This is a genomic window from Polynucleobacter sp. Adler-ghost, from assembly GCF_018688495.1.
Taxonomy (GTDB): domain Bacteria; phylum Pseudomonadota; class Gammaproteobacteria; order Burkholderiales; family Burkholderiaceae; genus Polynucleobacter.
On sequence record NZ_CP061320.1, the window covers coordinates 944,747 to 1,002,417 of the forward strand.

At 46.3% G+C, this 57,671-nt stretch carries 52 protein-coding genes, 2 tRNA genes and 1 riboswitch (2 of these 55 running past the window's edge); of the genes, 29 read left to right on the top strand and 25 right to left on the bottom strand.

Translation table 11 applies throughout. The features are described from left to right. Positions 1-387, top strand: partial view of an AMP-binding protein gene (locus ICV89_RS04985; RefSeq protein WP_215310171.1) — the final stretch only. 1,281 nt of this gene lie to the left of the window's left edge; the window shows 387 of its 1,668 coding nt (coding positions 1,282-1,668); its start codon lies beyond the left edge, outside the window; its stop codon occupies positions 385-387. Positions 388-391: 4 nt separating this feature from the next. Here ICV89_RS04985 and ICV89_RS04990 read toward each other — a convergent pair whose 3' ends face one another. The 4 genes from ICV89_RS04990 to ICV89_RS05005 are packed head-to-tail and all read right to left on the bottom strand — an operon-like array spanning position 392 to position 4,089. Further along, positions 392-1,300, bottom strand: coding sequence for a transporter (locus tag ICV89_RS04990; protein ID WP_215310172.1), 909 nt, complete (start codon positions 1,298-1,300; stop codon positions 392-394). 24 nt (positions 1,301-1,324) lie between these two features. Next, the gene (locus ICV89_RS04995) at positions 1,325-1,861 is read right to left on the bottom strand and encodes a hypothetical protein (RefSeq protein ID WP_215310173.1); all 537 of its coding nucleotides are present in this window, start codon (positions 1,859-1,861) and stop codon (positions 1,325-1,327) included. Between the two features lie 22 nt (positions 1,862-1,883). Further along, positions 1,884-3,182 carry a U32 family peptidase gene (locus tag ICV89_RS05000; protein WP_215310174.1) on the bottom strand — a complete coding sequence of 433 codons (1,299 nt, stop codon included), beginning with the start codon at positions 3,180-3,182 and terminating at the stop codon, positions 1,884-1,886. A 37-nt stretch (positions 3,183-3,219) separates the two neighbouring features. Then, positions 3,220-4,089 carry a fumarylacetoacetate hydrolase family protein gene (locus ICV89_RS05005; protein WP_215310175.1) on the bottom strand — a complete coding sequence of 290 codons (870 nt, stop codon included), beginning with the start codon at positions 4,087-4,089 and terminating at the stop codon, positions 3,220-3,222. Positions 4,090-4,267: 178 nt separating this feature from the next. Here ICV89_RS05005 and ICV89_RS05010 point away from each other — a divergent pair, with 178 nt between their 5' ends. Continuing rightward, on the top strand, positions 4,268-5,926 hold the full coding sequence (locus ICV89_RS05010) for a thiamine pyrophosphate-binding protein (RefSeq protein ID WP_215310176.1): 1,659 nt from the start codon (positions 4,268-4,270) through the stop codon (positions 5,924-5,926). A gap of 44 nt (positions 5,927-5,970) precedes the next feature. On the opposite strand, the gene ICV89_RS05015 is transcribed toward ICV89_RS05010, so the two are convergent. Then, a complete protein-coding gene (locus tag ICV89_RS05015) occupies positions 5,971-7,002 on the bottom strand; it encodes a tripartite tricarboxylate transporter substrate binding protein (RefSeq protein ID WP_215310177.1) in 1,032 nt (343 codons plus the stop codon). 208 nt (positions 7,003-7,210) lie between these two features. On the opposite strand from ICV89_RS05015, the gene ICV89_RS05020 reads away from it, so the two are divergent. Beyond that, positions 7,211-7,795 carry a hypothetical protein gene (locus ICV89_RS05020; protein WP_215310178.1) on the top strand — a complete coding sequence of 195 codons (585 nt, stop codon included), beginning with the start codon at positions 7,211-7,213 and terminating at the stop codon, positions 7,793-7,795. 62 nt (positions 7,796-7,857) lie between these two features. Here ICV89_RS05020 and ICV89_RS05025 read toward each other — a convergent pair. Then, positions 7,858-7,932: transfer RNA gene (locus ICV89_RS05025), tRNA-Asn, on the bottom strand. 21 nt (positions 7,933-7,953) lie between these two features. Here ICV89_RS05025 and thiD point away from each other — a divergent pair. Beyond that, on the top strand, positions 7,954-8,838 hold the full coding sequence (gene thiD, locus ICV89_RS05030) for a bifunctional hydroxymethylpyrimidine kinase/phosphomethylpyrimidine kinase (protein ID WP_215310179.1): 885 nt from the start codon (positions 7,954-7,956) through the stop codon (positions 8,836-8,838). A 26-nt stretch (positions 8,839-8,864) separates the two neighbouring features. Here thiD and thiE read toward each other — a convergent pair whose 3' ends face one another. From thiE to ICV89_RS05075, 9 genes are all read right to left on the bottom strand, one after another. Next, the gene (gene thiE, locus ICV89_RS05035; protein WP_215310180.1) at positions 8,865-9,791 is read right to left on the bottom strand and encodes a thiamine phosphate synthase; all 927 of its coding nucleotides are present in this window, start codon (positions 9,789-9,791) and stop codon (positions 8,865-8,867) included. A 12-nt stretch (positions 9,792-9,803) separates the two neighbouring features. Further along, entirely contained in the window at positions 9,804-10,622 is an 819-nt protein-coding gene (locus tag ICV89_RS05040) for a thiazole synthase (RefSeq protein WP_215310181.1), read from the bottom strand. Positions 10,623-10,672: 50 nt separating this feature from the next. Continuing rightward, positions 10,673-10,870, bottom strand: a complete 198-nt coding sequence (gene thiS / locus ICV89_RS05045; RefSeq protein ID WP_215310182.1) for a sulfur carrier protein ThiS — start codon at positions 10,868-10,870, stop codon at positions 10,673-10,675. Then, on the bottom strand, positions 10,861-12,009 hold the full coding sequence (locus ICV89_RS05050; RefSeq protein ID WP_256441782.1) for an FAD-dependent oxidoreductase: 1,149 nt from the start codon (positions 12,007-12,009) through the stop codon (positions 10,861-10,863). The genes thiS and ICV89_RS05050 overlap by 10 nt, the downstream gene beginning before the upstream one ends. Beyond that, a complete protein-coding gene (gene thiC, locus ICV89_RS05055) occupies positions 12,010-13,947 on the bottom strand; it encodes a phosphomethylpyrimidine synthase ThiC (RefSeq protein WP_251370920.1) in 1,938 nt (645 codons plus the stop codon). A 40-nt stretch (positions 13,948-13,987) separates the two neighbouring features. Continuing rightward, positions 13,988-14,094: riboswitch (TPP riboswitch) on the bottom strand. A 74-nt stretch (positions 14,095-14,168) separates the two neighbouring features. Then, complete coding sequence (locus ICV89_RS05060; RefSeq protein WP_215310183.1) at positions 14,169-15,032, bottom strand: NUDIX hydrolase family protein; 864 nt, start codon at positions 15,030-15,032, stop codon at positions 14,169-14,171. Positions 15,033-15,243: 211 nt separating this feature from the next. Further along, positions 15,244-15,318 (bottom strand) — tRNA-Arg (locus ICV89_RS05065). Positions 15,319-15,521: 203 nt separating this feature from the next. After that, the gene (locus tag ICV89_RS05070; protein ID WP_215310184.1) at positions 15,522-16,757 is read right to left on the bottom strand and encodes an MFS transporter; all 1,236 of its coding nucleotides are present in this window, start codon (positions 16,755-16,757) and stop codon (positions 15,522-15,524) included. 26 nt (positions 16,758-16,783) lie between these two features. Next, a complete protein-coding gene (locus ICV89_RS05075) occupies positions 16,784-17,773 on the bottom strand; it encodes an NADP-dependent oxidoreductase (RefSeq protein ID WP_215310185.1) in 990 nt (329 codons plus the stop codon). Between the two features lie 150 nt (positions 17,774-17,923). On the opposite strand from ICV89_RS05075, the gene ICV89_RS05080 reads away from it, so the two are divergent. Beyond that, entirely contained in the window at positions 17,924-19,405 is a 1,482-nt protein-coding gene (locus tag ICV89_RS05080; protein WP_215310186.1) for an NAD-dependent succinate-semialdehyde dehydrogenase, read from the top strand. A 25-nt stretch (positions 19,406-19,430) separates the two neighbouring features. Further along, entirely contained in the window at positions 19,431-20,438 is a 1,008-nt protein-coding gene (locus ICV89_RS05085) for a tripartite tricarboxylate transporter substrate binding protein (RefSeq protein ID WP_215310187.1), read from the top strand. Here ICV89_RS05085 and ICV89_RS05090 read toward each other — a convergent pair. Then, positions 20,435-21,655, bottom strand: a complete 1,221-nt coding sequence (locus tag ICV89_RS05090) for a CaiB/BaiF CoA-transferase family protein (RefSeq protein WP_215310188.1) — start codon at positions 21,653-21,655, stop codon at positions 20,435-20,437. The two genes, ICV89_RS05085 and ICV89_RS05090, sit on opposite strands and share 4 nt — an antisense overlap. Before the next feature lie 78 nt (positions 21,656-21,733). On the opposite strand from ICV89_RS05090, the gene ICV89_RS05095 reads away from it, so the two are divergent. Together ICV89_RS05095 and parC are read left to right on the top strand one after the other, a co-directional pair. Continuing rightward, a complete protein-coding gene (locus ICV89_RS05095) occupies positions 21,734-23,722 on the top strand; it encodes a DNA topoisomerase IV subunit B (protein ID WP_215310189.1) in 1,989 nt (662 codons plus the stop codon). Between the two features lie 101 nt (positions 23,723-23,823). Then, positions 23,824-26,169 carry a DNA topoisomerase IV subunit A gene (gene parC / locus ICV89_RS05100; RefSeq protein ID WP_371817889.1) on the top strand — a complete coding sequence of 782 codons (2,346 nt, stop codon included), beginning with the start codon at positions 23,824-23,826 and terminating at the stop codon, positions 26,167-26,169. Between the two features lie 47 nt (positions 26,170-26,216). Here parC and ICV89_RS05105 read toward each other — a convergent pair whose 3' ends face one another. After that, complete coding sequence (locus tag ICV89_RS05105) at positions 26,217-27,176, bottom strand: XdhC family protein (RefSeq protein WP_215310190.1); 960 nt, start codon at positions 27,174-27,176, stop codon at positions 26,217-26,219. Between the two features lie 62 nt (positions 27,177-27,238). Between ICV89_RS05105 and ICV89_RS05110 the strand changes: the two genes are divergently transcribed. Continuing rightward, the gene (locus tag ICV89_RS05110) at positions 27,239-27,895 is read left to right on the top strand and encodes an NTP transferase domain-containing protein (RefSeq protein ID WP_215310191.1); all 657 of its coding nucleotides are present in this window, start codon (positions 27,239-27,241) and stop codon (positions 27,893-27,895) included. On the opposite strand, the gene ICV89_RS05115 is transcribed toward ICV89_RS05110, so the two are convergent. The 3 genes from ICV89_RS05115 to ICV89_RS05125 are packed head-to-tail and all read right to left on the bottom strand — an operon-like array spanning position 27,892 to position 30,477. Continuing rightward, complete coding sequence (locus ICV89_RS05115) at positions 27,892-28,350, bottom strand: RidA family protein (RefSeq protein ID WP_215310192.1); 459 nt, start codon at positions 28,348-28,350, stop codon at positions 27,892-27,894. The two genes, ICV89_RS05110 and ICV89_RS05115, sit on opposite strands and share 4 nt — an antisense overlap. A 60-nt stretch (positions 28,351-28,410) precedes the next feature. Further along, positions 28,411-29,586: a VWA domain-containing protein gene (locus ICV89_RS05120; protein WP_215310193.1), complete on the bottom strand. Its 1,176-nt coding sequence runs from the start codon at positions 29,584-29,586 to the stop codon at positions 28,411-28,413. 33 nt (positions 29,587-29,619) lie between these two features. Beyond that, positions 29,620-30,477 (bottom strand): MoxR family ATPase, encoded by an 858-nt coding sequence (locus ICV89_RS05125; RefSeq protein WP_215310194.1) that lies wholly within the window; start codon positions 30,475-30,477, stop codon positions 29,620-29,622. A gap of 166 nt (positions 30,478-30,643) precedes the next feature. On the opposite strand from ICV89_RS05125, the gene ICV89_RS05130 reads away from it, so the two are divergent. Both ICV89_RS05130 and ICV89_RS05135 read left to right on the top strand, forming a co-directional pair. Beyond that, positions 30,644-31,009, top strand: coding sequence for a cytochrome c (locus ICV89_RS05130; protein WP_215310195.1), 366 nt, complete (start codon positions 30,644-30,646; stop codon positions 31,007-31,009). Positions 31,010-31,026: 17 nt separating this feature from the next. Beyond that, positions 31,027-31,371, top strand: a complete 345-nt coding sequence (locus ICV89_RS05135) for a cytochrome c (protein WP_215310196.1) — start codon at positions 31,027-31,029, stop codon at positions 31,369-31,371. A gap of 84 nt (positions 31,372-31,455) precedes the next feature. On the opposite strand, the gene ICV89_RS05140 is transcribed toward ICV89_RS05135, so the two are convergent. Then, positions 31,456-32,094 carry a GntR family transcriptional regulator gene (locus tag ICV89_RS05140; protein WP_215310197.1) on the bottom strand — a complete coding sequence of 213 codons (639 nt, stop codon included), beginning with the start codon at positions 32,092-32,094 and terminating at the stop codon, positions 31,456-31,458. A gap of 149 nt (positions 32,095-32,243) precedes the next feature. Here ICV89_RS05140 and scpA point away from each other — a divergent pair, with 149 nt between their 5' ends. Genes scpA through ICV89_RS05180 form a run of 8 tightly spaced genes read left to right on the top strand, consistent with a single transcriptional unit; the run spans position 32,244 to position 41,332 of the window. Further along, positions 32,244-34,385: a methylmalonyl-CoA mutase gene (scpA, locus tag ICV89_RS05145; RefSeq protein ID WP_215310329.1), complete on the top strand. Its 2,142-nt coding sequence runs from the start codon at positions 32,244-32,246 to the stop codon at positions 34,383-34,385. Positions 34,386-34,406: 21 nt separating this feature from the next. Further along, positions 34,407-35,432, top strand: coding sequence for a methylmalonyl Co-A mutase-associated GTPase MeaB (gene meaB / locus ICV89_RS05150; protein WP_215310198.1), 1,026 nt, complete (start codon positions 34,407-34,409; stop codon positions 35,430-35,432). Between the two features lie 9 nt (positions 35,433-35,441). Continuing rightward, positions 35,442-36,974 carry an acyl-CoA carboxylase subunit beta gene (locus tag ICV89_RS05155; RefSeq protein WP_215310199.1) on the top strand — a complete coding sequence of 511 codons (1,533 nt, stop codon included), beginning with the start codon at positions 35,442-35,444 and terminating at the stop codon, positions 36,972-36,974. A gap of 26 nt (positions 36,975-37,000) precedes the next feature. Next, positions 37,001-39,025: an acetyl-CoA carboxylase biotin carboxylase subunit gene (gene accC / locus ICV89_RS05160; RefSeq protein WP_215310330.1), complete on the top strand. Its 2,025-nt coding sequence runs from the start codon at positions 37,001-37,003 to the stop codon at positions 39,023-39,025. A 7-nt stretch (positions 39,026-39,032) separates the two neighbouring features. After that, positions 39,033-39,497 (top strand): VOC family protein, encoded by a 465-nt coding sequence (locus tag ICV89_RS05165; RefSeq protein ID WP_215310200.1) that lies wholly within the window; start codon positions 39,033-39,035, stop codon positions 39,495-39,497. Positions 39,498-39,514: 17 nt separating this feature from the next. Further along, on the top strand, positions 39,515-40,237 hold the full coding sequence (gene tsaB / locus ICV89_RS05170) for a tRNA (adenosine(37)-N6)-threonylcarbamoyltransferase complex dimerization subunit type 1 TsaB (protein WP_251370921.1): 723 nt from the start codon (positions 39,515-39,517) through the stop codon (positions 40,235-40,237). Further along, a complete protein-coding gene (locus tag ICV89_RS05175; RefSeq protein ID WP_215310201.1) occupies positions 40,230-40,775 on the top strand; it encodes a GNAT family N-acetyltransferase in 546 nt (181 codons plus the stop codon). Before tsaB ends, ICV89_RS05175 begins: the two co-directional genes overlap by 8 nt. Beyond that, the gene (locus ICV89_RS05180) at positions 40,772-41,332 is read left to right on the top strand and encodes a hypothetical protein (protein ID WP_251370922.1); all 561 of its coding nucleotides are present in this window, start codon (positions 40,772-40,774) and stop codon (positions 41,330-41,332) included. The genes ICV89_RS05175 and ICV89_RS05180 overlap by 4 nt, the downstream gene beginning before the upstream one ends. Positions 41,333-41,348: 16 nt before the next feature. Here ICV89_RS05180 and lplT read toward each other — a convergent pair whose 3' ends face one another. Beyond that, complete coding sequence (gene lplT, locus ICV89_RS05185; RefSeq protein ID WP_215310202.1) at positions 41,349-42,668, bottom strand: lysophospholipid transporter LplT; 1,320 nt, start codon at positions 42,666-42,668, stop codon at positions 41,349-41,351. Between the two features lie 73 nt (positions 42,669-42,741). On the opposite strand from lplT, the gene alr reads away from it, so the two are divergent. Then, positions 42,742-43,842: an alanine racemase gene (alr, locus tag ICV89_RS05190; RefSeq protein WP_215310333.1), complete on the top strand. Its 1,101-nt coding sequence runs from the start codon at positions 42,742-42,744 to the stop codon at positions 43,840-43,842. A gap of 11 nt (positions 43,843-43,853) precedes the next feature. Here the strand turns inward: alr and ICV89_RS05195 are convergent, their stop codons facing one another. Next, the gene (locus tag ICV89_RS05195; RefSeq protein ID WP_215310203.1) at positions 43,854-44,726 is read right to left on the bottom strand and encodes an outer membrane protein assembly factor BamD; all 873 of its coding nucleotides are present in this window, start codon (positions 44,724-44,726) and stop codon (positions 43,854-43,856) included. Between the two features lie 20 nt (positions 44,727-44,746). Between ICV89_RS05195 and ICV89_RS05200 the strand changes: the two genes are divergently transcribed. From ICV89_RS05200 to ICV89_RS05230, 7 genes are all read left to right on the top strand, one after another. Next, complete coding sequence (locus ICV89_RS05200) at positions 44,747-45,790, top strand: RluA family pseudouridine synthase (protein WP_215310204.1); 1,044 nt, start codon at positions 44,747-44,749, stop codon at positions 45,788-45,790. Further along, complete coding sequence (gene pgeF / locus ICV89_RS05205; RefSeq protein WP_215310205.1) at positions 45,771-46,550, top strand: peptidoglycan editing factor PgeF; 780 nt, start codon at positions 45,771-45,773, stop codon at positions 46,548-46,550. The genes ICV89_RS05200 and pgeF overlap by 20 nt, the downstream gene beginning before the upstream one ends. 102 nt (positions 46,551-46,652) lie before the next feature. Next, the gene (phaC, locus tag ICV89_RS05210; protein ID WP_215310206.1) at positions 46,653-48,287 is read left to right on the top strand and encodes a class I poly(R)-hydroxyalkanoic acid synthase; all 1,635 of its coding nucleotides are present in this window, start codon (positions 46,653-46,655) and stop codon (positions 48,285-48,287) included. Positions 48,288-48,308: 21 nt separating this feature from the next. After that, positions 48,309-49,049, top strand: a complete 741-nt coding sequence (locus ICV89_RS05215) for a 3-ketoacyl-ACP reductase (RefSeq protein WP_215310207.1) — start codon at positions 48,309-48,311, stop codon at positions 49,047-49,049. A 117-nt stretch (positions 49,050-49,166) separates the two neighbouring features. Then, positions 49,167-49,727 (top strand): polyhydroxyalkanoate synthesis repressor PhaR, encoded by a 561-nt coding sequence (gene phaR, locus ICV89_RS05220; RefSeq protein ID WP_215310208.1) that lies wholly within the window; start codon positions 49,167-49,169, stop codon positions 49,725-49,727. Between the two features lie 2 nt (positions 49,728-49,729). After that, the gene (gene rimO / locus ICV89_RS05225) at positions 49,730-51,088 is read left to right on the top strand and encodes a 30S ribosomal protein S12 methylthiotransferase RimO (protein ID WP_215310209.1); all 1,359 of its coding nucleotides are present in this window, start codon (positions 49,730-49,732) and stop codon (positions 51,086-51,088) included. Between the two features lie 78 nt (positions 51,089-51,166). Continuing rightward, complete coding sequence (locus ICV89_RS05230; protein ID WP_215310210.1) at positions 51,167-52,351, top strand: acetyl-CoA C-acyltransferase family protein; 1,185 nt, start codon at positions 51,167-51,169, stop codon at positions 52,349-52,351. Here ICV89_RS05230 and serB read toward each other — a convergent pair. Together serB and mfd are read right to left on the bottom strand one after the other, a co-directional pair. After that, the gene (gene serB, locus ICV89_RS05235) at positions 52,348-53,238 is read right to left on the bottom strand and encodes a phosphoserine phosphatase SerB (RefSeq protein ID WP_215310211.1); all 891 of its coding nucleotides are present in this window, start codon (positions 53,236-53,238) and stop codon (positions 52,348-52,350) included. The two genes, ICV89_RS05230 and serB, sit on opposite strands and share 4 nt — an antisense overlap. A gap of 20 nt (positions 53,239-53,258) precedes the next feature. Then, positions 53,259-56,813, bottom strand: a complete 3,555-nt coding sequence (mfd, locus tag ICV89_RS05240; protein ID WP_215310212.1) for a transcription-repair coupling factor — start codon at positions 56,811-56,813, stop codon at positions 53,259-53,261. Between the two features lie 23 nt (positions 56,814-56,836). Here mfd and ispD point away from each other — a divergent pair, with 23 nt between their 5' ends. Together ispD and ispF are read left to right on the top strand one after the other, a co-directional pair. After that, complete coding sequence (gene ispD, locus ICV89_RS05245; RefSeq protein WP_215310213.1) at positions 56,837-57,595, top strand: 2-C-methyl-D-erythritol 4-phosphate cytidylyltransferase; 759 nt, start codon at positions 56,837-56,839, stop codon at positions 57,593-57,595. 26 nt (positions 57,596-57,621) lie between these two features. Next, a protein-coding gene (gene ispF / locus ICV89_RS05250) for a 2-C-methyl-D-erythritol 2,4-cyclodiphosphate synthase (protein ID WP_215310214.1) crosses the window boundary here: on the top strand, positions 57,622-57,671 show its start. The gene runs 454 nt beyond the window's last position; 50 of the gene's 504 nt are visible here — the first part of the coding sequence; its start codon is at positions 57,622-57,624; its stop codon lies beyond the right edge, outside the window.

A 57,671-nucleotide genomic window follows, 5' to 3' on the forward strand; every position in this document is an offset into this window, starting at 1 on the left:
GCGCAATCTATTACGCCAGAGGGATATTTTAAGTCTGGCGATATTGGCATCATGAATCCCGATGGCTTTGTACAGATTGTCGATCGTAAAAAGGACATGATCGTAGTAGCTGGCTATAAAGTATTTCCTAATGAAATTGAGGAAGTGATTTCTCAAATTCCCGGTGTCAGGGAATGTGCTGTGATTGGACTGTCGCACCGCAAGCTCGGTGAGATCGTCAAGGCCTATATTGTTAAAGACAAGCCTGAGCTAACTGAGGCTCAAGTCATTCAGTATTGCAAAGAGCAAATGACAAGTTACAAACGTCCCAGAAAGATTGCTTTTATTACTGAAATGCCCAAGTCTAATGTGGGCAAGATATTGCGCCGTCATCTGCGCGACTTGTAAATAATTACAGGCCACCGCCAAAGCGGTACTGCCAAGAAATCCCGTATAAGTCATAACTATTATTGGTTCTCGAGTACGCACCTGTGCTCGCTGACAGTCGAATCGAATTATGTTTATTTACTGGGTAGGACATCGTTGTGCCAAAGCGCCAATTCTCTTGGCTACCACTAATCGGGTTGCCATTGAGGTAGGATTGCCCGCCAGTAAAGTAGGTGGCATCTACAGAGATCCAAGCAGTATTCTGAAAGTAATAAATAGCGTGTGTTTGAGTCGAGTAAACTGGGTTTTGAGATAGCGAGTTACCGCCCATGAAGTTGGTATTGCTGGTGTAGAAAATACCAGCACCAGCGAGCTCAAATCGCCAAGGACCAAGCGCTTTAGAAACTCCAAGGCCTGGCTGGATAAACCAACGATTTGCTCCCACATTAATGAGTTGGTTGTCGTCATACTTACCCCATGGCACTGATGCCGCAAGACTGACTCCAATAATCAGATCCTGCTGGTAACTCTTAAATTGATCTAGCGTTAATGCTGGTGCGCCATAGAGATTAATTGCTGCCTTGATCAGTGGATCTGATAATCCCTCAGTACTGGCATTTACTGTGCGCCCGCCAATCGAACTCGATCCAGTCAGTTGACCATAAGGAAGTACTAGAGTGAGCTTGCCAGATTGACCCCCTGCATCAAAGATATGGGTAAGACCCATGACTTCACTAGTCAGCGTGTAATTACCGGCCTTTGCTTGTGCAACCCCAGCGCTAATAAAGTTAATCCCAACTGGTGCATTGGAATAGGTACGCGCTTCGATTTCTTGTGAATGAGATAGGGTTGGTAGTAAAGCGCCTGAAGTAAGGAATAGCCAAGTGCCTATTGCAAAAACTCGACCTTGAGTAAGGTGGGCGAAATTAATCATCCGAGTTACTTCACTCAAGTTAGATTAGTTGAGTTTTGATTTGTCGCCAAACAAAATCTTTAGGGTAGCGTTGCTACCAAGCATGATGGTCATTCCCGTTAGGAGTAAATAAGGCCACACAATTAACCAATACACAATCGACATGGCCACTACGCGCAAAGGATTAGATTGTCCAAATTCAGTCATAGAGATCAAAAACGCTTTTCCATGAATTAATCCATGAACTCCGGCCTCTAAGTAATTTAAGCCCAAAACAACCAGAAGGTAGATTAGGGACTCCAAGAGAAGTGAGCTGACGATTCCATGCTTTTCATTGACTTTGATTGGGAATGCAGCCTGAGCGATCAACATGAATTTGGCGCAGATTGCCGCTTTGAATAAAGCAAAGCCAAAGATAGATAAAGGGATAGGCCTCTCATCTAGGGAGGTTGCTGCTAAAAAGGCAAGAGCACAAAACCAAGATCCAAAGTAAATAGTTAACTGAAACGCTTTGACAAATTCTTCCTTAGCTTTAGCTTTGAAACCATGTGCAGAATCTAAATTAGGCGGGATTGCACTCATAAATACTTTCTAAGATGCTTAATTAGCAGTTGCTGCAAGAGTTAGCCTCAACAGGTGCTGGTTCTTGGGTGTAGCGCGCAATAAATGCATGCTTACTCTTGAGTGGTAATTGAATCCACACAAAGTGACCTGAGCCGGGGGCAACATCAATTGGCTCGTCTTTGAGATTCCACATGGCATCCAAGACCATATCTTGATTACCCTCGGGTTCAATGATTTCTAACTTATCACCAATCGAGAAACGATTTTTGACATCTACCTTGACGCGACCTGAGGCCTCATCAATCTCTAAGGTCTCGCCAACATACAAACTTCTACCCGAGAGGGAGTGGCCACGCATATAGAGTTGATATTCTTTATCGTGGTGACGCTCATAGAAGCCATCGGTATAGCCACGATTTGCAAGGCCTTCCAAATTACCAATTAGTGACATATTCATTGGACGACCGGCTACTGCATCATCAATCGCAGTGCGATAGGATTGGCAGGTACGAGAAACATAATAGGGCGACTTGGTGCGACCCTCAATCTTGAATGAATCGACGCCCATCTTGGTCAAGCGTTCAATATGCTCAATAGCACGCAAATCTTTTGAGTTCATGATGTAAGTGCCGTGCTCATCTTCTTCCATGGGCATTAAATCATCTGGACGACGTGCCTCCTGAAGAAGAACTACATCACCACTAGTATTTTGTTGTCCGGGCTTGACCTTGTAATCCCAACGACAGGCATTAGTACAAGCACCTTGATTGGAGTCGCGATGAGACATGTAGCCAGATAGTAGGCAGCGGCCAGAGTAGGCAATACACAAAGCACCATGTACAAATACTTCTAATTCCATTTCTGGACAGTCTTGACGCACTTCTTCAATTTCATCAAAAGATAGCTCGCGTGACAGAATCACTCGACTGATACCAACAGAGCGCCAGAATTTTGCAGAGGCACCATTCACTGTATTGGCTTGAACAGATAAATGAATCGGCATATCTGGCCAAGCTTCTCTGGCCATCATGATGAGGCCAGGATCTGACATGATCATCGCATCAGGCTTTAATGCAACTACAGGATCCATATCCTTAATATAGGTGCGCGTCTTACCACCATGAGGCAGGAGGTTGGATACGAGATAAAACTTTTTACCTAAAGCATGGGCAGTATCAATACCTTCTTTGAGCGTCTCCATTTTTCCGAAGTCGTTATTGCGTACTCGCAGGGAATAACGCGGCTGCCCAGCATAAATAGCGTCAGCACCAAAGTCAAAGGCAGTACGCAGCATGGAGAGGCTGCCGGCAGGGGCGAGAAGTTCTGGAATCTTGGTCATGGTGCTATTTTAAGGTCTACTGAGAGCTTTGGCTCGATTACTCATCCGCTATAGAGTTGCGCAGTATTCCAATAGATTCAATTTCAATCTCACAAATATCGCCTGGTTTCATGAAAACAGGGGGTGTCCTTGCATAGCCAACGCCAGCCGGGGTTCCGGTAATGACCAGATCGCCAGGCTCCAGCGTCATGCACTCTGTTATCAGCACAATGGTCTCTGCCACGTTCCATAAAAAGTCTTTGGTATTGGCGTTTTGCATAACCTGACCATTTAAGCGCGACTGAATTTTCAAGCCATCGCAGCCAAGGGGAAGCTCATCTGGCGTCACTAACCATGGCCCGAAAGCACCAGTTTGATCAAAGTTTTTACCAATAGTCCATTGGGTCGTTTTACGTTGGTAATCTCGAATACTGCCATCATTAAAAATGCTGTATCCCGCTACACATTCCAAAGCGTTTTCTAATGTCAGATGGCGCGCCTTTTTACCAACCACAAAGGCGAGCTCTGCTTCGTAATCTAACTTATCGGAAACCTGAGGTCGAATGATGGGACTTAAGTGCGCTGTTAATGAGCTGGGACCACGCATAAAAAAACTGGGGTATTCAGGTCTTGCATTGCCACCTTCTTTTGCATGGTCAGCATAGTTCAGACCCATACAGATAATTTTTCCGGGTCTCTCAATGGGCGATCTAAAAGTGATAGTGTCTATCTCTCCTTTAATTGCCTTGGAGTTTTGGATCGCTGCTGCAGCACGATTTAAGATTTCTTGAGATTCAATAATGGCTTGCAAGTTATTGGGTATCAATGGATCTGTGGCAGATAGATTAATAAAGCTATTAGCGCTCCCCACTAAAAGAGCCCCCACACCGTCTTGGCCACTTGAATCTCGATAACTAAATAGTCTCATTGCAAAGCCTCCAATTAAATTGGTTTATTGGTTGTTAGTGATGGCAGTATAGGGCAGTCTCTAAGGCTGATAAGTCTCTTCGATGGGTCATCCTTTCAGCTCCATTGCTTGATAAAGTGTGATAACTTTCTGATACTAGTCACACACATCCAAAATCTTTAGAAAGCCAATCAACATCATGGAGACCCCAATTAAAGTGCTAAATGGTGGCCAAATCCTCGCAAATGCATTGGCAAGGCAGGGTGTAGATATAGCCTTTGGCGTTCCTGGTGAGAGTTTTCTGCCATTATTAAATGGCTTAGTTGATCACCCTGATTTTCGATTCATCACCTGTCGACAAGAGGGTGGCGCCGCTTATATGGCAGAGGCCTATGCAAAATTAACAGGCCGCCCTGGCGTCCTCATGGTAACTCGTGGGCCTGGAGCCTCGAATGCCATGATTGGAATGCATACGGCTTATCAAGACTCAAGCCCAATGGTTTTATTGGTCGGACAAGTTGGCACTGATATGGTTGAGCGTGAGGCCTTCCAGGAAATTGACTATCGCCGCATGTACTCAGAATGCGCTAAATGGGTTGGTAGCATCGATCGCGTCGACCGGATTGATGAATTTGTTTCCCATGCCTTCCATGTGGCTCAGGCAGGTCGAAAAGGCCCTGTTGTATTAGCTTTACCAGAAGATGTGCTGTATATGACTGGTCAAGAAAACCCTGTCAAAGCTGCCCATCTCGTTCAGCCAGGCTTAGATCTCCAGAGTTTTAATCAAGCAATGGCTGCCTTTACCTCTGCTAAAAATCCAATGGTGATCGCTGGCGGTGGCAATTGGAACCATACTGCATGCGAAGCTTTACGTTCTTGGGCAAACGCGCAGGCCATACCAGTTGCCACCAGCTTTCGTTCTCAAGATGTGATTGACAATCTAGATCCTGCATTTGCAGGTGACCTGGGTATTGGCGCTAATCCTGCCTTGGTGAGGCGTATTCAAGAGGCGGATGTTTTGTTAGTCATCGGAGAGCGCCTTGGAGAGATGACAACCGCTGGCTACAGCATATTGACTGTGCCTCAAGCAAAAGTAAAATTAATTCACGTGCTGTCGGGTCCAGAAGAGTTGGGCCGTGTATATCGACCTGACTTTGCTATCAATTGCAGTCCAGAAAATTTCTGTTCAGCATTAAAAATGGTGCAGATGAATGCTCATCATGACCGCACCACTATGAAGCTGGCCCATGATGAGTACCTCGCTTTCTCTAGTCCTGTAACAGTTAAGGGTGACTTGCAATTAGCGTTCATCATGGACTCTTTACCAGATCTCATACCGCGTGATGCCATTATTACTAATGGTGCTGGGAATTTTGCAACCTGGGTCCATCGTTTTTATCCCTACGGGGCATATAAAACCCAATTGGCACCTGCCAATGGATCCATGGGCTATGGTCTACCTGCCGCAATTGCTGCAAAGATTACTAGCCCAGAAAAAGTGGTGATTGCAGTATGTGGTGATGGCGACTTTATGATGAATTGCCAAGAGCTAGCTACTGCTGCTCGTTACGATGCCTACCCAATTGTTTTAGTGGTGAATAACAGCATGCTTGGCACTATTCGTATGCATCAAGAGAGAGAGTTTAAGTCTCGCGTGATTGCGACTGGTTTAACCAATCCTAATTTTGTGAAGTTTGCAGATAGTTTTGGAATGCCTGGTTTTAGAGTCAGCAAGACCGAGGAATTTGCACCGGCATTTGCAAAGGCACTGGCTAGTAAAAAAGGTGCTTTGATTGAACTAGTCTTGGATCCAGAAGTGATTACCCCAACTAAACTGCTTTCTCAATTAGGGCAATAAAAAAAGAGGGGCGATGCTCCTCTTTCAGTAAGTCAGCTGGAAACTTAATCCACCTTTGCACCAGAATCTTTGACAACTTTTGTCCACTTCGCAATTTCATTTTTAATGAAAGTTGAGAATTGAGCAGGTGTATTTCCAACTGGCTGTGCACCCATTGCTAAATATTTTTCTCTCACAGCAGCGCTATTGATAGCAGCCATCAGTACGGCGCTATCTTTATTGAGAATATCTGCCGGCATATTCGCGGGGCCGACAACACCGAACCAAGAAGTTGCCTCATAGCCAGGTAAGTTTGCTGCCTCAGCTATGGTTGGTAGATCTGGAAATGCAGGTGAGCGTTTGGCACTAGTAACTGCCAATGCCTTTAAACGACCAGCACGAATAAAGTTAATTGAAGAAGGGAGATTGTCGAACATGATGTCTACATTTCCTGCCATTAAATCAGTGACTGCTGGAGGACTGCCCTTATAAGGTAAGTGCACCATATACGTTTTTGTCATGGATTTAAATAATTCTCCCGCCATATGAATCGAAGTGCCATTACCACTTGAAGCCATATTGACTTTACCTGGGTTAGCTCTGGCGTATGCAATTAAATCATTCACGCTACTGATTTTGTTTTTAGCGGCAAATTCAGGATTCAGCACTAAGACATTAGGCAACTCCGCTACCAAAGTAATGGGAGTGAAATCCTTAACTGGATCAAATGGTAACTTTCCGCCACCTTGGGTGTAGAGAGGAAGATTAATACCGTGCGTGCCCACGGAGGCCATGAGCCAGGTATAGCCATCTGGAGCGGATTTAGAAACTATTTCTGCGCCAATATTGCCACCTGCACCTGGCTTATTGTCAATTACAACATTCCACTTCGGGGTATTTAATAGCTCGCTTTGGAGTGGTCTGGCAATGTTATCGGTTGCCCCGCCAGGAGGAAAGGGGACAATAAAACGTATTGGTTTATTTGGATAGTCTGATTGAGCGAGGGATATGTGACTAGTGCCAAGCAATATGGCGATCACTGCTGCAAAGAATAGGGGTATACGAATAAATACGTTTAAAAGCTTGCTTTGAATCATGTCTATCTCCCGTTTACTAAATTCACTCTAATGATGATTTTTAATTCAGTGCTAAAAGCATAACAGAGCAAGTGGCAATTGGGATCTGGGAGATTAAAAGTCCTCATTTGGGTTCAATCTACGCCAATGAAGAGTATCCTACGGGGTCTGTGGCGAGCCTTTCCATCCTACGTTGAAGGCACCCACTCAAGAATACAGAAAGAACACAATGACCAAACTCACATCCAAGCCAATCCTGAAAAAAGCGAGCGGCATTTTGGCGCAAGAGTTTGCTATACCTAAAGATATCGCCTGGGCTTGGGTCACTTTGCTACTTTCTCAGGAAGAGCAAAAGCGCGATAGTGAAGAAAAGCGCTATGCCCGTATTGCAGAATTCGAAGCTTGGATTGTGGGATTAAACCTCCCGACGGACCCAAAAAATCCCGAGGGCGGCGCAGTCAGCCCAGAGTCAGTAAAAAATTCAGCTAGAAATGTATTTGAGTGGCCACATGAATACATCTTTGATGAGCCAGCAGCACCAAAACATCCAGACTCTAAAGTCAGCTATGGCGATACGATTACTAAGCCCATCTTGGATGCCATTAAAGATGCTGGAGGATCGGATGATCGCCCAGCACTCATTGCTATTTTGGAAGGCTACGTAAAAGAGGGTAAAGAGCCATTTGCCAACATCACATCAGAGGGTATTGAGTGGAAAGGCGGCAATTGGTCTGAGGGGGATAAATTCAATCTTCTCACCATCAAAACATTAAATAACCGAATTGCTAATCTAAAAAAGAAGGGATTGGTCTAGAGTCAATCGATTCATCTTGACCACCAAAGAAAAAACCACCTAAAAGGTGGTTTTCTTGTATTTGGCTCCTCGACGTGGGATCGAACCACGGACCAACAGATTAACAGTCTGCTGCTCTACCGCTGAGCTATCGAGGAATAAGCCGTTATTATAGCAAGATGAAATCATCTACCCCAAGTTCTGTGCAGATCCCTAAAGTATTGACCATCGCTGGGTCCGATAGTGGCGGTGGCGCTGGCATACAGGCTGACCTCAAAGTCATCACAGCCCTTGGTGGATATGGGGTGACGGTGATCACTGCCATCACAGCCCAGAACACCTTGGGGGTAAGCCGTATTCAGGATATTGATCTTGATGTGGTTGAGGCTCAGATTGATGCGGTATTTATGGATATTGGGGTAGACATCGTCAAGATTGGTATGTTGGCTAGTCCAGAAATCGTTCGCACTGTGGCATCTGCTCTCAAGCGTCATGGCGCCAAAAGAATAGTCCTAGATCCTGTTCTGAGAGCTACTTCAGGCGCCAGTCTTGGTGGAGACGATACCGCTCAAGCTATGATTAAAGAGTTATTTCCGATGGCTAGCTTAATCACTCCCAATTTGGAAGAGGCTGGCTTGCTCTTGGGTCGCGAGATCGAAGGAGTGAAGGATTTCAAGTTGGCGGCAGAAGAGTTGCTTGAGATGGGTCCTCAGGCAGTCTTGATTAAAGGAGGGCATCTGGATGCCAGCCATACTCAGCTGACAGATTTTCTGATGTGGCGAACTATTGAAGATGGGCTTGAGGTGGTTCAATCAAAAGAATTCAAGCACTACCGGGTTAACACGCCTAATACCCATGGCACTGGCTGCTCACTGTCATCTGCTATCGCGACTTATTTAGCGGATGGTCACGATCTTTCTCATGCTGTTGCTAAGGCAATTGCTTATGTTGAGGCAGGGCTGGAAAAAGGTCGCTTCTTAAGTATTGGTGAGGGTCCAGGACCTTTATGGCACATGCATGATTTTTATCCAACCGCATTGCCAGAAGAAGAGGGTAAGTATTAAAGATTCAGTATGCAAGATTTTAAGTGCTAGGTTTTCATCAACTCTTGCAGTCTCTTGACTGCCGCCTTGGGATCACTCGACCCATTAATTGCCCTGACAACTGCAACTGAGCCAACGCCACTTTGTGCTACCGCATGAATACTACTTTCATCAATGCCGCCAATAGCCACCAAAGGGTAGTGACTCATCAATTGAGCATATTTATACAAACGGCCCAAACCTTGGGGAGCAGTAGCCATTTTTTTCAGATTGGTTGCAAAGACTGCGCCCATAGCGATATAACTCGGGCAGAAACGATCTGCATGAACCATCTCAGCATAGCCGTGGGTACTCAGGCCTAAGCGTAGACCCGCAGATCGAATTGCATCCAAGTCTGCCACTTCTAGATCCTCTTGCCCCAGATGCACGCCGTAGGCATCAGCTTCAATCGCCTCTTGCCAATAATCATTAATAAAGAGCAAAGTCTTGCTGCCTTTGACCGCCTCAACAGATTGCGCGATCTGCTTACGAATCAGTCTGCGATCATCTGATTTAAGTCGTAGTTGCACTGTTGGCACATCAGCCTCAATAGCACGCTTAACCCAATCAGCATCGGGCATTACAGCATATAAACCCAAGCGCTGAGGACACTCGGCAAATGCATTGGGGTTCATGTTGCGAGTCCAAGGGAGTAAATCAAAATGCTCAGGTCTAGAGGGCCATTTCAATGGGTTAAATCCACCATCTTGGTGAGCCATACGTGACCAAGCCTTGCCTAATACCTTAGCATCACATTCGATAAAGCCCATTTCAATCGATGCCAGTGCGCCTGCTAGCTCATAGTGATCTGCCGCATGCTCATTATCAATTTTTGGTGGCGGTGATGACATACTGTACGCTGGGATCGGCAAGCACATCCCATCCTTAGCGTGGGCTGCAACAATTTGATCGGCAAGGTCGCGCACTAAGCTCATTTAATTAACTTCTTAACTTTGGTGCCAAAAAGGTGTACCAACTAATGGGGTGCTAGCTTGGGCAGACTGTTGTGCTGTCATGGCACCAGAGAGGTAGGCAGTGCGGCCAGCATCGACTGACATTGCAAATGCTTTAGCCATCGCTACCGGGTCATCGGCTAGTGCTACGGCCGTATTGAGTAATACGCCATCAAAACCCCATTCCATCACAGTGCATGCATGCGAGGGAAGGCCTAGTCCAGCATCCACTAGAAGCGGAACCTTTAAGCGGTCACGTAAGAGTTTCAATGCATAAGGATTTAAAGGGCCCTGTCCAGTACCAATTGGAGCGGCCCACGGCATCACCGCTTGGCATCCTACGTCAACTAAGCGTTGGCACAAGATGAGATCTTCAGTGCAATAAGGCAATACCTTAAAACCATCTTTAATTAAAGTTTCTGCTGTAGAGACTAAACGAAGGGTATCGGGTTGTAAGGTGTAGTCATCGCCGATGAGTTCTAACTTGATCCAGCTAGTTTCAAAAACCTCGCGTGCCATCTGCGCCGTAGCAATGACCTCTTTAGGGCTATGACATCCTGCGGTATTCGGTAAAACCGGTACAGCCATTTTCTTCAAGAGATCCCAAAAACCAGAATGCGCTTCAGTTGTAGAAGTGCCTTGCCTACGCAGGCTTACTGTAATCATTCCAGGATTGGATTGCTTCACAGCATTTTCCAATACCTGTGGAGAAGGGTAACGTGAGGTTCCTAGCAATAAGCGACTAGCAAAAGACTCGCCATACAGTAGCAATGGATCGGCTGTATTTAAAGTGTTTGGTAATGGGGCTGTCATGTTAATCAATTACTTTTATTTAGATATTTCTTGATATGTTCGTTACAAAATTAGCCGCCAGTAACAGGCGCTATGACTTCCATTTCATCACCTTCACGCAACACTTCTTCTGCATGCTTGGTCTTGGGAACAAATTCATAATTGACGGCAACGGCAAACGGTGGCCTGGCGTCGATGAGTAGCAATACATCATCAATCGTACTGTGATCTGGAACCTCTTTAGCAACTTGATTCACCATTATGCGCATGTACTGAGCTCCTGTTCAGCTGAAGCTGTCATCTGCAAGCCTAAGTCGATAGCTGTCTTACTAGATCCCGAATCCAACACTTCTAATGCGCAATCCAAAATCGCTGGTGAGATCATGAAGCCATGTCGATAGAGTCCATTGATCATCATCAGACCGGCTTGATTTGGTTTTCGATCAAGGGCTATCTCCGGTAGATTATCTTTGAGTGTAGGTCGGCATTGCGTTGCCATTTCTAAAATACGTGCTTCAGCAAAGCCGCTATGAACGGTATAAACCGCACTGAGTAATTCCAATGCGGAGCGCACACTCATGGGAGAGACATCTTCAGATTCAATTTCTGTTGCACCAACAACGTAGACATCATCCTCTTTAGGAGCGATATAAATTGGGTAGCGCGGATGGATGAGGCGAGTAGGACGTCGTAGCTTTACTTCAGGCGCATGTAGGCGAATCACCTCACCACGCACTCCTCGTAAATCTTTGGATCTACCGGCATTACCCCAAGCAGCCTTGGCACCAAGACCACGACAATCGATGACCCAATCAAAGCCATTCTTTTGAGCGCGAAGTAGATCGGGGTCGGCCGCTTGATTCCAATGACAGGGTACCTTCATTAATGTCAGCTCAACTAACAATGCTTCTAGCAGTTGGCGGTTATCGAGCTGGCCTTCATTGGGTAGATAGAGCCCTTGGGTAAATCGCTCAGCAACACTAGGCTCGATTTCTGCGAGAGACTGACTATCCAAATGAATCGGTTTAGCAAGCGCCTGATTGTGATCGCAATTTCTCCCTAGATGGGAGGCAAATCGCTCCGCATCACTGGCATCTTGTCGATGCCATAGGATGAGCGTGCCATTCTGTTGAAAATAAACCGGCTTTGCTAATTCATTGATGAGTTGCTTCCAGCGTGGCAGGCTGTAAACACCCATACGCACCACGTTATCTTCTGTAATGGCAGACTCTGCCAGTGGAGCTAACATAGCAGCCGCAATTCGAGCCGCCGCTAAGTTACCATCCGAACCACCTTTCTCAAACAGCTCTACCTGAGCACCGCGCTTAGCAAGTGCGACCGCTAGCAGCCGACCCATGAGGCCGGCGCCAACGATGGCGTATTTGCCGTTTGAGAAGACGTGATTCACTTATTGATAAATCTCACTACCGCGCTTACGAAACTCAGCGGACATCTCTTCCATTCCTTTTTGTGGATCAGTAGAGGCTTCTGCAGTAATTGGAATGACTTTTGACTTAGGATTGCCATCCGCATCTAATGTGGCCGCGTAGTCGCGCACTTCTTGTGTGATTTTCATCGAGCAGAACTTCGGTCCACACATTGAGCAAAAATGCGCTATCTTCGCGCCTTCTGCTGGCAGGGTGGCATCGTGGTACTCACGAGCACGCTCAGGGTCTAAGCCAAGATTAAATTGGTCTTCCCAACGGAACTCAAAGCGGGCTTTTGATAAGGCATTATCTCGCACTTGAGCACCCGGTAAACCTTTGGCTAAGTCTGCGCCATGGGCTGCAATTTTGTAAGTGATGATGCCGGTACGCACATCTTCTTTATCTGGCAAACCTAAATGCTCTTTTGGTGTGACATAGCAAAGCATCGCTGTACCGTACCAGCCAATTTGAGCCGCACCAATACCGCTGGTGATGTGATCGTAACCAGGAGCGATATCGGTAATCAATGGTCCGAGAGTGTAGAAGGGCGCCTCTAGACAGTGCTTCAACTCTTCAGTCATATTTTCTTCAATGCGCTGCATTGGCACGTGACCAGGACCTTCGATCATGACTTGCACATCATGCTTCCAGGCCTTGGCAGTGAGCTCACCAAGGGTATGCAATTCACCAAACTGGGCAGCATCATTCGAGTCAGCAATACAACCTGGGCGCAAGCCATCACCCAAGCTAAATGACACGTCATAGGCTTTCATGATTTCACAAATCTCATCAAACTTCGTATAGAGAAAGTTTTCTTTATGGTGGGCCAAGCACCATTTCGCCATGATGGAGCCGCCACGAGAGACGATGCCAGTAATACGGTCAGCAGTTAAAGGAACATAGCGCAGTAACACGCCAGCATGAATCGTAAAATAGTCAACGCCTTGCTCAGCTTGTTCTACTAGGGTGTCGCGGAACATTTCCCAGGTGAGATCTTCTGCAATGCCGCCGGTCTTGTCGAGTGCTTGGTAGATTGGTACCGTACCAATTGGAACTGGTGAGTTACGAATAATCCACTCACGAGTTTCATGAATATGCTTTCCTGTAGAAAGATCCATGATGGTGTCTGCACCCCAACGGATTGACCAAACCATTTTTTCTACTTCTTCATTAATAGAAGAAGTCACAGCAGAATTGCCCAAGTTGCCGTTAATCTTCACGCGGAAATTGCGGCCGATAATCATTGGCTCTAGTTCAGGGTGATTAATATTGGCTGGAATAATCGCACGACCGGCAGCGATTTCAGAACGCACAAATTCACCGGTAACGATGTCAGGTAGATTTGCGCCATAGCTCTTACCTGGGTGTTGCTTAAGCAGTTGTTTGTATTCTGGATTCTTACGCAATTGCTCAAGACCCATGGATTCACGCAGAGCAACGTATTCCATTTCAGGAGTCACGATACCTTTGCGAGCGTAATACATTTGACTTACATTCTGACCCGCCTTAGCGACGCGTGGGGGATTGATATGGGCAAAACGCAAATTCTGCGTAGCCGCATCTTGTGAGCGGGCAACACCGTACTCGGAACTTGGTCCAGATAATTGAACTGTGTCGCCTCGTTCTTCGATCCAGCTCTTACGCAATAAAGGCAAACCCTTTTCAAGATTGATCACGATCTCGGGATCGCTATAGGGACCTGATGTGTCATAAACTGGCACTGGTGGATTGGGCACCATCTCTTCACCAACGCGGGTTGATAATTGCTCGATCATGCGAATCGGCGCTTTAATATCTGGACGCGAACCCTCTAGGTAAGTTTTGGTAGAGGCGGGGTAGGCAAATTTTTGGCCAAAGTCACGCTCTAAGCTTTTTAAGCTAGGAATTTCTTGTTTTGATTTAGTGTTGGTATCGCTCATGTCCATCTCCTGACTGTTTTTAGATGGACGAAACCGGGTGACGGTCTGATGGAAAACTCCCCACGCCAGCATTACCTGGATCGGGTTCTAGGGTCTTTCTCAGCGCCTCGCAATTAAAATCTTTTGAGGGCACCCCTGTTTCATCCTTAGCTCTTATTTAACCACGAAATGCCTAAAAGCTGGGTGATCAAAATCAAACGCTGAAACCCAATTTGGGGGCTTTAGTCCACTCTGGTGTTGCGCAAAATGAAATCTGCAGTCACAAAGGCGGCATCGCTAGTGAATTCATCGGCCAAAATGCGGGCTGCAGCCTCTGAAAGGGAGATTTCAATAAAACCACTCACTTCTCCATCATGATTGGTGGGTATAAAGTTCTCCGCCAGCTCCAGGTCATAAATATAGAGTTGCTCATCATGAAATCCCCGTCCTTGTATGGGGCGGCGCATGTGTATGCGACCCACAGGCTCAATGTGATCGGAAATCTGGGGTGGCACACCCGCTTCTTCCCATAATTCTCTCCGAGCATTAACCCAAGGGGTTTCATCTGCCCCAATACCACCTGCGGCCAGATTGTCGAGACGGCCGGGATCGGTAGATTTAGTTTCGCTACGTCGTCCAAGCCATAGATTACCGGCTTTGGTATAGCCATTAATGTGGGTTGCCATGCTGCGAAAGCCAAAAGCACGAAAGGCAGAGCGTTCTAAACGGAAGTATTCGTGGCCATTTTGGTCAATCCAGGCAAAATTCTCGTTTCTCCAGCCGGGAATCAGCCCGCCTTCACGCATCCGATCTGCCATGTTCAAGAGACTCTCGGATAACTCTAAGGGCCTTGCATGGTCAATAGTTAGGCGATCGTGACCTATTTTGATATGAGGAATGGGTTTCCCACCCAAAGATTCTTGTAAATAGCTTGTGAAATCAGGGTTTAAGTGCCCAATGACCTGTCCGGCTGTGTAGCCACCTAAAAAATGGATGGGTAAGTAGTCTGGTGGGGCAGGCCTTGCCGTATTTTGAAGCATTTCTTCTAGGGCGGCGATGGTGCTGGGTGTGAGCTTTGTAGTGAGCTTGGTGTTGAGCTTTTGCATGGCCTAAGTGTAAGAGAAATTAAAAATACCAAAATAGTCATCTAAAAATCTATAAATGAATTTGAGATGTCAATAATTTTTTACGCATATTTTTCTTTATAGGTAGATGCTCATAAATTAAGCAAGCTAGGTCACTCTATACAAATCTGCGACTTACGAAAACTTTTGGGTATTTATCCACACAAGCTGTGGATAAGTTCTGATTAAGAAGTGGTCCCGCCGACAGGAATCGAACCTGTATCCCACGCTTAGGAGGCATGTGCACTATCCATTGTGCTACGGCAAGAATGAAAAAAAGTAAAACGTTTTATCAGAAAGATGTTAATGCGCTCTTCATTATCCACTGATTACCAGCCACACAGTGCCCACACTTGATTCGTGATTGCGACCATCAACTCTGGTGCAAAGTATGCAGAGAAAATAATTCCTAGTATCGCTACTGATAGGGCATATACAAGGAAGCGTGAAATAGAAAAGCGCATAAAAAAATTATGTAGCAGCAAGGCGATGAATTGCCTGCTCTTTCACTGGCAGATTGATTAAGAATGCAAATACACCTAAGGCAATCGCAATATTCCAAACGATCAGATAGGAGCCGGTGCGATCAAATAGATACCCGCCAAAATAAGCTCCGCAGAAGCTGCCAAGCTGATGGGAAAAGAACACTAAACCAGAGAGCATGGTCAGGTACTTCACGCCAAAAATCTGCGCAACGATTGCATTGGTCAATGGGATAGTAGATAGCCACAAGAAGCCCATGATAGCGGCAAAGATATAGGTAGTAGTTGGGCTTAGAGGTAGATAAACAAAGGCGATGATCGCCACGGACCGACTAATATAGATACCCGATAAGAGATAGCGCTTTGGCAAGCGTTGCCCGAATATTCCGGCGGCATAGGTTCCAAAAATATTAAATAGACCAATCAATGCGAGGGCGGTAGTTGCTACAAAAGGCGCTCCAACATCGGGATATATTTTTGATAAATCTTTTAGATAAGGTGCTAAGTGAACCGCAATAAATACCACCTGAAAACCGCAAACAAAATAACCCAAAGTGAGCAATCTAAAACTAGGGTTGCCCATCGCCTCTCTTAAGGCTTCTGTAATAGTTTGATTGCTTGCTTGCTGCATATTTGCAGCATTAGGTTCGCGCAACATCAACGCAATCGGAATCATGAGACTTGCCATGAGTGCCAATACGAGTAGCGCATCATTGGCGCCAAAGTTTGACAGCAAACCTTGCTCAACTGGAATCATTAAAAATTGTCCGAATGATCCAGCTGCTGCAGTGATACCCATAGCCCACACTCTTTTTTCAGGAGCAACGTTGCGACCTAAGATGCCATACACCACGCTATAGGTAGTTGCAGTTTGTGCAAGACCGATGAGTAAACCACCCGCAAATGCAAAACTCAAAGCATCAGTAGAGATTGCCATGCCGGCTAAACCCAATGCATAAAGTGCGCCCCCGGCAATCATAATTTTGAGTGCGCCATAACGATCCGCCAATGCTCCTGTCACTGGCTGAACTGCACCCCAAATCAAATTTTGTAGGGCGATAGTCAGTGCAAAAGTTTCGCGTCCCCAACCATTGGCGGAAGTGATGGGTAGGTTAAAGAGTCCAAATCCATGGCGTATGCCCATGGAAAAAGTCACCATCAGCCCGCCAAAGATTAGTAGATTCTTTAGTGTGAGGGTATTCGATGGGCTAATTTGAACTGTCATAGATGCTTTCTTGATAAATCAAGCGCTTAGGATAGCTTGATTATCTGTTTGCCCAAACACCTGCCTTCAAGTAAATCAATGAAGGTCTGGGGCGCATTTTGAAGGCCCTCAGTGATTTTTTCATACACTTGGATCTTTTGTTTGACTATGAGGTCTATCAGTTGCTTTTGGATCTCCCGCCATCGAGAAACATGATCAGAGACGATAAACCCTTGAATTAACATACGTTTTGCCAGTAAAGTACGCAGATTGATGCTGTGGAAATGCTCTTCAAGGCCTTCGGCAATCAGTCCGCAGATAGCAATGCGGGAGAAGGGGTTCATTTGAGGAATGAGCTCATCAAATAGCGTACCCCCAACATTCTCAAATATCCCGTCGATGCCATTGGGAGCAGATTGATTTAAATTGCTAGGCCAACTGCTGTGCTTATAAGATAGGCAGCTATCAAAATTCAAAACATCTTGCACATAAGCGCATTTTTCCTCAGAGCCCACAACTCCCACGACATTGGCGCCCTGTAGTTTGGCAAGTTGACCTGCGACACTCCCCACGGATCCTGCGGCAGAGCTAATGAATAGGGTTTGGCCAGCCTGAGGCTTGCAAATATCCATCATTCCAATCCAGGCGGTTATTCCGGGCATTCCCGCTGCTCCCAGTAGCCAGGTTTCAGAAAAAGGTGTTTGAGGGATGAGTTTGATCGCAGTGGAATTCATGATGGCATGGGTCTGCCATCCCAGCATGCCAATGACTTTATCTCCTGCTTTGAATTGATCAGACTGAGAATCTAAGACGATTCCAATGCCTTCACCTATAACAACATCACCAAGCTCCATAGAAGGTGCATATGACTTTCGCTCGCTCATTCTGCCGCGCACATAGGGATCAAGCGAAAGCCATTGATTTAATACTAGGACTTGACCGCTCTTCAATGGCTCTATATCAGCGTCAATGCATTGAAAGTTATCTTTTGTTACAGTTTGATTTGGTCTGTTGCGGAGAATAATTTTAGTATTCATTTTTATTGCAAAAATTTTCTTCGTAAGCAAATCATCAGCGGATTAGGAGGGTTGTATTTTCCTAGGGTTTTTACTGATCCGTGGGGCCACAACACTTTTTAAATGAATTAGCAATTTTGCCACTTACAAGATTCTTTGGAGTATTTATTTATGTCAGCAGTAAATCACATTAGTTCGTTATTGAAAGATAAAAATCTCCTGAAGGGCGATGCATTTATCGGCGGTAAATGGCTTAAAGCTAAATCAGGCAAAGTATTTTCAGTGAACAATCCCGCAACTGGCGAAGAAATTGCTCAGGTTCCTAACCTCGATGTAGCTGATGCACTAGATGCCGTTGCATCAGCCGAAAATGCATTTACCTTATGGCGAACAAAAACTGGCAAGGAACGTGCCGCAGTTTTGCGCAAGTGGTTTGAATTGATTACGGAGCACACCGAAGATCTTGGGATCATCATGTCTTTGGAGCAGGGCAAGCCTTTGGTTGAGGCTAAGGGCGAGATTCATTACGGATCCTCGTTTATTGAATGGTTTGCTGAAGAAGCAAAACGAGTAACCGGCGCCATTCCTAGTTCAACGTGGGAAGATAAGCGTCTGATGGTTCTCAAGCAACCAATCGGAGTGTGTGTAGCGATTACTCCTTGGAATTTCCCAAGTGCAATGATCACTAGAAAAGTATCTCCAGCATTGGCTGCGGGTTGCTCCATTGTGATCAAGCCTGCTGAGCAAACACCGTTATCAGCTTTGGCATTGGCTGAACTAGCCTCTCGAGCTGGCGTCCCTGATGGGGTGATCAATATTTTGACTGCCGATGCGCACAATTCCATCGCCATTGGTAAGGCCCTTTGTGATTCTCAGGTCGTTAAGCATCTCTCGTTCACTGGATCTACTGAGGTTGGCAAGCTGCTGATGATGCAGTGTGCTCCCACAGTGAAAAAGATTGCCCTTGAGCTCGGTGGTCATGCGCCATTTATTGTTTTTGAAGACGCTAATATTGACAATGCTGTTGCTGGCGCCATGTTTGCTAAGTACCGTAATGCTGGCCAAGCTTGCGTTGCAGCCAATCGCTTTTATGTCCATAAAAAAGTTCACAATGAATTTGTAGAAAAATTTGCTGCTGCTACTAAAGGGCTCAAAGTAGGCCATGGTTTAGAGCCTGGTGTTACCCAAGGACCATTGATTGATGAGCAGGCGCTGGCTAAAGTCCAGAGGCATATTGCTGATGCCCTTTCTAAGGGGGCGACCTTGGTTACCGGTGGCAAGTCTTCCGAGCGAGGCGGTACTTTCTTTGAGCCCACTATTTTGGCTGATGTAAACAATGCCATGCTAGTGGTAACTGAAGAAACATTTGGACCAGTTGCCCCAGTGATTACTTTTGAGTCTGATGAGGAGGTTGTCAAGCTGGCTAATAACAGTCAATTTGGATTAGCTTCTTATTTCTACAGCCGTGATATTGGTCGGATCTGGAAGGTTGCTGAGGCCCTAGAGTTTGGCATGGTGGGCGTAAACACAGGTCTCTTTTCTAATGAGGTCGGCCCATTTGGAGGTGTCAAGCAATCCGGTCTAGGCAGAGAGGGCAGCTCTTGGGGTATCGATGAATACCTCGAGATGAAGTATGTCTGCGTAGGCCTATAAAAAAATAGATGGAGGAGACAAAATAATGCATTCCAAGAAAAAACAAAAAATCGGAATCTTATTAGGCTGTTTATTTGCTGCAGTATCGCTGTTTAGCCAGAGCGCGTCTGGTCAGTCAGCGCCTGCTGAAGAGTCATGGCCTAACAGACCGATTTCAATGATCATTCCGTTTCCGCCAGGCGGGGTTGCTACTGTTGTTGGCAGACCCATTGCTGATGGCATGGCTAAAAATCTTGAAAAGCCCATCATCATGGAAAACAAACCTGGTGCAGGTGGTGGGATTGGTAATGCCTATGTAGCTAAAGCAAAACCGGATGGCTATAACGTTTTATTTGCCATGTCTTCTGTTTCAACGATTCCAGAGACAGATAAGATTGCTGGCAAAACCGCTTCGTACTCAACGAATCAGCTCAGACCCATTGGCCGTATTACTTCGGATCCACTAGTGATTGTTGTGAAGAGTGATGCGCCATGGAAAACAATGGCAGAGTTCGTTGCTGATGCTAAAAAGTATCCTGGTAAATACAATTTCAGCTCTTCTGGTAACTATGGAACTATGCAGTTACCAATGGAGATGCTGAAGACGAATCAGAATATTTTCGTTGTTCATATTCCCTATGGCGGTGCTGGTCCTGCTGTGTTGGCTGTGCTCAGTGGAGAGGTTGATATTGTCGCAAGCGGGCCATCAACGGTAGTGCAAAATATTAAAGCCGGAAAATTGAGGGCTTTAGCACACACTGGATCAGGCAAGATGGCTGCGCTTCCAGATGTTCCATCTCTCAAAGAACTTGGAATACCAGTTGAATACAATCAATGGACGGGAATCTTTGTGCCTAAGAGTACGCCTGAGCCGATTGTCAAAAAATATCGCGATGCATTGAGAGTTGCCGTCAATGACAACTCCATTCGCTCAACTATTGGCAATGCAGGCAGTCCAATTGACTATCTTGACGAACCTGAATTCCAAGTCTTTTGGGATAAGGACATTGCCAAGATGAATGAAGTAGTCAGAAAAATTGGCAAGCTCGATTAGATCGAACCATTTTCTCTTAGTACAAGGATATCCTGCGCGCTAAGACCCAGTCTCTCGCGTAGGATCTCATCAGTGTGTTGTCCTAGTGTAGGGGGTGCCATCCTTACTTCTACTGGAGTTTTAGAGAGTCGCATAGGACTTGCCACTAACTTCATCTTGCCAGCTGTGGGGTGGGGCACATTGATTTGAATATCACGGGCTTTAACCTGTTCATTTTCAAAGACCTCTTGAAAATTATTAATTGGCCCACAGGGTACATTTGCTTTCTCAAGTAAGGCGATCCATTCTGCCTTAGTCTTCTTTCTCGTCATCTCCTCAAGCAGCGGTACTAGCTGTTCACGGTGCTTTACTCGCATTGGATTCTCTGAGTACAGAGGATTGTCGGCTAAATGGGCTTCACCACCCGCTGTGACGAAATGCCTAAATTGACCATTATTCCCAGCAGCAACAATCATCCAACCATCTGATGTTGGAAGCGTTTGATACGGCACTATCGTTGGGGATGCATTACCCCAGCGCTTGGGGACTTCATCAGAACATAAATAGGCGCTAGCCACATTTGCCATGACTGCTATTTGTGTATCCAACAGGGCCAAGTCAATATATTGACCTTCGCCAGTATGGTTTTTATGGGCAATGGCAGCCAAGATAGAGGTGGTAGCGTACATCCCTGTAAAAATATCGGCGATCGCAACCCCAGCTTTTTGTGGGCTAGCCCCCGGAAAGCCGTCTGCTTCACCGGTAACGCTCATAAAGCCCCCCATTCCTTGGACAATAAAATCATATCCAGGACGTTTTGAGTAGGGTCCAAATTGGCCGAATCCAGTAATAGAGCAATAAATGAGATCAGACTTCACTTTTCTCAAACTCTCGTAATCAAGCCCGTACTTCGCCAGTTGCCCAACTTTGTAGTTTTCAATGACAACATCGGACTCTTTTGCTAGCTGGCGAATGATATCTTGGCCCTCTGGCTTGCTAATATCCACCGTAATAGAGCGTTTATTGCGGTTAATTGATATGAAATACGCAGTTTCAGCCGTATCTTTACCACTTTGATCTCTAGCAAAAGGAGGGCCCCAGTGACGCGTATCGTCGCCTTCACCTGGCTTTTCAACCTTGATGACGTCTGCGCCGAGGTCGGCGAGGTTTTGTGTGCACCACGGGCCGGCAAGAACACGGCTGAGGTCTAAAACGCGAATATGACTTAAGGCTCCCATCCTGCGATTTTGGCATGAAAAAAAGGGTAATTCAGGAAAATTCAGGTTTTCGTTCAGACATGACTACAATTTGCGCGCATGGCTACCCGTAAAACATCCGAATACAGCGAATCATCGATTCAAGTCCTAAAAGGGCTCGAACCCGTCCGTCAGCGGCCGGGAATGTACACCCGTACTGATAACCCCTTGCACATCATTCAAGAGGTGCTTGATAACGCTTCCGACGAGGCATTAGGTGGGTTTGGTAAACATATTATTGTCACTTTGCATACTGATAGCAGTGTGAGCGTGGAGGATGATGGTCGCGGTATTCCAGTGGGCATTCATCCGACTGAGAGACTACCGGTAGTAGAAATCGTCTTCACCCAACTTCATGCTGGCGGTAAATTTGAAAAAGGTACCGGTGGTGCGTATGCCTTCTCTGGTGGTTTGCACGGTGTTGGTGTCTCCGTTACTAATGCCTTATCCAAGCGACTAGAGGTCACTGTATGGCGTGAGGGTAAAGTTTCGACACTGACCTTTGCGGATGGCAAAGTGATTGAAAAGCTCAAAACCAGCGCCGCTGGAAAAGAAGATAAATCGCACGGTACACGTGTGCGCGCATGGCCTGATAGCAAGTACTTTGACAGTGCAGCGATTCCTATGCCTGAGCTTATTCGTTTGTTGCGCTCTAAGGCGGTCTTATTGCCAGGCGTAAAAGTGACCTTGATTCAAGAAAAGTCTGGCGAGAGCCAAACTTGGCAATATGCCCAAGGCTTGCGCGGCTACTTAAATGAAGCGATGGCTCAAGCAGGTCACGGTGCAGAAGTGATTCCTCCGTTTGAAGGTGAGCAATACGCAACTGGTAACGGCGATGATGATTCCTTTGCTGAAGGCGAGGGCGCAGCCTGGGTTGTTACCTGGACTGAAGATGGTGCACCTGTGCGAGAGAGTTATGTGAACTTGATTCCAACTCCTGCAGGTGGAACGCATGAAAGTGGTTTACGTGAAGGTCTCTTTAATGCCGTGAAAGGCTTCATCGAGATGCATGCTTTACAACCAAAAGGTGTCAAGTTAATGCCTGAGGATGTGTTTGCGCGCGCTTCATTCATTTTGTCTGCCAAGGTATTGGATCCCCAATTCCAAGGGCAAATTAAAGAGCGCCTGAACTCTAGAGACGCAGTGCGTTTGGTTTCTGGTTATGCTAAATCTGCATTAGAGCTGTGGCTCAATGAGCACGTGGACTATGGTCGCAAACTAGCGGACTTAGTCATTAAGCAAGCCCAAGCCAGAACCCGTGCCGGCCAAAAAGTAGAGAAGAAGAAATCTTCTGGTGTAGCAGTTCTCCCCGGAAAGTTGACTGATTGTGAGAGCCAAGATATTGGTCTGAATGAAATTTTCTTGGTTGAGGGTGATTCGGCAGGTGGCTCAGCCAAGATGGGTCGTAATAAGGAGTATCAAGCGATTCTGCCTTTGCGCGGTAAGGTCCTCAATACCTGGGAAGCTGAGCGTGATCGCTTGTTTGCCAATAATGAAGTGCATGACATTGCTGTAGCGATTGGCGTTGATCCGCATGGTGCTAATGACTCGCCTGATTTATCGAACTTGCGTTATGGCAAGGTATGCATCTTGTCTGATGCGGACGTCGATGGAGCGCATATTCAGGTTTTGTTGCTCACCTTGTTCTTCAAACATTTCCCTAAATTAATTGAATTGGGGCATATCCATATTTCTCGGCCACCCTTATTTAGAGTGGATGCGCCAGCTCGTGGCAAAAAGCCAGCCCAAAAGATTTACGCTTTAGATGCAAGCGAGCTGCAAGCAATTGAAGACAAGTTGCGTAAAGATGGTGTCAAAGAGTCTGCGTGGCAAATTTCTCGTTTTAAAGGTTTGGGTGAGATGAGTGCTGAACAACTGTGGGACACCACTCTCAATCCTGATACACGCCGCCTCTTACCGGTGACCTTGGGCGCATGGACAGAAGATGAAACAATTAAAACAATGGATATGTTGATGGGTAAATCCGAATCCGGGGCGCGTCGTGATTGGTTAGAAGAGCGCGGCAACGAGGTAGAGGCGGACATCTAATGGCGATTAAAAAAACTCCAGGTGGTAATAAGCCAGCAGAGCAAGCTGACTTATTTGCAGGTGAGCCAATTGAAATGAATATCGTTGAAGTGGATAAGCCCATGCCGGTGAAAACAGGCGGACCGAATGATCCACACGATCCAAAAAAGATTGAGCTCAATGAGGATGACAAAGATAGTTTGACGCTGGCTGTTTATGCTGAACGCGCTTACTTGGATTACGCGATTAGCGTTGTCAAAGGTCGTGCATTACCGGATGTATCCGATGGCCAAAAGCCAGTTCAACGCCGCATTCTGTTCTCGATGAGCGAAATGGGTTTGCGTGCTGATGCTAAGCCTGTAAAGAGCGCTCGTGTTGTTGGTGATGTGCTGGGTAAATTCCATCCACATGGTGATCAATCTGCCTATGACGCATTAGTGCGTCTTGCCCAGAGCTTCTCCTTGCGTTATCCATTGATTGATGGTCAGGGTAACTTTGGCTCACGTGATGGTGATGGCGCAGCGGCAATGCGTTACACCGAAGCACGCTTAACTAAGATTGCTGGTTTGTTGCTTAGTGAGATTGATGAGGGTACGGTTGATTTTGCACCCAACTACGATGGATCTTTCCAAGAGCCTAAGTTATTACCAGCTCGCTTACCCTTTGTTCTATTGAACGGCGCATCGGGTATTGCGGTAGGCATGGCAACGGAGATTCCTTCACATAATTTACGTGAAGTGGCTAGCGCAGCTATCGCTTTAATGAAGTCGCCGAAAATGAGCACTGCAGAGTTGCTGGAAATCATGCCTGGTCCAGATTACCCTGGCGGTGGTCAAATTATTTCTTCCTCAGCAGAAATTGCCCAGATTTATGAGGCAGGTCGCGGCAGTTTAAAAGTTCGTGCACGCTGGTCTGTTGAGGAATTGGCGCGTGGTCAGTGGCAGATTGTGGTCAATGAACTACCGCCATCAACCTCATCTCAGCGCGTATTGCAAGAGATTGAAGAGATTACCAATCCTAAGGTGAAAGTTGGTAAAAAGACTTTAACTCCCGAGCAAAGCAATCTCAAGTCCACCATTCTGAATGTCCTTGATGGCGTTCGTGATGAGTCGAGTAAAGATGCGGCTGTGCGTTTGGTCTTTGAGCCTAAGAGCAAAAATATTGATGTCAATGAGTTTGCCAATCTACTGCTGGCCCACACATCACTAGAGTCCAATGCGCCAATGAACTTGGTCATGATCGGTACAGATGGTCGCCCACGGCAAAAAGGCCTTAAAGAAATTATTTCTGAGTGGATTTCTTTCAGAGTTAGTACGGTTACACGGCGTACTCAGCACCGTTTAGGCAAGGTGAATGATCGAATGCATATTCTAGAAGGGCGCTTAACTGTTCTTCTGAATATTGATAAGGTTATTAAGATCATTCGCAATAGCGATGAACCTAAGGCTGATCTCATCAAAGAGTTCAAGCTGAGTGACCGTCAGGCAGAAGATATCTTAGATATTCGCTTGCGTCAGTTGGCCCGCCTTGAAGGCATCAAGATTGAGCAAGAGTTGAAAGAACTGAAGTCTGAGCGTGATGATCTTGAAGGTTTATTGCAGAGCGATACCGTTCTACGCAAACGCATCATCAAAGAAATCGAATCTGATATGAAGGATTTTGGCGACGATCGCCGAACTCTCATTCAGGAAGATAAGCGCGCTATCGCTGAGACCAAAGTTTTGGATGAGCCAGTTACGGTGATCGTGTCACAAAAGGGTTGGGTGCGCGTACGTCAAGGTCATGAACATGATGCAACGCAGTTTGCCTTTAAGTCAGGCGATGCCTTATATGGCACATTTGAGTGCCGCACAGTCGATGTGATGCAAGGTTTTGGTAGTGATGGTCGCGTATATACCGTGCCAGTGAGTGAATTGCCTGGCGCTCGTGGGGATGGCTCGCCATTAACCAGTTTTGTAAATTTAGCTGCTGGATCACAAATGGTTGCCTACTATGCTGGTCAGCCAGATGATCTGGTGCTGATTTCTACTAGATCAGGTAATGGCTTCCTTGCAAACGTGGCAGACATGTCTACCCGTAATAAGGCCGGTAAATCGTTTGTTGGTATTGATAGTAAATTTCCAGGCGGTGATGCACCTCTCGGAGCTGCTAAGGTCACGGCGGGGATGAAGCAGGTAGCCTGCTTATCTGAAAGCTCTAAGTTATTGGTCTTCCCGCTTGATGAACTGAAGCGTTTGCCTACTGGTGGCAAAGGCGTCATTCTGATGGGCTTGGATGATAAAGAGAAGCTGGCTTCTGCAATCGCCGTTGGACCGGATGGTGCCACCTATTCCGGTGCTGGACGTGCTGGTAAGCCAACGGAGTTAAGTCTTGATGCGAAAACCTTGAAGTCGTTTGCAGGTAATCGTGCCCGCAAAGGCCACTTTGTAGAGCCAAGACTCAAAGACGGAAAACTCAAAGCGAACTAAGAATTAAAAAACCCGGTCATGAGTTGATCGGATTTTTTTATTGTTGCTTAAACTTTCTGGGAGACTGCTACGCCGTACTTCACGGCAATAACTTCAGCCAAGATCGATACGGCGATTTCTGGTGGAGTCAAGGCACCGATAAATAGACCGACAGGTCCATGGAGACGTTCAACTTGCTCCTGTGTAACATCAAATTCTAGTAAGCGGGCTTTGCGCTTTTGAGTATTGATTCTGCTACCCAGTGCGCCCACGTAAAATGCAGGGGACTTCAATGCCTCCATTAAGGCCATGTCATCAAGCTTGGGATCATGCGTTAAGGCAACCACCGCCGTATGGGAGTCAACTCCAATTTCTAGCAGCACATCATCTGGCATGCCCTTGATAAACTGAATCTGATCACGATTAATGCCTTCTGCGTATTCTTCGCGCGGATCAATCACGATCACTTCAAAGTCCGATGCGAGCGCAAAATCAGCGGTGTAAAGTGATAACTGCCCCGCGCCAATGATGACCATGCGCCAACGAGGACCATATGTGGTTTTCATCAATCGCTCGTCACAGACGAATGCCTCATGACGATTGCCAGCCTCGAGCATAGATTTGCCGGTCGCAAGATCCACTGTGCGTGACGTAATTTGGTGATTGCTGATGGACTCCAGAATGTCCTCCAAAATAGCCAACTCTGGTTTTGGCTCGACGAGCAATCGCAGCGTTCCACCACAGGGCAGGCCAAAGCGAGCGGCCTCTTGTTGACTAACACCATAGACCACCATTTCCGGCAAATCTCTGGTCAGGATTTCGGTTTGCACTCGGCGAATCAGATCATCTTCTACGCATCCGCCAGAAACTGATCCAGTGACTTGCCCATCACCTCGAATGGCCAGCCAGGACCCGACAGGTCTTGGAGCAGAGCCCCATGTCTGCACAACTGTGGCAATAGCTACGGGATGACCCAATTTGAGCCAATCCACCGCAGCTTTTAATACGCTTAAATCGGTACTATTCATTTCCTGTCTTTAATTTCTGGTATTTCTGATTTTTGACTAGCAATCTATTTATTATCACTCTAATGCCAAGTTCTAGCCCATCAACCCAAGATTCAAAATTACGCACAGCTGTCCTGTTATTGGCAGCTGGCGAAGGCAGTCGGCTAGGTACTCATCCGAAAGCTTTGCTGCACCGTGAAGGTAAGACCCTTTTAGAGTGTTTTTCAAAGGCAATTCAGGGATTTGATCCCGTCGAATGCATCGTGGTCACTGGATTTCACGCACAATTGATTGAGTCTGAGATTAGCAAGTTAAATACCGCTTTGGCTCATCCGATGAAGATTATTAGAAATGCTTCGCCGGAAGAGGGTCAGCCATCTTCTGTTCGCTTGGGGCTTGAATCCCTCCGAGCTGACTTTGATGTCTTGCTACTCGCGCTATCAGATCAGCCTGAAGTTGGTGCAAAGGAGATACAAGCATTACTTGATGAATACCTTAAGCGAGAAGATGGTCAGGAAATTATTCTGCCAACGGTGGAGGGAAGACGCGGTAATCCAGTTTTATTTTCTGATAAAGCGATCTCGGATGTGCTGCAAATCCCAGGTATGTTTTGTCGATCCTATATGGATCTTCATCCCGACAAGGTAAGGATTATGCCCACCAGTAATAAGGCATTTGTTATGGATGTCGACACACCGGAAGACATCCAAAGACACAAACTCAACCGATTTAGTTTTTAAATCTCTGCAATCAGTTCGATTTCAACGCAAGCACCCAGTGGGATTTGCGCTACACCAAATGCGCTACGAGCATGTTTTCCTGCATCACCAAAAACCTCAAAGAGTAGTTCCGAGCATCCGTTGATTACTAAGTGTTGCTCTGTAAATTCAGAAGTTGAATTGACTAAACCCATCACTTTGACTATGCGCTTTACTTTATCGAGTGAACCTAAGTGATTTTGTAGAGTGGCAATTAAATCAATCGCAATCGATTTAGCTGCAGCTTTACCGGTTTCGGTGTTCATATCAAGACCCAGCTTACCAACCCACGGCTTGCCATCTTGCTTGGCAATATGACCTGATAGAAAAACAGTATTGCCAGTCGTTGCAGCCATGACATAGGCGGCAGCAGGTGGTCCAGGCGGAGGTAAGTCAATACCCAAAGTTTTTAGGCGATCGCTAATGTGATTTGTCATAGAGTTTCAGTGAAGAAAAAATAAAGGAAAATAAAGAGTCTTGATGTAAATCTTACTGGATTACTTAGATAGTTGACGCATGGCATTCTCGAGACCATTTAAGGTCACCGGATACATACGGTCTTTCATGAGACCTTTCATGATATCGATCGATTGTCGATATTGCCAAACGGATTCTGGCTCTGGGTTGAGCCAGGCAAAGTGAGGGAAGTGATCAATGAGGCGATTAATCCACGATGCACCAGTTTCCCGATTGTTGTACTCAACCGATCCATTGGGACTCAGAATCTCATAAGGAGACATGGTCGCATCTCCAATGAAAATGAGCTTGTAATCTGGACCATATTTATTAATGATGTCTTGGGTTGCGGTGACTTGATCGCGTCTGCGGCGATTACTTTGCCAGAGATGTTCATATACGCAGTTATGAAAGTAGTAATACTCCAGGTGTTTGAATTCTGTTTTGACGGCTGTAAATAATTCAGAGATGCGCGTAATGTGATCATCCATTGATCCGCCGACATCCATCAGTAACAAGACTTTGACTTGGTTGTGACGTTCAGGGCGCATTTGAATATCGAGCATTCCTGCATTTGCAGCAGTAAAGTGGATCGTTTTATCAAGATCTAATTCTAGATTCGAGCCTTCTCTGGCAAAACGACGTAAGCGCCGTAAAGCCATTTTGATATTTCGTGTTCCCAAACTAAGATCGCTGTCATAGTCTTTGAATTCCCGGGCTTCCCAAACTTTGATGGCCGTACGATTGCCCGCGCTCTCGCCACCAATGCGTATGCCCTCTGGGTGGTAGCCGCTATGCCCAAACGGAGATGAACCACCTGCACCAATCCATTTATTGCCACCACCATGCCATTCTTTTTGCTCTTTTAAAAGCTCTTGAAGGCGCTTTTGTAAAGCTTCAGGCCCACCCAGTTTTTTGAGCGCCGCTTTTTCTTCTTCGGTTAATACGCGTTGCAATTTTTTCTCAAGCCAGTCCAAAGGGATATCAGGGGCTAAGGCCATGATTTGCTCTACACCATTGAAGTAGGAGCCAAAGACTTGATCGAAGCGATCAAAGTGCTGCTCATCCTTGACTAAGGTCATCCTGGCCAATTGGTAAAACTCATCAATCGAGGGTTCAATAACACCTTCCTTTAGAGCTTCTAGCAGCGTTAAAAATTCCCGAACGGAAACCGGCACCTTGGCTTCTTTGAGATTGAGAAAGAACTGAATCAACATAATTGGGCTATCGAAAAATATCGGCCCGTGAAATTAGCGGTGATTGCGGTTCATCATGACTAAACGCTCAAAGAGGTGTATGTCTTGCTCGTTTTTGAGAAGCGCACCATGCAGTGGGGGAATCGTAATTTTGTCATCACCACTATGGAGAGCCTCAGCAGGAATTTCTTCCGCAAGCAATAGCTTTAACCAATCGATGAGCTCAGAAGTGGAGGGCTTCTTCTTTAAGCCCGGTAAAGAGCGGATTTGATAAAAAGATTGGAGTGCAGCTTCTAACAATTCTTGCTGAATGTTCGGATGGTGGACATCAACAATGCTTTGCATTGTTCCTGCGTCTGGAAAAGAGATGTAGTGAAAGAAGCAGCGACGCAAAAATGCATCGGGCAATTCTTTTTCATTATTTGAGGTGATGATGACCAGAGGGCGGTGCTTCGCTTTGATCAACTCACGAGTTTCATATACGTAGAACTCCATACGGTCGATTTCTCGTAAGAGGTCGTTTGGAAATTCAATATCGGCCTTATCAATCTCATCAATCAGCAAAACAACAGGTTCGTCCGCTTCAAATGCTTGCCAAAGAACGCCTTTAACAATGTAATTGCGAATGTCATTCACCTTTTCATCGCCAAGTTGGGAATCTCTTAGTCTGCTGACGGCATCGTATTCATAAAGACCTTGTTGAGCCTTGGTGGTCGATTTAATATGCCATTGCATTAGAGGCATTTTCAGGGCGGCAGCGACTTCCTCGGCCAGCATAGTTTTGCCTGTTCCGGGCTCTCCTTTAATTAGAAGGGGGCGCTGTAGTTGTATCGCGGCATTGACAGCCAATTTCAAGTCATCTGTAGCCACATAGCTTTGGGAGCCATCGAAGCGGGATTGGTTCTTAGTCATGGTGGGGGCAATCAATTTGTCTGTGAATAGCCGTCAAGTATAGGTAATACAGTCCGTATTTACAGTGTTTTTAATCATTTCAAGGGGTGAAAACAGGGTGTCTTGGCTCGTCTCCGCTATACTCTCTCCAAATTGATTTGAATCAAACAAGTTACCGATGATTTCTATGAAAAAACACCTCATTCTTTCCCAATTGACCCTCTGTGCTGGTTTGGCCTTTGCTGGACTCTCTGCTCAAGCTCAAGACGTTAAAGGCTCTGCCCAAGCTGGACAGGGCAAGGTTTGGCTTTGTATTGGTTGCCACGCTATCCCCGACTACCGCGCTGACTACCCTTTGGTTTATAAAGTGCCAATGATTGGTGGTCAAAATGCCGCTTACATTGCCAGCTCCCTAGCGGCATACAAGAAAGGTGAAAGAAAGCATCCAACGATGCGTTCGATTGCCGGTAGCTTGTCTGATCAGGACATGGCTGATCTCGGCGAATACTATGCTGCGCAAACTGCCAGCTCACCAAATAACCCATTGAAGTGATATTTAGAGGCATGTTTATGAAATTCGCACTAATTACCGCCATGTTGTTATCTAGCATTGGCTTGGCTCAAGCAGCTAACGTCGAAAAAGGCCAAGCACTAGTAGAGAAGGGCAACTGTGCTTCCTGCCATGGTGCCGGACTCAATGCGCCGATCTTGCCTGCTTATCCAAAGTTAGCTGGTCAGCATGCTGATTACCTTTATTACGCTTTGCGTGCTTACCAAGTTGGGGGCTCTAATCCACAGTTTGGTCGTAATAATGCGGTAATGTCTTCTCAAGCTAAGCCATACAGCGATGCCGATCTTCACGACATGGCTGCTTATATCGCTAAATTGCCAGGAAACTTTGTTATCAAAAAGTAACTTTCTGACTTAGCTAGAGTTACTTTAAAAGGCTTGGGTTAATTACCTAAGCCTTTGTTCTTTATGGCTTTTATAGTGCATCTCTTATTTTGTGGCCTCAAGCCCTCTAGCGAGGTGATTGCGCATAGCCAGCTCTGCCGCTATGGGATCTCTTTTCAGAATGGCCTGAAGAATTTCCCGATGCTCAAGCAGTGAGCTTAAAAGGCGATCCCCTCTACTTAAAGAGTCACGCCTTTGGAGTTTGAGCACCTTACGCAGGTCATCAATAACCCCGTTCATCCACTTATTTCCTGCGATTTCTTGGATCAATTCATGAAATTTGACATTAAATTCAAAAAACTGCTCGATATCTCGATCTGCTGCAGCCTTTTCTAGCCGGTGGTGCAGGTCATCTAATTGGGTTAGCTCTGCTTCGGTAGCCTTTATTGCGGTTTCTTTAGCTGCTTGACCCTCTAATAGGGAGAGAACAGTAAAGATTTGCTCTAAATCACGCCTATCAACCTCGGTGACATAAGAGCCTTTGTTCATCTTGCTAATTACCAGACCTTCTGAAGCAAGTACCTTAATGGCCTCGCGCATGGGCGTTCTGCTAATTCCAAAGGCAGCCGCTAGGCTCTGCTCATCTAGCCAACTTCCCGGGGCTAATTCATGGGAGAAGATTTGTGCACGCAATCGTTCGGCAACATCTTCATATAGTGGCCTGTTAATTAGTTTTGTATTCATAATTATGTATACAGTATCTAGACAAATCAAAAAAAGTCAAGCAAAATAGCCCTACAAGATTAGTGATGATGTAAAAAGCCAACCGGGAGTGCTTTGTGAGTACAAGTAAGAATAAGTCTGCATCGAATTCATCCAATACTTGGCCCAATGTGCCAGATTCTGATTTAGATGCTTGGAAAAAATCCGCCCAAAAGTCAGCGCCGAATGGTGATGTTGATAAATTGGGGTGGCAAACGCCGGACGGTATTCACCTAAAGGCTTTATACACAGCTCAAGATACTGAGGGTCTGCAGTACACACAATCTTTACCAGGCTTTGAGCCATTCGTACGTGGGCCGCAAGCAACCATGTATTCAGTGCGGCCTTGGACCATTCGCCAATACGCTGGTTTCTCAACTGCAGAAGAGTCCAATGCGTTTTATCGCAAGGCGCTGGATGCAGGTGGCCAAGGAGTTTCTGTTGCTTTCGACCTAGCTACTCATCGTGGCTACGACTCTGATCATCCACGCGTGACTGGTGACGTTGGTAAGGCAGGCGTTGCGATTGACTCAGTGGAAGACATGAAAATCTTGTTTGATGGGATTCCGTTAGACAAAGTATCTGTTTCGATGACGATGAACGGGGCAGTATTGCCAGTATTGGCTGGATACATTGTTGCCGGTGAAGAGCAGGGTGTTAAGCAAGAGTTGCTATCAGGCACGATTCAGAATGACATTCTGAAAGAGTTTATGGTGCGCAATACTTATATCTATCCGCCAGAGCCATCCATACGCATCATCGGTGACATTATTGAATACACCGCCAAATATATGCCGAAATTTAACTCGATCTCGATTTCGGGTTATCACATGCAAGAAGCAGGCGCAAATCAAGTTCTCGAATTAGCGTTCACATTGGCTGACGGTAAAGAGTATGTCAAAACCGCTTTGGCAAAAGGCTTGGATGTAGACGGCTTTGCTGGGCGCCTCTCATTCTTCTTTGCTATCGGCATGAACTTTTACTTAGAAGTTGCTAAGTTAAGGGCTGCACGTCTTCTCTGGTGGCGCATCATGAAGTCCTTCGAGCCAAAGAATCCAAAGTCGTTGATGCTGCGTACGCATTGCCAAACATCTGGCTGGTCTTTAACTGAGCAGGATCCGTATAACAACGTTGTTCGTACCACAGTTGAAGCAATGGCCGCTGTATTTGGTGGCACGCAATCCTTGCATACCAACTCCTTTGATGAAGCGATTGCATTGCCCTCCGAGTTCTCTAGCCGTATAGCCCGCAACACTCAATTAATTCTGCAGGAAGAAACTCACATTACTAGCGTGATCGATCCATGGGCTGGCTCTTACATGATGGAAAGTCTTACGCAAGAGATGGCTGATAAAGCCTGGGAGATTGTGCAAGAAGTCGATGCTATGGGCGGCATGACTAAGGCTGTCGAGAGTGGCTGGGCTAAGCTTAAGATTGAAGCGGCGGCGGCTGAAAAACAAGCAAAGATTGACTCAGGTTCTGATGTCATTGTAGGTGTCAATAAATACAAGCTTGGAAAAGAAGACTTGGTTGATGTTTTGATGATTGATAACGACAAGGTTCGAGAAAGCCAAGTTGCTCGCTTAAAAGACATCAAGGCGAAGCGCGATTCTAAGAAAGTAGAAGCCTCATTAGAAGCATTGACTAAAGCCGCAGAAGAAAATACTGGCAACCTATTGGAGTTGGCTGTGCAGGCGATCCGTTTGCGCGCTACGGTTGGTGAAGTTTCTGATGCATTGGAGAAAGTTTACGGGCGCCATCGCGCCGATACTCAAAAGGTGACCGGTGTGTATGCAGCTGCTTATGACTCAGCCGAAGGCTGGGATAAATTGAAAGTCGAGATCGCCGATTTCGCAAAAGACTTTGGTCGTCGTCCGCGTGTCATGATTGCTAAGCTTGGTCAGGATGGCCATGATCGCGGTGCTAAAGTGGTTGCGACGGCCTTTGCTGATTTAGGTTTTGACGTAGATATTGGACCCTTGTTCCAAACGCCTGAAGAGTGCGCTCGTCAAGCCATTGAGAATGATGTCCATGCTTTAGGGGTTTCCACTCTTGCAGCAGGTCATAAGACTTTGGTTCCTGCCATTATTGCTGAATTAAAAAAGCAGGGTGCTGATGACATCATCGTCTTCGTAGGCGGAGTCATTCCAAGGCAAGATTATGAGTTTTTATATGAGGCTGGGGTCAAAGGTATATATGGTCCGGGCACTCCGATTCCAGCATCTGCTAAGGATGTGCTTGAGCAGATTCGTAAATCTGTAAAACCTGATTAACTTTATACAAAAGAAATCAGCATGCTCAATGCAGTAGACCAAGCCTTAGTGAATGATCTCACTGGTGCGTCCTCATCGGCGCAGCGCCGAGCATTGGCTAAGATCATTACTTTGCTTGAATCCACCCGTATGGATCATCGTCATCGTGCTGATGAGGTTCTCAATACTTTATTACCAAAGACAGGCAAGTCGTTTCGCTTGGGTATATCCGGTGTACCTGGTGTTGGTAAATCCACTCTCATCGAAACGCTAGGCTTAGATTTAATCGCTAAAGGCCATCGCGTTGCGGTTCTGGCTATTGACCCATCCTCAAGCTTATCGGGCGGCTCTATTTTGGGTGATAAGACTCGTATGGAGAGATTATCTGTCCTGGATAACGCCTTTATTCGTCCGAGCCCTTCATCTTGCACATTGGGTGGCGTAGCCGAGAAAACTCGAGAGGCGATGTTGGTTGCCGAAGCCGCAGGCTTTGACATTGTCATTGTGGAAACCGTAGGCGTGGGTCAAAGTGAAATTGCCGTTGCTGGTATGACGGATATGTTTCTCTTGTTGCAACTACCTAATGCAGGCGACGATCTTCAGGCAATTAAAAAAGGTGTGATGGAAATTGCTGATCTGATAGTGATTAATAAAGTGGATATCGATCCCGATGCCGCCATGCGTGCACAATTATTTATCACTAGCTCTTTGCGACTATTGGGATTTCAAGGTAATCCTGACCATGCCTCGCATCATGCGGAGTATTGGCATCCGACCGTCATGACTTTGAGTGCTCTAGAGGGCAATGGCGTTCCTGAGCTATGGGAAAAAATTCAGCATTTTCAGAAACTACAAAATGCCAATGGTCAATTAGCATCTCGTCGCAAGCAACAAGCAGGGGCTTGGATGTGGGATCGGATCGATGCAGGCCTCAAGAATGCTTTTCAGAACCACCCAGCAGTACAAGCACTTTTGCCTAGTTTGAGCGCTGAGGTAAATCAAGGGACTATGGCCGCCTCGGTTGCCGCAAGACGTTTGCTCGAGGCTATGGGCCACGAATTTTTCTAAGGAGTAGTTATGAAGGAAATCATTCAACAGCTTGAAGCAAAGCGTGAGCTTGCCAGATTAGGTGGCGGGCAAAAGCGTATTGCCGCTCAACACTCTAAAGGTAAGTTAACTGCACGCGAGCGTATTGAGCTATTGCTAGATGCCGGTACTTTTGAAGAGTGGGATATGTTCGTCGAGCATCGTTGCCATGACTTTGGTATGGCTGATCAGACTGTTCCAGGAGATGGCGTTGTTACTGGCTACGGCATGATTAATGGCCGCTTGGTCTTTGTGTTCTCACAGGATTTTACTGTTTTGGGAGGCTCGCTTTCTGAGGCCCATGCGGAGAAGATTTGTAAGATCATGGATCAGGCACTGAAGGTGGGCGCACCTGTTATTGGCTTAAATGATTCTGGTGGCGCGCGGATTCAGGAGGGCGTTGCTTCCCTAGGTGGCTATGCTGAAATTTTCCAGCGTAATGTCACTGCTTCGGGCGTGATTCCGCAAATCTCTTTGATCATGGGCCCTTCAGCGGGCGGTGCTGTTTACTCACCTGCACTTACAGACTTCATCTTTATGGTCAAAGATAGTTCTTATATGTTTGTGACTGGTCCAGAAGTCGTGAAGACGGTGACGCATGAGGATGTCACTGCTGAGGAGCTCGGTGGCGCAATAACTCATTCAACTATTTCAGGAGTTTGCGATCTGGCTTTTGATAATGACGTTGATGCCATCATGATGCTTCGTCGTTTCTTTAACTATCTACCATTATCTAATCGTGAAAAGCCGCCCATGATCAATGGGGCGCAACGTACCGAGCAGCCTGATTTCTCGCTCGATACATTGGTGCCAAGTAATCCTAATCAGCCTTACGATATGAAAGAGTTGATCGGGAAAATTGTCGATGATGGTGAATTCTTTGAACTCCAGCCAGATTATGCTAAAAATATCTTGATTGGTTTTGCTCGTATGGAAGGTCGCTCGATTGGTATCGTCGCAAACCAGCCTTTAGTTTTAGCCGGATGTTTAGATATCAAGGCATCCATCAAAGCCGCACGTTTCGTTCGCTTTTGCGATGCTTTCAATATTCCAGTAGTCACTTTAGTTGATGTGCCTGGATTTATGCCGGGCACATCTCAGGAGTATGGCGGCATCATTAAGCATGGTGCAAAGTTACTCTATGCCTACGCGGATTGCACTGTTCCGAAGGTTACTTTAATTACTCGTAAGGCTTACGGTGGCGCCTATGATGTGATGGCCTCAAAACACTTACGTGGCGATGTGAACTTCGCTTGGCCGTCAGCTGAAATTGCAGTAATGGGCCCTAAAGGAGCCGTTGAAATCATTTTCCGCGAAGAAAAATCTGATCCGGCAAAAATTGCGGCTCGGGAAGCTGAGTACAAAGCCAAGTTTGCCAATCCATTTGTAGCTGGTCGTCGTGGCTATATAGATGATGTGATCTTGCCTCATGAAACACGTAAACGTATCTCACGATCTTTGGCAATGCTCAAAGATAAAGAGCTCACAAATCCAGCGCGCAAACACGGCAATATCCCCCTTTAAGGCGCCAAAAAATCATGACTACAAAAATGTTTAAGAAAATTTTGATTGCTAACCGTGGCGAGATTGCTTGCCGTGTGATGAAAACTGCCAAAAAGATGGGCATTAAGACAGTTGCCGTCTACTCTGAAGCTGACAAAGAAGCGCGTCATGTACAGATGGCTGATGAAGCAGTTTGTATCGGGCCTGCACCATCGCGTGAATCCTATCTAGTGATGGATCGCATCATTCAAGTTTGTAAGGATACTGGCGCAGAGGCAGTGCATCCAGGCTATGGTTTCTTATCCGAGAATGAGCAATTCGCACGTCGTTGTGAAGAAGAGGGGATTGTTTTTATCGGCCCTAAGCATCAGTCTATTGCAGCAATGGGCGACAAAATTGCCTCGAAAAAGCTCGCATTAGAAGCTCAGGTCAATACGATTCCAGGATTTAATGAGGCTATAGAAAAAGCTGAAGATGCTGTCAAGATTGCTCAAGGCATTGGCTATCCCGTCATGATTAAGGCTTCAGCAGGTGGTGGTGGTAAAGGGCTACGCGTGGCTTTTAACGATAAAGAGGCTTTTGAAGGCTTTACAGCCTGCCGTACTGAAGCTCTCAATAGCTTTGGTGATGACCGCGTCTTTATTGAAAAATTCGTTGAAGGCCCTCGTCATATTGAGATTCAGGTGCTTGGGGATTCATATGGCAATATCGTGTATCTCGGTGAGCGTGATTGCTCTATTCAGCGACGCCATCAAAAAGTAATTGAAGAAGCGCCGTCTCCATTTATTGATCCTGCAACACGTAAGGCTATGGGTGAGCAAGCCGTTGCTTTAGCGAAGGCTGTCAACTATCAATCTGCTGGCACTGTAGAGTTTGTAGTGGGCAAAGATAAGTCTTTCTACTTCCTCGAGATGAATACCCGCTTACAAGTTGAGCATCCAGTGACTGAAGGTATTACTGGTCTCGATTTAGTTGAGCAGATGATTCGTGTAGCCGCTGGCGAAAAGCTGGCATTTAAGCAGGAAGATATTAAGCTAGATGGTTGGTCTATGGAGTGTCGTATTAATGCGGATGATCCATTTCGTAACTTCCTGCCATCTACTGGGCGCCTAGTGAAATACCGTCCGCCAGCAGAGCAAGATGGCGTACGTGTAGATACCGGTGTTTATGAGGGCGGTGAAATTCCGATGTATTACGACTCCATGATTGCCAAATTAATTGTGCACGGCAAAGATCGTTCTGAGGCAATTGAGAAGATGCGCGCTGCACTAAACGATTTCGTCATTCGTGGAATTCACTCCAACATTCCTTTCCAAGCAGCATTATTGCAGCACCCACGATTTGTATCTGGAGACTTTACTACTGGCTTTATTGCTGAAGAGTATCCAGACGGTTTCAAAAAGGATTCTGTTCAACCAGCTGATCCTCAGCGTTTGGCTGCTTTAGCGGCATTCATGCGCTATCGCTACCTTGAACACATCAAAATGATTGATGGCCAGTTAGTTGGTCATGAAATGACGATTGCAAAGAGGTTTGTAGTCGTTACTGGATCACGCGTAGGCTCAAGCGAAGAGATCAAAGAAATTCCTATCCGGGTTGAGCTGAAAGATGGTATTTATTCTGTTTACATTGAAGAGGGAGGCGATGTTAGTCGCTACAACATCGTTAGCCAATGGCGTCCAGGCGAAATATGTTTGCGCGCTACCATTAATGGCACGCACAAAATTACTGCACAGGTAGAGCGTAAGGGTGTGAAATATGCTTTGGTTTTAGATGGCGCACATTACGAGTGTATGGTGCTAAGTCCTCTTGGTGCGGAGCTTCAGCGCCGTATGTTGGTTAAAGTTCCACCAGATACCTCAAAATTGTTAATGTCTCCAATGCCTGGTTTATTAACCAACATCTCCGTTAAGGTTGGCGAGTCTGTGACTGCTGGTCAAAAATTGGCCGCTATTGAAGCAATGAAAATGGAAAATACACTAGTTGCCGTGCAAGATGGTGTTGTTGCTGAAATCTGCGCAAAGGTTGGCGAAAGCTTAGCGGTTGATCAATTGATTATTCGCTTTGAATAGGACAGTCATGACTAAGCCATTCAAGATATTGGGGATTCAGCAAATTGCTATTGGCGGCGAGGATAAGGATCGTCTACGTAAGCTTTGGGTTGACTTATTAGGCTTTGAATACAAAAGTACTTTTGTATCTGAGCGTGAAAACGTGGATGAAGATATTTGCGCTATAGGTAAAGGAGCCCATGAGATTGAAGTTGATTTGATGCAACCATTTGATATTGAAAAGAAGCCTGCTGTTCATCAAACACCTCTTAATCATATTGGTTTATGGGTTGATGACCTTCCTAAAGCGGTTGAATGGTTATCCGCCCAAGGTCTTCGCTTTGCTCCTGGCGGAATTCGTAAAGGTGCCGCTGGTTATGACATTACTTTTGTGCATCCCAAAGGTAATGAAGAGTTTCCTTTGTGCGGCGAGGGAGTATTAATTGAGCTTGTTCAGGCGCCACCAGATATCATTGCAGGTCTGCGTTCATAAGATCAAGAGAGTTCCAATTGACCCACATATTGGCCATCGACACCTCATCAGCTTGGTGTTCGGTGGCTTTATCTTTAAACGATGCTGCGCCAATAGTTCGTCACCAAAAAGTGTCGGCCGGCGCTAGCCAGCTTTTATTACCTTGGATTCAAGAGTTGTTGTCTGAAGCGTCGATCGAACTTACCGACCTCGATGGCATAGCGATCGGAGTCGGTCCTGGAGCTTTTACAGGTGTCCGACTCGGCGTTGCAGCTGTTCAGGGCTTAGCAACAGCAGCTCGCTTGCCAGTGCATCCCGTTGCCAGTCTAGATGCCATTGCTAGTCAGTTGGTTCAAACCTCTGCATTTATTGCATCTGGTGCTCAGTCTTTTGTAATTGCTGTTGACGCTCGCATGGAAGAGGTTTATTGGGCCAGCTATCGAGTTGGAATAACACGATTGCCTGCGCGTCAGGGTGATATTCATCTGACTGCTCCAGAGGGAGTTGAGCTTACGCAAATTGATTTTGTAGCGGGTAGTGCCATTGCTGAGTTTGGCGATCGTCTGTTTGCAAGTACTCCTAGGATATTGGCCGGCACTCATCTCGATTCAACGATCGGGGTTAACGCCTTAGGTGTTTTAACTTGTGCCCAAGATATGTGGAGCAAGGGTATGCAAGAAGATGTTCATTTACTGGAGCCGCTATACATTCGCAATAAGGTAGCTCTGACTTCTATAGAGCGTAGTCTTCAACATGGCTGATAGCCTCAAATCTGCTCAATCAAATAGTGAGGGTGTTTCGGAGCTTTCATTTCTGCCCATGACTGAGGCGGATTTAGATTCGGTGCTAGCTATTGAATCTGTTTCTCACATTCACCCATGGACTAAGGGCAATTTCTCAGACTCATTGGCTGCAGGTCATTGGGCTTATTGTGTAAGGCCTCAGTTATCAGATGCGGTAAAAGGCAGTTATTTAGACCCAGAGATTCTTTGGGCTTATTGCATCTTGTTTCCTGCTGTTGATGAGTTGCATCTTCTAAATATTACCGTTTCACCCAAATTACGTCGCTTAGGTATTGGCGTAAAAATGATGAATGCAATTGAGGGTGTTGCTGTACAGCAAAATATGCCCCGAATAATTTTAGAGGTTCGCCCCAGCAATGAATCAGCCCTTCAACTCTATCGAAGCCTTGGGTATGAGCAGATTGGTTTGCGCAAAAGCTATTATCCAGTCGATGTTATCAATGGCTTACGTGAAGATGCACTAGTTTTGGCTAAATCGATTAAGCTTGAAGCATGAATATGAGTACAAACTCCATCTTTCTGAAAGAAATGGGTATCACCGAGTGGACGTCCCGTGATGCCGCTCCAGAGCATGTTCAAGCGATGCTTGGCACCCAGGTTAGTGATGATCAAGTTGGCGGGGCTGCTCCTGCATCGCCAGTTGTTACAGAAGCACAAGAGCGTCACGCATTAGGAATATGGTGGTTTTTTGGTAATAAACCTCAGGGTGATGCAGAAGTCCTTTTTCTCAATACCATTCGGACTCTCGGTCTAACTCCCCAAGAGTGGTCTTGGAAAAATCCTGCAGATAAATTCAATCCCGAGCTATTGCCGCAAGATGGAACACCCATAGTTGCTCTAGCGTTTGGTGGCGCTGCCACACAAAAATTATCTGGTGAACGTGATGCTCTACCAGAGCTTCGCGAAACTGTTTTAGCAGTTAACGCTGATGGGGCAGAAGATCTACCACTGATCGCTACTTTTGAATTAAGTCAATTGCTGTCTAGGCCAAAGGATAAAGCACTGTTTTGGCAAGATCTACTGCTTGCTAAGTCAGTATTGCAAAATATCTAGCCCCTAGGCCCAAGGCTTAGTGCTTGTGTTCACCAATTAAATGCATGGAGTCGTATTCAGCTTGATTGGCAGCATGACGTTTAATTACGAGCCACATAATTGCGCTAACCGCTACCCCAAAGCCAATAATGACCGCTTGAATTGGAACATCCAACCAAATCAAACCGGAGTAGATTAGCAACATCATCAAAACAGAAATATTTTCATTAAAGTTTTGAACTGCAATCGAGTGACCTGCAGACATCAATACATGCCCACGATGCTGAAGCAGTGCGTTCATGGGAACTACAAAATAGCCCGCTAACCAGCCCACCAAGATTAATAAGAAATATGCTGGCAGCAATTTGAGCGAAAGCTCGAACTTTCCGACAGTCAAGACGGTAATGTTAGGCAGCATATCCGAGTTATAGATCGCCATGACACAAACAACTAAACCCATGGCAATGCCGTAAGGAAGAACCTTTAGTGAGTTTCTGAGGGGTATGCGCCAAGCAGCATAAACGGCTCCTCCAGCAACCCCAAATGCAGAAATTGCTTGGAGGATGGCCCCTTGGGATAAGGTCATATGAAGAGCTACCTGAGCCCACTTAATCACAATAAATTGCAAAGTGGCGCCAGCGCCCCAAAACAGAGTGGTCACCGCCAATGAGATTTGACCAAGACGATCATCCCAAAGTGTCTTAAAGCAGACAGCAAAATCTTTTATTAACTCGATTGGATTGGTTTTTTGTGATTCGTAACGAGCCCCAGTATCAGGGATGCGTAAATTAATGAGTGCTGCTAGTACATAAATCATCATGATGATCATGATGGCGGATTCTGCCGCGGTATCGATGCCAGTTTCTAGCACGGGCATGTCAAATCCCAGGAGACTTTCAGATACGGACTTGCTTATCAAGACTCCACCAAGGACTGTACCCATAATGATGGAGCCTACCGTAAGACCCTCGATCCAGCCATTAGCTGCTACCAGCTTTTCAGGTGGGAGTAATTCTGTGAGGATGCCGTATTTGGCAGGAGAGTAGGCGGCAGCACCTAAACCCACAATCGCATAGGCTAATAAGGGGTGACTACCGAACAGCATGACTACACAACCGACAAATTTAATCGTATTAGTGATGAACATGACATTGCCCTTGGGGCGTGAGTCAGCAAAAGCCCCCACAAAGGCTGCCAGCAATACATAAGAGAGAACAAAGAATAATTTGAGTAAAGGAGTCATCCAGGCCGGAGCATTTAGCTGGACCAGGAGGGCGATTGCTGCGATCAGCAATGCGTTATCAGCAAGCGACGAAAAAAATTGCGCCGCCATAATGATGTAAAAACTACGGTTCATTCGTACAATCTAGTCATTGCAGTAATTAAAACATGAAAGGAGGGTGTAAATGAGTCTGTCGGCTAACCGCATTATTAATAGGCCTATTGTGGCAACTATACACACTGATGCCTTTCGACATAATTTAGGCCGTATTCGCGAGCTTGCCCCAGAATCTAAAATCTGGTCTGTTGTGAAGGCAAAAGCTTATGGCCACAGCCTGGAAGCTGCATTTAAGGGGCTGGAATCCACGGATGGCTTTGCCTTACTAGATATTGCAGATGCGCAATGGTTAAGAAGCCATGGCTGGGAAGGCCGCATTCTCTTGCTAGAGGGTCTTTTTAGCCAACAGGAGCTCGAGCTAGTAATTCAGCTGCAATGTGACTTGGTGGTTCATAGCGAGAAACAGGTCGTCTGGCTGGAAGGCTTTGAAAATCATTCGGGTCGCCTAATCAATGTTTTTCTGAAGCTCAATTCTGGAATGAATCGTCTTGGTTTCAGGCCAGAGCAATACCGTACTGCCTTTCATCGTTTGCATGCTGCCGGTTACCATTTGCATCATATGACCCACTTTGCTAATGCAGATCAGGTTGAGCGCTCACCCTCGGTCGGAGAGCAAATGGAGTGCTTCAATCAAACTACCGAAGGGCTCGAGGCACCTTCTTCCTTGGCTAATTCAGCCGCCATCCTTTGGCATCGCAACGCCTTGGGAGACTGGATACGTCCCGGCATTTTGCTATACGGCGTTTCACCAACAGGGGTGCATGCCGATATCGTTCGCTCTGAATTTCAGGCGGTAATGAGTTTGCGTAGTGAAATCATCGATATCCAAAACCTAAAGAAGGGTGATCATGTAGGTTACGGTGGTCGCTATGAAGCTCCAGAAGATATGCGCATTGGAGTGATTGCTGGTGGCTACGCTGACGGATATCCACGTCATGCGGAAGATGGCACGCCAGTTTGGGTTGAAAATGCCGATGCTCAGGGTGATGGTGTTATTTGTCCGATTGTTGGAAGAGTCTCCATGGACATGTTGACGATCGATTTACGCGAGGCTCCTAATGCCAAAATAGGCAGTGTGGTGGAGCTTTGGGGTAATGAAGTTCCGGTGGATGATGTGGCTCAGATGAGCGGCACCATTGGTTATGAATTGATTTGCGCATTGGCGCAGCGGGTGCCAGTGCTAACTGAGTGAAGCCGCCGGCCTTACTTATTCCAGATCTGCCACCAGCGACGTTCTTTTTGAACGCGTTGACCGGTCAACATCATTTGACTATCGGGAAAATTCAATTTAAATACGCGTGCTGCGTCATTGCTGAGATCGGTCATGCCCAACTTCTCATAAGACTTGGTAAGTAGATAGAGGGCTTCCTCAACAGCTGGTGCGCGATCATAATCCCGAATAACAAGCTGAGCTCGGTTAGCAGAGGCTAAGTAGGCGCCACGTTGATAGTAGAAGCGAGCCACAATAACATCTGCCTCTGCTAATGAATTCACGATATAGCGCATCCGATCTAAAGAGTCAGGCGCATATTTACTATCCGGAAAACGCTCAACAACAACCTTAAAAGACTCAAAAGCTTCTTTAGCTGCCTTTGGATCACGCTCACTTAAATCTTGACCTGTAAATTTACCGAGCCAACCTAAATCGTCATTAAAGCTAATTAAGCCCTTGAGGTAGTAGCCATAATCCAAGTTGGGACTGCCTTGATGTAGCTTAATAAACCGATCGATGGCGACTTGGGCTTGGGCTTGCTCTTGTGCTTTCCAATAGCAGAAGGCGGCATTGATTTGTGCTTGTTGAGAATAGGGTCCAAAAGGGAAGCGACCTTCTAGTTTTTCAAAATACTTGCCGCACTTTGCATAGTCTGCATCTTTTAGTTTCTCATTGGCCTCGGAATACAGTTTTGTTTCGGACCAAATATCAGTGTCATCCTTTTGGCCGTCACTGCCTGCACATCCGCTCAGGACAAGACAAGTGGCGCTAGCGCTAACCAGGATAGAGATAAAGGATTTTCTGGAAGATGACCCAAGGGTGGCGGCAAGCCTTAAACTGGCGTCTGTAATAACGTCCGACATAACTAAAAGGCTCTTTAAGCGTGGCATTGCCGCATACTCCCGATTCGAATCCCATTGATTATATCGATGATGAGGATTTCATAGCCCTAGAAGTTCCCCCTGAGGTCAGTGGCGAGCGTTTGGATAAGTTTCTTGGTGGCGCTTTGCCTGATTATTCCCGTAACCGACTCCAATCTTGGGTTGAAGCTGGGGCGGTAACAGTAGACGGAAAAGTCACTAAAGTCCGCCATTTACTTCGTGGGAGCGAGAGTATTAAGGTATTTCCACAAGAAATGCCTGAACAGTTCGCGTTTTCTCCTGAAAACATCCCGCTTGATATTGTTTATGAGGACGACTCTATTATTGTGCTCAATAAACCCGCGGGACTCGTGGTGCATCCTGCCGCAGGTAATTGGACTGGTACCTTATTAAATGCTTTGCTGTATCACTTTCCGGAGTTAAAGCAGCTTCCAAGAGCAGGCATTGTCCATCGTCTTGATAAAGATACCTCTGGACTCATGGTGGTTGCTAGAACAGATATTGCCCAAACCTCGCTGGTAAGACAGCTTCAAGAGCGGACAGTTGGGAGGCGTTACCTATCTTGGGTATGGGGTGATGCTCCCTCTCAAGGTAAGGTACTGGCGACCGTTGGCCGAGATCAGCGTGATCGACTCAAAATGGCTGCCGGTGCCGCTCAAGGTAAACCTGCAGCTACCTTATTTCGGCGCTTAGCCAAGGGCAACTTTGCCCAAAGTTCAGTTGCCTTGCTAGAGTGCCGCCTAGAAACTGGCCGCACTCATCAAATTCGGGTTCACCTAGAGTCTTTGGGTTTCCCTCTTTTAGGGGATCCGGTCTACCGCAAGAGGACTCCTGGAGCAGCTAAATCATTACCTTTTAGCCGCCAGGCCTTACATGCTTACGCCTTAAGTCTGCAGCACCCAGCAACTCAAGAAGTGATGACCTGGTTTAGATTGCCTCCCCAAGATTTGATCGGTTTATTGCCCCTCGTTGGCATGACGGAAGCCGACTTGCCAAAAGAAGAGGCTCTTATGGTCTCCATTAAGAATGATCAACGCGCTCCATAAGATCGAGCCAAGCTGGACTGTGTCACAGCAAATTCAGGCTTTTTGCACCACCCGTCAGGGTGGCCTGAGTAAAGCACCATTTAATAGCCTTAACTTAGGGCTTAATGCGGGCGACCATGCATCAGATGTTCTGCAAAACCGCAGCATCCTTAGCTCAGCGCTGCCTGCCGAGCCACTTTGGCTTAAACAGATTCATGGCGTCACAGTGAGTACTCCAGCCTCGAGGAGTGCTTTGGGTAATGGGCCGTTTGAGGCCGATGCCTCTGTCACCAATATTCCAAATGAGGTTCTTGCCATTCTCACTGCGGATTGCATGCCCGTATTATTTGCAAGCAGGAGTGGTAATGTCATTGGGGCGGCACATGCTGGTTGGCGCGGCTTGAGCGGCGGCATCCTGGAAAAAACCGTCGACCAAATGATTGCATTATCTCCAGGCCTCAGGACAAGTGATATCAGTGCGTGGATGGGTCCAGCAATTGGGCCTAGCGCATTTGAAGTGGGTGAAGATGTTTTACAAGCTTTTGCCCAGCAGGATCAAGGCGTCTTATCTAAGGCCTTCATTCCCATTGTCGAGACTTCGGGAAAGTACTTGGCTAATCTCTATTTACTCGCAAGAGATCGCTTACGTTTAATAGGTATAGAGCAAATCGAGGGTGGTGAGTTTTGTACCGTGAGTGATTCGGAGAACTTCTTTTCCTATCGCCGGGATAAGGTCACGGGACGCTTTGCCTCCCTCATTTGGATCTCTAATCGCCCTTAATCTTGGGGTTATTACTAGCTTAGCTCTAGGGCTAGGGTTAGTGCGTATAACCCTTCCAGCCTGATAGATGGAGAATGGTCTTAATAACTTTACGAGATCATTATGTTTGCAGGCATGAATACAGGTGTAGCGCCATCATTGGCCCCGCACCATATGGCGTTAATTCCTCCAGAACGCTTAGCGGAAATCCAAAAAGAATACTTCACCGAGTTCTCCCATCTTGCAACTAATCCTGAAGCTGTCGAAGTAAAAGATCGGCGCTTCTCCGGCAAAGCCTGGCATTCCTCATGGAGCAAGATGATTGCAGCAACCTATTTGCTGAATTCCAAGCATTTGCTTGCGCTTGCTAAAGCAGTTGATGCGGATGAAAAAACCAAGACCAAGATTTTATTCACTACGGAGCAAATGATTGATGCCTTGTCACCATCAAACTTTATTGCAACTAATCCTGAAGTTCTTGAAAACATTATTAGTTCACAAGGCCAGTCTATTCAAAACGGAATTGTGAATTTGCTTGGCGACCTGAAAAAAGGGAAAGTTTCTCAGACGGATGAAAGTGCTTTTGAAGTCGGCAAGAATATTGCAACAACTGAAGGTCAAGTGGTATTTCGCAATGATCTCTTTGAATTAATTCAGTACACACCGTTAACCGAAACGGTGTATGAGCGACCATACTTAATGGTGCCTCCTTGCATTAACAAATACTACATCTTAGATTTGCAACCAGATAACTCGGTCGTACGTTACATGGTTGAGCAAGGTCACACCGTCTTCTTGGTCTCTTGGAAAAATCCAGATGCTTCGATGTCCAAAATTACTTGGGATGACTATGTAGGTGATGGCGTCATTAAGGCTATTGAGGTTGCCAAAGATATTGGTGGCACAGATTTAATTAACGTACTCGGTTTTTGTGTTGGTGGAACCTTAACTTCTACCGCCTTGGCGGTATTAGCAGCGCGGAAAAAGAATTACGTTGCCAGCTTAACTTTGCTCACGACCTTATTGGACTTTAGCGATACCGGCATCTTGGATGTGTTCATTGACGAAGGTATGGTGAAGTTACGTGAGAGCACCATTGGTGGTGAAGGCGGTCAATTTGGCATGATGTCTGGCTTAGATTTAGGAAACACCTTTTCCTTCTTACGCCCAAATGACTTAGTCTGGAACTATGTTGTGGAGAATTATCTGAAAGGCAATTCGCCGCCGCCATTTGATTTGCTCTATTGGAATGGTGACTCAACTAATCTACCAGGCCCAATGTACTGCTGGTATCTACGCCACACCTATTTGCAGAATGAATTAATTAAACCCGGCAAGCTCACCGTTTGTGGAGAAAAAGTGGACCTAGGCAAGATTACTGTTCCAGCCTACATCTATGCATCTCATGATGATCACATCGTGCCCTGGAAATCTGCCTATGAATCTACTCATATATTGAAGGGCAAAAACCGATTTGTCCTGGGCGCCTCTGGACATATTGCCGGAGTCATCAATCCACCAGCCAAAAATAAGCGCCATTATTTCGAAAATAATAAATTGGCCAAGTCCGCAGATGAGTGGTTAGCTGCAGCAAAAGATATTAAGGGTAGTTGGTGGCCTAACTACGCTAAATGGTTGGAAGAGTTTGGTGGCAAAAAAGTAAAGGCTAGCAAAACGTTTGGTAATGCACGCTACAAAAAACTAGAAGCAGCGCCTGGTAAGTACGTGAAAGAAAAAGTAAGCGCAGCTGCTCAATAATATTTTCATAAGGGGAAATACATGTCTCAAAAGATTGCATACGTAACGGGTGGTATGGGTGGCATTGGTACGGCTATATGTCAGCGTCTTGCCAAGGATGGCTTTAAGGTCATCGCTGGTTGTGGCCCAAATTCTCCGCGCAAAGATCGCTGGATTGGCGAGCAAAAAGCTTTGGGTTATGACTTTATTGCTTCTGAAGGTAATGTTTCCGACTGGGATAGTACCGTTGCTGCATTCGATAAAGTCAAGGCCGAGGTAGGGCGTGTCGATGTTTTAGTGAATAACGCTGGTATTACTAAAGACAGCGTTTTCCGCAAAATGACCCCGGAGCAGTGGAAAGCAGTGATCGATACCAATCTCAATTCTTTATTCAACGTCACCAAGCAAGTGGTCGATGGTATGGCTGATAATGGCTGGGGTCGCATCATCAACATCTCCTCTGTTAATGGTCAAAAGGGTCAGTTCGGTCAGTCTAACTATTCAACAGCCAAAGCAGGTTTACACGGATTTACGATGGCCTTGTCACAAGAGCTAGCTTCTAAAGGCGTAACAGTGAATACCGTTTCTCCTGGCTATATCGGTACCGATATGGTCAAAGCTATTCGGGAAGATGTGCTTGAAAAGATTGTTGCTGGTGTTCCAGTGAAGCGCTTGGGCACTCCTGAGGAGATCGCTTCGATCTGCTGTTGGATTGCTTCTGCTGACGGTGGCTACGCTACCGGCGCTGACTTCTCCTTGAATGGCGGTCTGCATACGGGCTAAATCCCATAAAAAATAGAGTTTTAGTGGTCTCCTCATCGGCATATTTACCTTTAGCTCAAACTAGGGATAAACTATGCCGATGTTGCATTGCAGTACCAAGAGTTAGGAAAAAACTACATGGCCACACGTTCTAAAAAAGCCGGCGATAGCCGCTTAATCAAGAAGTATCCCAATCGTCGTTTATATGACACCCAAACCAGCGCCTATGTCACGCTGGCTGATATTAAAAATTTAGTAATGGCCGGGGATGCTTTTAGTGTTGTCGATGCAAAAACTGAAGATGATTTAACTCGCAACATCTTGCTGCAAATCATTCTGGAAGAAGAGGCTGGTGGAGCCCCAGTTTTTTCCACTCAAATGCTTTCTCAAATTATTCGCTTCTATGGAAACTCCATGCAAGGTTTGATGGGCAGCTATCTTGAAAAGACTATGCAATCTTTTGTGGACATTCATAACAAGTTGGGCGATCAAACTGAGGGCTTAGGGGCAGGCAGTACGCCCGAGGCTTGGGCCAAGATGATGAATCTGCAAAACCCAATGATGCAAGGTCTCATGGGTAACTATATGGAACAAAGTAAAGATCTATTCGTGAAGATGCAAGAGCAAATGCAAAATTCTCCGAATATGTTTAGTAGCTTCCCGTTTACTGGGCAAACCAATAAGACTGAAAAAGAATAATTGTGGCAGGTAAAGTTGGTTTTGTTTCCTTAGGGTGCCCTAAGGCGCTAGTTGATTCTGAACTCATTCTCACGCAACTTAGCGCTGAAGGTTATGAGACCGCCAAAGATTATTCTGGTGCCGATCTGGTAGTTGTGAACACCTGTGGTTTTATTGATTCTGCGGTAGAGGAGAGTCTCGCAGCGATTGGTGAAGCCTTATCTGAAAATGGCAAGGTGATTGTGACGGGTTGCTTAGGTGCCCGAAAAAATGCAGATGGTAGCGATCTCATTCAAAGCATTCACCCTAAAGTCCTTGCTGTTACTGGGCCACATGCCACTCAAGAGGTAATGCAAGCGATTCATTTGCATCTCCCCAAGCCCCATGATCCCTTTACTGATTTGCTCCCGCCGATTGGCGTCAAGCTCACACCAAAACATTATGCGTACTTAAAGATATCCGAGGGATGCAATCACCGCTGTACTTTTTGCATTATCCCGAGCATGCGAGGCGATCTAGTTTCACGTCCAATTGGTGAGGTATTGCTAGAGGCAAAAAAATTATTTGAGTCAGGCGTAAAAGAGTTACTGGTTGTTTCGCAGGATACGAGTGCCTATGGCGTTGATATCCAATATCGCACTGGCTTTTGGGATGGCAAGCCTGTTAAGACGCGAATGTTTGATTTGGTGAATGCCTTAAACCAAATTGCGAGGGAGCATCAAGCTTGGGTACGTTTGCATTATGTTTACCCATACCCACATGTCGATGATGTTTTGCCTTTAATGGCCGAGTTTGCTGATCACGGTTTTGGGGTACTTCCTTATTTGGATATTCCTTTGCAACATTCGCATCCAGATGTTCTGAAGCGGATGAAACGTCCAGCCAGTGGCGAAAAGAATTTAGAACGGATTCAGGCATGGCGAACAGCTTGCCCTGACTTAGTCATTCGCAGTACTTTTATTGCCGGCTTCCCTGGCGAAACTGAGGATGAGTTTTTGCACCTAATGAATTTCCTGGATGAAGCTCAAATTGATCGTGCAGGCTGTTTTGCCTATTCGCCCGTAGATGGAGCAACTGCCAATACTTTAGATAATCCAGTTCCGAATGAATTGCGCGAAGAGCGACGTGCCCGATTTATGGCCAAAGCTGAGGAAATCTCCATCAAGCGACTTGCTAAAAAAATAGGCAAGCGCATTCAGGTCATCATTGATCGGGTGGACGAGTCAGGAGGAGTGGGCCGAACTATTGGTGATGCCCCTGAAATCGATGGCCTGGTGAGGGTTTTGCCTCCCAGTAAGCCATCTAAGCGCTACCGCGCTGGCGAAATCATCAAAGTAACGGTGATTAGCTCCCAAGGGCATGACCTAATAGCCGAAACTTGACTATTAGAATAAAACTAGTGTTTTGGCCTGCTATTGTGGTCACTATTTACCTAATTAGGTACCGTAAAGGGGATTGTTATGAGTCGTGATGTCGTCGTTTTAAGTGCTGTACGTTCTGCAATTGGCGCCTTTAATGGATCGCTCAGTAGCCTTGAGCCAAGTGAGCTCGGCGGTATTGTGATGAAAGAGGCCGTAGTGCGCTCTGGCGTAGATCCAGCATTGATTAATTACATCACGGTAGGGAACACGATTCCTACCGATAACCGTTACGCATATGTTGCTCGCGTAGCCTCTATCCAAGCCGGTCTGCCAATGGAATCTGTGGCGATGGCCTTGAATCGTTTGTGCAGCTCTGGCTTACAAGCGATTGTGACAACAGCTCAAGCGATTATGTTGGGTGATTGTGATTACGGTGTTGGTGGTGGTGTTGAAGTGATGTCACGCGGCATGTATGGTTCGCCAGCAATGCGAAGCGGTGCGCGCATGGGTGACACCAAAATGATCGATTTGATGGTGTCTGTTTTGACTGATCCATTTGGCGTTGGTCACATGGGTGTTACAGCTGAGAACCTAGTTGAAAAGTGGAAACTCACCCGTGAAGAGCAAGATGCTCTCGCAGTCGAGTCCCATCGCCGTGCGGCACACGCTATTAAAGAAGGTCGTTTTAAGTCTCAAATTGTTCCAATCACCATCAAAACTCGCAAGGGTGATGTGGTATTTGATACGGACGAGCATTGCAAGCCAGAAACCACCATGGAAACTTTAGCGAAGATGAAAGCGGTCTTCAAAAAAGAAGGTGGTAGTGTTACTGCAGGTAATGCATCTGGCATCAATGATGGTGCAGCATTCTTTGTCTTGGCAGAAGCAGAAGCGGCAAAAAAGGCTGGTCATAAGCCAATCGCCCGTTTAGTTTCTTATGCTATTGCTGGCGTTCCCAATCACATTATGGGTGAAGGTCCAATTCCTGCAACCAAGATTGCTCTTGAGCGTGCTGGACTGAAATTAGACCAAATCGATGTGATTGAGTCTAACGAAGCGTTTGCTGCTCAGGCATTGGCCGTCACTAAAGGTTTGGGTTTAGATCCGGCCAAGACTAACGTGAATGGTGGGGCGATCGCATTAGGTCACCCAATCGGTTGCTCTGGTGCCGCAATTGCTACTAAAGCTATCCACGAGTTACATCGTGTTCAAGGTAAATATGCTTTGGTGACCATGTGTATTGGTGGTGGACAAGGTATTGCAACTATTTTTGAGCGCCTTTAAGCAATCAGTAGTAAGGCAGCATCCAAGCCGACTCGGTCAAAAGCCGCGTCGGCTTTTTCTTTGACAATCGGTTTTGCTCTATAGGCAATACTGATTCCAGAGTCCTGCATCATTGGCAGATCGTTAGATCCGTCGCCCATGGTGATGGAGTTCTCTTTATGGCAATCCATCAGACTGCATGCTTGCTGAAGATAGGCATTTTTAGCGGCACCATCAACAATATCGCCAATGACTTTACCCGTTAGTTTGCCGTTAACGATTTCTAAGGTGTTGGCTTGAGCTTGTTTGAAGCCTAACTCTTGCTGTAGCTTTTCGGTAAAGAAAGTAAAACCACCAGAAACTAGCAGCGTATAAAGACCCCGAGCATTTGCTCCAGCTAGTAATTGAGCAGCGCCAGGGTTGGGGCGTAAACGTTCTTTGTAGACCGAATCAAGTACATCAGCAGATACTCCAGCCAAGAGAGCTACGCGTCTGCGCAAGCTTTCTTTAAAGTCTTTAATCTCGCCGCGCATGGTGGCCTCAGTGATTTCTGAGACAGCTGCTTTCTTGCCAGTAAAGTCGGCAATTTCATCAATACATTCAATGTTGATGAGAGTGGAGTCCATATCCATAGCCAGGACTTTCGCTTCACTTGGATTAAATCCTGAGGAAAGAAAAGCCAAATCCGCATCGTGTGCAGCAGCAATATCACGTATGGCAACCCTTGCTTCCGGAAGTAAGGCTTGTGAGCAAGTCCAGCGTGCAGTGAAGTATTTTGAGTCCGTGCGCTCCATGCTCCCCTGAGCAATTGCAATGCCTAAGACTTTTGCATGCTCAATCAATGCGATGTTTAATTCTGCAGGGATCACAGCATTAGCAAGGGCGACAAGTGTAAGGTGACTAGGCATGGTTGGTGGACAATAAATAATTAATTAGCTTGAGCAGTATTGAGCATGGCAGACGCATTCAAGCTTCTCAGAACTTTACGAATGTGCTCTAAACGTTGCTCCAGTTTCTCAAAATCATGCTCTTTTTGGGGAAGAATTTTTAATTTATCTTGACCATTCAGTTGTATATATTTTGATGATTGGATCAGTTGAATAATCTTCATCGGGTCAATTGGTGGATTGGGAATAAATTGAATCTGAATAGATGTCGGACTGGCATCGATCTTTTTAATACCAAAGCCGACCATCTCGAGGCGTAAGCGATGGGTTTCATAAAGGGATTTAGCCTGGTCAGGTAAATCACCATAGCGATCTACTAGTTCCTCGCGCAATCCCATCAGTTCAGAAAAATCGTTTGTACCAGCAAAGCGCTTATACATCGACAGTCGCTCGTGCACATCTGGGCAATAGTCATTTGGAAAGAGGGCTGGTACACCTAAATTGACATCGGTTGTCGCTTGGAGTGGTGACAGGAGATCTGGCTCTTTACCGCTACGCAGAGATTTCACAGCACGATTGAGCATCTCGGTATAGAGCTGAAATCCAATTTCATGAATCTCACCAGACTGCTTATCGCCTAAGACTTCACCAGCGCCACGAATTTCTAAATCGTGCATTGCCAAATAGAAACCAGAACCAAGTTCTTCCATGGCTTGAATGGCATTTAAACGTAATTGCGCTTGCTTACTGAGCGCTTCTGGATCTGGTACTAGTAAATAAGCATAGGCCTGATGATGCGATCGTCCAACACGTCCGCGTAATTGATGCAACTGCGCCAAGCCAAATTTATCAGCACGATGCATGATGATGGTGTTAGCGGTCGGAACATCAATGCCAGTTTCAATAATGGTGGTGCATAACAAGATATTGGTACGCTGAGTTACAAAATCACGCATAACCGACTCCAACTCACGTTCGTGCATTTGACCGTGCGCTACGCTGATGCGTGCTTCTGGAATCAGTTCTTGTAATGCGTGCTTACGATTTTGTATGGTTTCGACTTCGTTATGCAAGAAGTAGACCTGTCCGCCACGCTTAATTTCTCGAAGGACCGCTTCACGAATAACGCCATCACCTTCTCGTCGCACAAAGGTTTTGATGGCTAAGCGCTTCTGTGGCGCGGTTGCAATGACAGAAAACTCTCGCAAACCTTCCATAGCCATACCAAGAGTTCGTGGAATCGGTGTGGCAGTTAAAGTCAAAATATCTACTTCAGCACGTAATGCCTTGAGGGCATCCTTTTGACGTACACCAAAGCGATGCTCCTCATCCACAATCACTAGGCCTAAATTAGCGAACTGAGTTTCTTTTGAAAGCAGCTTGTGTGTGCCAATAATGATGTCAGCCTCACCATTAGCGATGGATGCTAGTGCAGTATTTATTTCTTTAGTGGTTCTAAAGCGGGAGAGCTCAACGATGCGCACAGGCCAATCAGCAAAACGATCTTTCCAAGTCGCGACATGTTGCTCGGCGAGAAGGGTAGTTGGCGCTAAGATCGCTACTTGCTTGCCACCCATGACCGCAACAAAGCTTGCACGTAGGGCAACCTCTGTTTTACCGAACCCTACATCACCACATACCAGTCGATCCATCGGTGTACCACTAGTCATATCCCCAATGACTGCAGCAATAGCGTTTGCTTGATCGGGTGTCTCTTCAAAGCCAAAGCTTTCTGCAAACGCAGCGTAATCATGTGCTGAGAATTCAAAAGCATGACCTTTACGAATAGCTCTCGCGGCATACAGATTTAAAAGTTCAGCTGCGGTGTCGCGTATTTGCTGGGCAGCCTTACGTCTGGCTTTGTCCCACTGGCCTGAGCCTAGCTGATGTAATGGTGCTGAATCAGGATCGGAGCCCGCATAACGTGTCACCATCTGTAGTTGTTGCACTGGCACATAAAGAGTGGCATCTTTGGCGTATACCAAGTGCAAGAATTCTTCAAAAATGGGCTCTTCTTTCGGTGGCGCTAAATTCAGAAGCACCAAACCTTGATAGCGACCGATCCCATGATCCGAGTGCACAACCGGATCACCGATTTTGAGCTCCGATAAATCTTTAAAGAGCATATCTGGATCGGCGCTCTCACTCTCTTTACCTTTGCGTCTTTGACGAGCAGTGGCTGTAAACAGCTCTGCTTCCGTTACGATGATCAAGTTTTCAGCAGGCCAGGTGAAGCCATTAAATAATTGTGCTGTTACCAGACCAAATAGGGCATCAGTCTTTATAAAATCGGAGACGCCCTCAAAGCTCTCTGGCTTGAGTGGATAGAGTGGTTTACCGTGCTGACCAGCTACTGAATTACTCTCTTCAAAGAGTTGGCGAATGGATTCTTTACGACCATTGCTGTCGCTGCAAATGAGTACACGCACCTTTTCTTGAGAAACTAAAGTGCGTAGTCGATTAATGGGGTCGGCGTCTCGCCTATGTACGGATAGATCTGGAACGGCCAAAAATTGCGGGGACTCTTTTGTTTCTTTATCTGCTTCTTTGTTCAATGCCAAGCGCGCATATGGCTTGGCTGCTGTAAAGAATTGATCTACATCTAGAAATAATTCGGCTGGCGAAAGAATAGGGCGGTCAAGATCATGTTTTAAGAATTCATATCTAGAAAGTGTATCTTTCCAAAAGCTCTTAATAGACTCTTCAACATCACCTATGCTCACGGCCCATACTGGATCACCTGAGCGAGGAAAGTAATCAAAGACTGTCGATGACTCTTCAAAAAAGAGCGGTAGATAAGATTCAATACCTGCACTAGGAATTCCTAGGTTAGCATCTTTATAGATTGAGCAACGTGTTGGATCACCTTCAAATACCTCGCGCCAGCGCCCCCGAAATGCGGTACGTGAAGCATCATCAAACGGAAATTCGTGACCCGGTAATAAGCGGACTTCTTTTACTGGATAGAGACTACGTTGAGTATCAGGATCAAAAGCCCTAATTTGCTCAATCTCATCACCAAACAGATCGAGGCGATAAGGCAAGCTAGAGCCCATTGGAAATAAATCAATCAAGCCACCACGAATGCTGTATTCACCCGGGCGCATGACTGAACTTACGGGATCGTAACCTGCCTGCTGAAGCTGCAGTCTGAGCGCGACTTCGTTGAGCTTGTCACCCTGCCTAAAGAAGAAGGTGTGGCCAGATAGAAAGTTTGGTGGCCCTAGTCTTTGTAGTGCTGTAGTAATTGGGACTAAAACGATATCGCAACTGCCATTAAGTAATTCATAAAGAGTGGCCAAGCGTTCTGAAACTAAATCCTGGTGTGGCGAGAAATGGTCGTAAGGCAGGATTTCCCAATCAGGCAGCAGGCGTGTTTTGAGTTGTGGAGCAAAAGCCGGGATTTCTTCCAAAAGGCGCTGCGCCTCCTGTGCTTGAGCACAGAAAATGACCATGACGGAGAACTCTGAGCGATATCGAAGAGCGGATTGGGCGACCAGCGCTGCATCTGATGAGCCAACTAGGCCTGAAAAGGTAAAGCGCTGCCCAGCCCGCGGTGCGGGTATGGGGGGTGCTAGTTTTAATGCATCAGACATCTGCGCTCATTATAGAATCAGGTATGACCGCCGGAAATCAATCTTCAAAGTCTTTGCCACAATGCCATGCTCTATTGCCTACGGCAGGCACGGGGTCTCGTCTAGGTGGAGTTTTGCCAAAGCAGTTTCGGGAGCTGGCTGGAAAACCGATGCTAGCCTACACCCTAGATGCTTTTATCAATACTCCAGAGATATCCTCCATTTGGGTGGGTGTAAGCCCTAGTTTTATAGATAACCCAATTCTTGGTGAGCTTTCCAGTACAGCCCCAGCGATTCGGTTCACTCCAAGCGGTGGACCAACCCGCCAAGAAACTGTTCGCAATACCCTAGCTGAGATGCTTAAAGCAGGTATTCCTGAGAGTGATTGGGTTTTAGTGCACGACGCTGCTCGGCCTGGAGTTACGCCAAAACTAATTCAAAAACTGATTCTTGCCGTAAGTCAAACGGGCGAGGGCGGCTTATTGGCCATGCCGCTAGCTGATACCCTCAAGATGGCCGATGCTAATTCCGCGATTGCTGGGAATCCCAACCGAGCTGTGAAGACGATATCCCGAGATCATCTGTGGCAGGCCCAAACACCTCAGATGTTTGGTTTAAAGGAGCTGCACGATGCTATTGAAGAGGGTATTCGCTTGGAGGCAGATATTACAGATGAGGCTAGTGCTATGGAGCTTGCTGGCAAAAATCCCTTATTAATTGAAGGTGCGACTAGCAACTTCAAAGTAACCCACCCAGCAGATTGGGATTTGATGCAAACCATCTTAAGAACCTCTATAAACTAAGCATCAAGAGAGTATTCACAACCCCCATGACATCAAGCACACCCCATATCCCTCAATTCCGAATCGGCCAAGGGTA

What these genes read in the sequence shown, in the direction of transcription:
- ICV89_RS04990 (WP_215310172.1), bottom strand. Translation starts at nt 1,300, where the DNA reads ATGATTAATTTCGCCCACCTTACTCAAGGTCGAGTTTTTGCAATAGGC.
- ICV89_RS04995 (WP_215310173.1), bottom strand. Translation starts at nt 1,861, where the DNA reads ATGAGTGCAATCCCGCCTAATTTAGATTCTGCACATGGTTTCAAAGCT.
- ICV89_RS05000 (WP_215310174.1), bottom strand. Translation starts at nt 3,182, where the DNA reads ATGACCAAGATTCCAGAACTTCTCGCCCCTGCCGGCAGCCTCTCCATG.
- ICV89_RS05005 (WP_215310175.1), bottom strand. Translation starts at nt 4,089, where the DNA reads ATGAGACTATTTAGTTATCGAGATTCAAGTGGCCAAGACGGTGTGGGG.
- ICV89_RS05010 (WP_215310176.1), top strand. Translation starts at nt 4,268, where the DNA reads ATGGAGACCCCAATTAAAGTGCTAAATGGTGGCCAAATCCTCGCAAAT.
- ICV89_RS05015 (WP_215310177.1), bottom strand. Translation starts at nt 7,002, where the DNA reads ATGATTCAAAGCAAGCTTTTAAACGTATTTATTCGTATACCCCTATTC.
- ICV89_RS05020 (WP_215310178.1), top strand. Translation starts at nt 7,211, where the DNA reads ATGACCAAACTCACATCCAAGCCAATCCTGAAAAAAGCGAGCGGCATT.
- thiD (WP_215310179.1), top strand. Translation starts at nt 7,954, where the DNA reads ATGAAATCATCTACCCCAAGTTCTGTGCAGATCCCTAAAGTATTGACC.
- thiE (WP_215310180.1), bottom strand. Translation starts at nt 9,791, where the DNA reads ATGAGCTTAGTGCGCGACCTTGCCGATCAAATTGTTGCAGCCCACGCT.
- ICV89_RS05040 (WP_215310181.1), bottom strand. Translation starts at nt 10,622, where the DNA reads ATGACAGCCCCATTACCAAACACTTTAAATACAGCCGATCCATTGCTA.
- thiS (WP_215310182.1), bottom strand. Translation starts at nt 10,870, where the DNA reads ATGCGCATAATGGTGAATCAAGTTGCTAAAGAGGTTCCAGATCACAGT.
- thiC (WP_251370920.1), bottom strand. Translation starts at nt 13,947, where the DNA reads ATGAGCGATACCAACACTAAATCAAAACAAGAAATTCCTAGCTTAAAA.
- ICV89_RS05060 (WP_215310183.1), bottom strand. Translation starts at nt 15,032, where the DNA reads ATGCAAAAGCTCAACACCAAGCTCACTACAAAGCTCACACCCAGCACC.
- ICV89_RS05070 (WP_215310184.1), bottom strand. Translation starts at nt 16,757, where the DNA reads ATGACAGTTCAAATTAGCCCATCGAATACCCTCACACTAAAGAATCTA.
- ICV89_RS05075 (WP_215310185.1), bottom strand. Translation starts at nt 17,773, where the DNA reads ATGAATACTAAAATTATTCTCCGCAACAGACCAAATCAAACTGTAACA.
- ICV89_RS05080 (WP_215310186.1), top strand. Translation starts at nt 17,924, where the DNA reads ATGTCAGCAGTAAATCACATTAGTTCGTTATTGAAAGATAAAAATCTC.
- ICV89_RS05085 (WP_215310187.1), top strand. Translation starts at nt 19,431, where the DNA reads ATGCATTCCAAGAAAAAACAAAAAATCGGAATCTTATTAGGCTGTTTA.
- ICV89_RS05090 (WP_215310188.1), bottom strand. Translation starts at nt 21,655, where the DNA reads ATGGGAGCCTTAAGTCATATTCGCGTTTTAGACCTCAGCCGTGTTCTT.
- ICV89_RS05095 (WP_215310189.1), top strand. Translation starts at nt 21,734, where the DNA reads ATGGCTACCCGTAAAACATCCGAATACAGCGAATCATCGATTCAAGTC.
- parC (WP_371817889.1), top strand. Translation starts at nt 23,824, where the DNA reads ATGCCGGTGAAAACAGGCGGACCGAATGATCCACACGATCCAAAAAAG.
- ICV89_RS05105 (WP_215310190.1), bottom strand. Translation starts at nt 27,176, where the DNA reads ATGAATAGTACCGATTTAAGCGTATTAAAAGCTGCGGTGGATTGGCTC.
- ICV89_RS05110 (WP_215310191.1), top strand. Translation starts at nt 27,239, where the DNA reads ATGCCAAGTTCTAGCCCATCAACCCAAGATTCAAAATTACGCACAGCT.
- ICV89_RS05115 (WP_215310192.1), bottom strand. Translation starts at nt 28,350, where the DNA reads ATGACAAATCACATTAGCGATCGCCTAAAAACTTTGGGTATTGACTTA.
- ICV89_RS05120 (WP_215310193.1), bottom strand. Translation starts at nt 29,586, where the DNA reads ATGTTGATTCAGTTCTTTCTCAATCTCAAAGAAGCCAAGGTGCCGGTT.
- ICV89_RS05125 (WP_215310194.1), bottom strand. Translation starts at nt 30,477, where the DNA reads ATGACTAAGAACCAATCCCGCTTCGATGGCTCCCAAAGCTATGTGGCT.
- ICV89_RS05130 (WP_215310195.1), top strand. Translation starts at nt 30,644, where the DNA reads ATGAAAAAACACCTCATTCTTTCCCAATTGACCCTCTGTGCTGGTTTG.
- ICV89_RS05135 (WP_215310196.1), top strand. Translation starts at nt 31,027, where the DNA reads ATGAAATTCGCACTAATTACCGCCATGTTGTTATCTAGCATTGGCTTG.
- ICV89_RS05140 (WP_215310197.1), bottom strand. Translation starts at nt 32,094, where the DNA reads ATGAATACAAAACTAATTAACAGGCCACTATATGAAGATGTTGCCGAA.
- meaB (WP_215310198.1), top strand. Translation starts at nt 34,407, where the DNA reads ATGCTCAATGCAGTAGACCAAGCCTTAGTGAATGATCTCACTGGTGCG.
- ICV89_RS05155 (WP_215310199.1), top strand. Translation starts at nt 35,442, where the DNA reads ATGAAGGAAATCATTCAACAGCTTGAAGCAAAGCGTGAGCTTGCCAGA.
- accC (WP_215310330.1), top strand. Translation starts at nt 37,001, where the DNA reads ATGTTTAAGAAAATTTTGATTGCTAACCGTGGCGAGATTGCTTGCCGT.
- ICV89_RS05165 (WP_215310200.1), top strand. Translation starts at nt 39,033, where the DNA reads ATGACTAAGCCATTCAAGATATTGGGGATTCAGCAAATTGCTATTGGC.
- ICV89_RS05175 (WP_215310201.1), top strand. Translation starts at nt 40,230, where the DNA reads ATGGCTGATAGCCTCAAATCTGCTCAATCAAATAGTGAGGGTGTTTCG.
- ICV89_RS05180 (WP_251370922.1), top strand. Translation starts at nt 40,772, where the DNA reads ATGAATATGAGTACAAACTCCATCTTTCTGAAAGAAATGGGTATCACC.
- lplT (WP_215310202.1), bottom strand. Translation starts at nt 42,668, where the DNA reads ATGAACCGTAGTTTTTACATCATTATGGCGGCGCAATTTTTTTCGTCG.
- ICV89_RS05195 (WP_215310203.1), bottom strand. Translation starts at nt 44,726, where the DNA reads ATGTCGGACGTTATTACAGACGCCAGTTTAAGGCTTGCCGCCACCCTT.
- pgeF (WP_215310205.1), top strand. Translation starts at nt 45,771, where the DNA reads ATGATCAACGCGCTCCATAAGATCGAGCCAAGCTGGACTGTGTCACAG.
- phaC (WP_215310206.1), top strand. Translation starts at nt 46,653, where the DNA reads ATGTTTGCAGGCATGAATACAGGTGTAGCGCCATCATTGGCCCCGCAC.
- ICV89_RS05215 (WP_215310207.1), top strand. Translation starts at nt 48,309, where the DNA reads ATGTCTCAAAAGATTGCATACGTAACGGGTGGTATGGGTGGCATTGGT.
- phaR (WP_215310208.1), top strand. Translation starts at nt 49,167, where the DNA reads ATGGCCACACGTTCTAAAAAAGCCGGCGATAGCCGCTTAATCAAGAAG.
- ICV89_RS05230 (WP_215310210.1), top strand. Translation starts at nt 51,167, where the DNA reads ATGAGTCGTGATGTCGTCGTTTTAAGTGCTGTACGTTCTGCAATTGGC.
- serB (WP_215310211.1), bottom strand. Translation starts at nt 53,238, where the DNA reads ATGCCTAGTCACCTTACACTTGTCGCCCTTGCTAATGCTGTGATCCCT.
- mfd (WP_215310212.1), bottom strand. Translation starts at nt 56,813, where the DNA reads ATGTCTGATGCATTAAAACTAGCACCCCCCATACCCGCACCGCGGGCT.
- ispD (WP_215310213.1), top strand. Translation starts at nt 56,837, where the DNA reads ATGACCGCCGGAAATCAATCTTCAAAGTCTTTGCCACAATGCCATGCT.